At 61.4% G+C, this 56472-nt stretch carries 52 protein-coding genes, 4 tRNA genes and 1 pseudogene (2 of these 57 only partly in view); 44 read left to right on the forward strand and 13 right to left on the reverse strand.

All coding sequences use genetic code 11. The features are described 5' to 3' along the window. Positions 1-235, forward strand: partial view of an acyltransferase family protein gene (locus tag HMPREF9697_RS02555; protein WP_002715584.1) — the final stretch only. It extends 1703 nt beyond the left edge of the window; 235 of the gene's 1938 nt are visible here — the last part of the coding sequence; the start codon falls outside the window, past its left edge; it ends in the stop codon at positions 233-235. Between the two features lie 98 nt (positions 236-333). Here the strand turns inward: HMPREF9697_RS02555 and HMPREF9697_RS21405 are convergent. Together HMPREF9697_RS21405 and HMPREF9697_RS02560 are read right to left on the reverse strand one after the other, a co-directional pair. After that, positions 334-557 (reverse strand): annotated as a pseudogene (locus tag HMPREF9697_RS21405) (GDCCVxC domain-containing (seleno)protein). 15 nt (positions 558-572) lie between these two features. After that, positions 573-650, reverse strand: a tRNA-Pro gene (locus HMPREF9697_RS02560). A gap of 192 nt (positions 651-842) precedes the next feature. On the opposite strand from HMPREF9697_RS02560, the gene HMPREF9697_RS02565 reads away from it, so the two are divergent. From HMPREF9697_RS02565 to lptF, 3 genes are all read left to right on the forward strand, one after another. Then, on the forward strand, positions 843-1283 hold the full coding sequence (locus HMPREF9697_RS02565) for a lipid-binding SYLF domain-containing protein (RefSeq protein ID WP_002715585.1): 441 nt from the start codon (positions 843-845) through the stop codon (positions 1281-1283). A gap of 142 nt (positions 1284-1425) precedes the next feature. Then, entirely contained in the window at positions 1426-2535 is a 1110-nt protein-coding gene (locus tag HMPREF9697_RS02570) for a glycosyltransferase family 9 protein (protein ID WP_002715586.1), read from the forward strand. A gap of 29 nt (positions 2536-2564) precedes the next feature. Then, positions 2565-3737, forward strand: a complete 1173-nt coding sequence (gene lptF, locus HMPREF9697_RS02575) for an LPS export ABC transporter permease LptF (protein WP_081602512.1) — start codon at positions 2565-2567, stop codon at positions 3735-3737. Positions 3738-3747: 10 nt separating this feature from the next. Here the strand turns inward: lptF and HMPREF9697_RS02580 are convergent, their stop codons facing one another. Beyond that, entirely contained in the window at positions 3748-5265 is a 1518-nt protein-coding gene (locus tag HMPREF9697_RS02580) for an undecaprenyl-phosphate glucose phosphotransferase (RefSeq protein WP_002715588.1), read from the reverse strand. A gap of 117 nt (positions 5266-5382) precedes the next feature. Further along, positions 5383-6513 (reverse strand): glycosyltransferase family 4 protein, encoded by a 1131-nt coding sequence (locus HMPREF9697_RS02585; RefSeq protein ID WP_002715589.1) that lies wholly within the window; start codon positions 6511-6513, stop codon positions 5383-5385. Between the two features lie 119 nt (positions 6514-6632). On the opposite strand from HMPREF9697_RS02585, the gene HMPREF9697_RS02590 reads away from it, so the two are divergent. Then, positions 6633-8747 (forward strand): GumC family protein, encoded by a 2115-nt coding sequence (locus HMPREF9697_RS02590; RefSeq protein WP_002715590.1) that lies wholly within the window; start codon positions 6633-6635, stop codon positions 8745-8747. Between the two features lie 25 nt (positions 8748-8772). Here HMPREF9697_RS02590 and HMPREF9697_RS02595 read toward each other — a convergent pair whose 3' ends face one another. Next, positions 8773-9966: a GNAT family N-acetyltransferase gene (locus tag HMPREF9697_RS02595; protein ID WP_002715591.1), complete on the reverse strand. Its 1194-nt coding sequence runs from the start codon at positions 9964-9966 to the stop codon at positions 8773-8775. 134 nt (positions 9967-10100) lie between these two features. Continuing rightward, on the reverse strand, positions 10101-10316 hold the full coding sequence (locus HMPREF9697_RS02600; RefSeq protein WP_002715592.1) for a DUF2842 domain-containing protein: 216 nt from the start codon (positions 10314-10316) through the stop codon (positions 10101-10103). 104 nt (positions 10317-10420) lie between these two features. Between HMPREF9697_RS02600 and HMPREF9697_RS02605 the strand changes: the two genes are divergently transcribed. Both HMPREF9697_RS02605 and HMPREF9697_RS02610 read left to right on the forward strand, forming a co-directional pair. Then, positions 10421-11515, forward strand: coding sequence for a COX15/CtaA family protein (locus HMPREF9697_RS02605; protein WP_002715593.1), 1095 nt, complete (start codon positions 10421-10423; stop codon positions 11513-11515). A 107-nt stretch (positions 11516-11622) separates the two neighbouring features. Further along, entirely contained in the window at positions 11623-12429 is an 807-nt protein-coding gene (locus tag HMPREF9697_RS02610; protein WP_002715594.1) for an FTR1 family iron permease, read from the forward strand. A 69-nt stretch (positions 12430-12498) separates the two neighbouring features. Here the strand turns inward: HMPREF9697_RS02610 and HMPREF9697_RS02615 are convergent, their stop codons facing one another. After that, positions 12499-13785: an O-acetylhomoserine aminocarboxypropyltransferase gene (locus HMPREF9697_RS02615; RefSeq protein WP_002715595.1), complete on the reverse strand. Its 1287-nt coding sequence runs from the start codon at positions 13783-13785 to the stop codon at positions 12499-12501. 197 nt (positions 13786-13982) lie between these two features. Between HMPREF9697_RS02615 and HMPREF9697_RS02620 the strand changes: the two genes are divergently transcribed. From HMPREF9697_RS02620 to HMPREF9697_RS02645, 6 genes are all read left to right on the forward strand, one after another. Continuing rightward, positions 13983-14414, forward strand: a complete 432-nt coding sequence (locus HMPREF9697_RS02620; protein WP_002715596.1) for a PaaI family thioesterase — start codon at positions 13983-13985, stop codon at positions 14412-14414. Between the two features lie 149 nt (positions 14415-14563). After that, complete coding sequence (rplM, locus tag HMPREF9697_RS02625; protein ID WP_002715597.1) at positions 14564-15028, forward strand: 50S ribosomal protein L13; 465 nt, start codon at positions 14564-14566, stop codon at positions 15026-15028. After that, positions 15028-15504, forward strand: coding sequence for a 30S ribosomal protein S9 (gene rpsI / locus HMPREF9697_RS02630; protein ID WP_002715598.1), 477 nt, complete (start codon positions 15028-15030; stop codon positions 15502-15504). Before rplM ends, rpsI begins: the two co-directional genes overlap by 1 nt. Positions 15505-15715: 211 nt before the next feature. After that, entirely contained in the window at positions 15716-16969 is a 1254-nt protein-coding gene (locus HMPREF9697_RS02635; RefSeq protein WP_002715599.1) for a GGDEF domain-containing protein, read from the forward strand. A 60-nt stretch (positions 16970-17029) separates the two neighbouring features. Next, positions 17030-17251, forward strand: a complete 222-nt coding sequence (locus HMPREF9697_RS02640) for a hypothetical protein (RefSeq protein ID WP_002715600.1) — start codon at positions 17030-17032, stop codon at positions 17249-17251. A 77-nt stretch (positions 17252-17328) separates the two neighbouring features. Continuing rightward, on the forward strand, positions 17329-17625 hold the full coding sequence (locus HMPREF9697_RS02645) for an antibiotic biosynthesis monooxygenase family protein (protein ID WP_002715601.1): 297 nt from the start codon (positions 17329-17331) through the stop codon (positions 17623-17625). A gap of 21 nt (positions 17626-17646) precedes the next feature. On the opposite strand, the gene HMPREF9697_RS02650 is transcribed toward HMPREF9697_RS02645, so the two are convergent. After that, positions 17647-18777, reverse strand: coding sequence for an AI-2E family transporter (locus HMPREF9697_RS02650; RefSeq protein ID WP_002715602.1), 1131 nt, complete (start codon positions 18775-18777; stop codon positions 17647-17649). Between the two features lie 164 nt (positions 18778-18941). On the opposite strand from HMPREF9697_RS02650, the gene HMPREF9697_RS02655 reads away from it, so the two are divergent. Both HMPREF9697_RS02655 and HMPREF9697_RS02660 read left to right on the forward strand, forming a co-directional pair. After that, a complete protein-coding gene (locus tag HMPREF9697_RS02655; protein ID WP_002715603.1) occupies positions 18942-19385 on the forward strand; it encodes an Rrf2 family transcriptional regulator in 444 nt (147 codons plus the stop codon). Further along, complete coding sequence (locus tag HMPREF9697_RS02660; RefSeq protein ID WP_002715604.1) at positions 19382-20269, forward strand: NAD(P)/FAD-dependent oxidoreductase; 888 nt, start codon at positions 19382-19384, stop codon at positions 20267-20269. The genes HMPREF9697_RS02655 and HMPREF9697_RS02660 overlap by 4 nt, the downstream gene beginning before the upstream one ends. 94 nt (positions 20270-20363) lie before the next feature. On the opposite strand, the gene glnA is transcribed toward HMPREF9697_RS02660, so the two are convergent. Continuing rightward, positions 20364-21773: a type I glutamate--ammonia ligase gene (gene glnA / locus HMPREF9697_RS02665; RefSeq protein WP_002715605.1), complete on the reverse strand. Its 1410-nt coding sequence runs from the start codon at positions 21771-21773 to the stop codon at positions 20364-20366. 91 nt (positions 21774-21864) lie between these two features. Further along, positions 21865-22203: a P-II family nitrogen regulator gene (locus HMPREF9697_RS02670; protein ID WP_002715606.1), complete on the reverse strand. Its 339-nt coding sequence runs from the start codon at positions 22201-22203 to the stop codon at positions 21865-21867. A 295-nt stretch (positions 22204-22498) separates the two neighbouring features. Here HMPREF9697_RS02670 and HMPREF9697_RS02675 point away from each other — a divergent pair, with 295 nt between their 5' ends. Then, positions 22499-23998 carry an NAD(P)H-hydrate dehydratase gene (locus tag HMPREF9697_RS02675; RefSeq protein ID WP_002715607.1) on the forward strand — a complete coding sequence of 500 codons (1500 nt, stop codon included), beginning with the start codon at positions 22499-22501 and terminating at the stop codon, positions 23996-23998. Here the strand turns inward: HMPREF9697_RS02675 and HMPREF9697_RS02680 are convergent. Further along, a complete protein-coding gene (locus HMPREF9697_RS02680; RefSeq protein ID WP_245257747.1) occupies positions 23995-25002 on the reverse strand; it encodes a multicopper oxidase domain-containing protein in 1008 nt (335 codons plus the stop codon). The two genes, HMPREF9697_RS02675 and HMPREF9697_RS02680, sit on opposite strands and share 4 nt — an antisense overlap. Positions 25003-25576: 574 nt before the next feature. Between HMPREF9697_RS02680 and HMPREF9697_RS02685 the strand changes: the two genes are divergently transcribed. The 9 genes from HMPREF9697_RS02685 to HMPREF9697_RS02725 all read left to right on the forward strand — a co-directional run bounded on the left by HMPREF9697_RS02685 (position 25577) and on the right by HMPREF9697_RS02725 (position 36777). Further along, on the forward strand, positions 25577-26485 hold the full coding sequence (locus tag HMPREF9697_RS02685; protein WP_002715609.1) for a class I SAM-dependent methyltransferase: 909 nt from the start codon (positions 25577-25579) through the stop codon (positions 26483-26485). Between the two features lie 187 nt (positions 26486-26672). Then, a tRNA-Leu gene (locus HMPREF9697_RS02690) sits at positions 26673-26757 on the forward strand. Between the two features lie 174 nt (positions 26758-26931). Continuing rightward, on the forward strand, positions 26932-28290 hold the full coding sequence (gene tig, locus HMPREF9697_RS02695) for a trigger factor (protein WP_002715610.1): 1359 nt from the start codon (positions 26932-26934) through the stop codon (positions 28288-28290). A 226-nt stretch (positions 28291-28516) separates the two neighbouring features. Continuing rightward, positions 28517-29149, forward strand: a complete 633-nt coding sequence (locus tag HMPREF9697_RS02700; protein WP_002715611.1) for an ATP-dependent Clp protease proteolytic subunit — start codon at positions 28517-28519, stop codon at positions 29147-29149. A 382-nt stretch (positions 29150-29531) separates the two neighbouring features. Then, on the forward strand, positions 29532-30806 hold the full coding sequence (gene clpX, locus HMPREF9697_RS02705; protein WP_002715612.1) for an ATP-dependent Clp protease ATP-binding subunit ClpX: 1275 nt from the start codon (positions 29532-29534) through the stop codon (positions 30804-30806). Between the two features lie 318 nt (positions 30807-31124). Then, positions 31125-33551 (forward strand): endopeptidase La, encoded by a 2427-nt coding sequence (gene lon, locus HMPREF9697_RS02710; RefSeq protein WP_002715613.1) that lies wholly within the window; start codon positions 31125-31127, stop codon positions 33549-33551. 94 nt (positions 33552-33645) lie between these two features. Beyond that, positions 33646-33722, forward strand: a tRNA-Val gene (locus HMPREF9697_RS02715). Positions 33723-33899: 177 nt separating this feature from the next. Next, positions 33900-34592, forward strand: coding sequence for a glycosyltransferase (locus HMPREF9697_RS02720; RefSeq protein WP_283804940.1), 693 nt, complete (start codon positions 33900-33902; stop codon positions 34590-34592). A gap of 526 nt (positions 34593-35118) precedes the next feature. Beyond that, positions 35119-36777: an outer membrane beta-barrel protein gene (locus HMPREF9697_RS02725; protein ID WP_002715616.1), complete on the forward strand. Its 1659-nt coding sequence runs from the start codon at positions 35119-35121 to the stop codon at positions 36775-36777. 19 nt (positions 36778-36796) lie between these two features. Here the strand turns inward: HMPREF9697_RS02725 and pepT are convergent, their stop codons facing one another. Together pepT and HMPREF9697_RS02735 are read right to left on the reverse strand one after the other, a co-directional pair. Then, entirely contained in the window at positions 36797-38047 is a 1251-nt protein-coding gene (pepT, locus tag HMPREF9697_RS02730) for a peptidase T (protein WP_002715617.1), read from the reverse strand. A gap of 219 nt (positions 38048-38266) precedes the next feature. Further along, on the reverse strand, positions 38267-38566 hold the full coding sequence (locus HMPREF9697_RS02735; RefSeq protein ID WP_002715618.1) for an HU family DNA-binding protein: 300 nt from the start codon (positions 38564-38566) through the stop codon (positions 38267-38269). Between the two features lie 222 nt (positions 38567-38788). Between HMPREF9697_RS02735 and HMPREF9697_RS02740 the strand changes: the two genes are divergently transcribed. The 19 genes from HMPREF9697_RS02740 to HMPREF9697_RS02830 all read left to right on the forward strand — a co-directional run. Continuing rightward, positions 38789-38865: transfer RNA gene (locus tag HMPREF9697_RS02740), tRNA-Asp, on the forward strand. 211 nt (positions 38866-39076) lie between these two features. Next, positions 39077-39370, forward strand: coding sequence for a hypothetical protein (locus HMPREF9697_RS02745; protein WP_002715619.1), 294 nt, complete (start codon positions 39077-39079; stop codon positions 39368-39370). Positions 39371-39565: 195 nt separating this feature from the next. Continuing rightward, positions 39566-40657, forward strand: coding sequence for a tartrate dehydrogenase (locus HMPREF9697_RS02750; RefSeq protein WP_002715620.1), 1092 nt, complete (start codon positions 39566-39568; stop codon positions 40655-40657). Positions 40658-40841: 184 nt separating this feature from the next. After that, on the forward strand, positions 40842-41207 hold the full coding sequence (locus HMPREF9697_RS02755) for an NADH-quinone oxidoreductase subunit A (RefSeq protein WP_002715621.1): 366 nt from the start codon (positions 40842-40844) through the stop codon (positions 41205-41207). Next, positions 41204-41794 (forward strand): NuoB/complex I 20 kDa subunit family protein, encoded by a 591-nt coding sequence (locus HMPREF9697_RS02760; protein WP_430642230.1) that lies wholly within the window; start codon positions 41204-41206, stop codon positions 41792-41794. Before HMPREF9697_RS02755 ends, HMPREF9697_RS02760 begins: the two co-directional genes overlap by 4 nt. Positions 41795-41803: 9 nt before the next feature. Beyond that, positions 41804-42451, forward strand: coding sequence for an NADH-quinone oxidoreductase subunit C (locus HMPREF9697_RS02765; RefSeq protein WP_002715623.1), 648 nt, complete (start codon positions 41804-41806; stop codon positions 42449-42451). After that, positions 42448-42879, forward strand: coding sequence for a thioesterase family protein (locus HMPREF9697_RS02770; RefSeq protein WP_002715624.1), 432 nt, complete (start codon positions 42448-42450; stop codon positions 42877-42879). Before HMPREF9697_RS02765 ends, HMPREF9697_RS02770 begins: the two co-directional genes overlap by 4 nt. Further along, positions 42876-44093, forward strand: coding sequence for an NADH-quinone oxidoreductase subunit D (locus HMPREF9697_RS02775; RefSeq protein WP_002715625.1), 1218 nt, complete (start codon positions 42876-42878; stop codon positions 44091-44093). Before HMPREF9697_RS02770 ends, HMPREF9697_RS02775 begins: the two co-directional genes overlap by 4 nt. A gap of 70 nt (positions 44094-44163) precedes the next feature. Beyond that, complete coding sequence (gene nuoE / locus HMPREF9697_RS02780; RefSeq protein WP_002715626.1) at positions 44164-44802, forward strand: NADH-quinone oxidoreductase subunit NuoE; 639 nt, start codon at positions 44164-44166, stop codon at positions 44800-44802. Next, positions 44802-46127 carry an NADH-quinone oxidoreductase subunit NuoF gene (gene nuoF / locus HMPREF9697_RS02785; RefSeq protein ID WP_002715627.1) on the forward strand — a complete coding sequence of 442 codons (1326 nt, stop codon included), beginning with the start codon at positions 44802-44804 and terminating at the stop codon, positions 46125-46127. Before nuoE ends, nuoF begins: the two co-directional genes overlap by 1 nt. A 5-nt stretch (positions 46128-46132) precedes the next feature. Beyond that, a complete protein-coding gene (nuoG, locus tag HMPREF9697_RS02790) occupies positions 46133-48205 on the forward strand; it encodes an NADH-quinone oxidoreductase subunit NuoG (protein WP_002715628.1) in 2073 nt (690 codons plus the stop codon). A gap of 7 nt (positions 48206-48212) precedes the next feature. Continuing rightward, positions 48213-49283, forward strand: a complete 1071-nt coding sequence (gene nuoH / locus HMPREF9697_RS02795; protein ID WP_002715629.1) for an NADH-quinone oxidoreductase subunit NuoH — start codon at positions 48213-48215, stop codon at positions 49281-49283. A gap of 7 nt (positions 49284-49290) precedes the next feature. Then, the gene (nuoI, locus tag HMPREF9697_RS02800) at positions 49291-49779 is read left to right on the forward strand and encodes an NADH-quinone oxidoreductase subunit NuoI (RefSeq protein ID WP_002715630.1); all 489 of its coding nucleotides are present in this window, start codon (positions 49291-49293) and stop codon (positions 49777-49779) included. 6 nt (positions 49780-49785) lie between these two features. Beyond that, positions 49786-50424 carry an NADH-quinone oxidoreductase subunit J gene (locus HMPREF9697_RS02805; protein ID WP_002715631.1) on the forward strand — a complete coding sequence of 213 codons (639 nt, stop codon included), beginning with the start codon at positions 49786-49788 and terminating at the stop codon, positions 50422-50424. Beyond that, on the forward strand, positions 50421-50729 hold the full coding sequence (nuoK, locus tag HMPREF9697_RS02810; protein WP_002715632.1) for an NADH-quinone oxidoreductase subunit NuoK: 309 nt from the start codon (positions 50421-50423) through the stop codon (positions 50727-50729). The genes HMPREF9697_RS02805 and nuoK overlap by 4 nt, the downstream gene beginning before the upstream one ends. A gap of 7 nt (positions 50730-50736) precedes the next feature. Continuing rightward, positions 50737-52821, forward strand: a complete 2085-nt coding sequence (nuoL, locus tag HMPREF9697_RS02815) for an NADH-quinone oxidoreductase subunit L (protein WP_002715633.1) — start codon at positions 50737-50739, stop codon at positions 52819-52821. Next, complete coding sequence (locus tag HMPREF9697_RS02820; protein ID WP_002715634.1) at positions 52821-54329, forward strand: NADH-quinone oxidoreductase subunit M; 1509 nt, start codon at positions 52821-52823, stop codon at positions 54327-54329. The genes nuoL and HMPREF9697_RS02820 overlap by 1 nt, the downstream gene beginning before the upstream one ends. 15 nt (positions 54330-54344) lie before the next feature. Next, positions 54345-55778 (forward strand): NADH-quinone oxidoreductase subunit NuoN, encoded by a 1434-nt coding sequence (gene nuoN, locus HMPREF9697_RS02825; protein ID WP_002715635.1) that lies wholly within the window; start codon positions 54345-54347, stop codon positions 55776-55778. Beyond that, positions 55778-56472: the 5' portion of a biotin--[acetyl-CoA-carboxylase] ligase gene (locus HMPREF9697_RS02830; RefSeq protein WP_002715636.1), read on the forward strand. It continues 85 nt past the right edge of the window; 695 of the gene's 780 nt are visible here — the first part of the coding sequence; its start codon is at positions 55778-55780; its stop codon lies beyond the right edge, outside the window. The genes nuoN and HMPREF9697_RS02830 overlap by 1 nt, the downstream gene beginning before the upstream one ends.

Here is a 56472-nt window from a genome sequence, read left to right on the forward strand (position 1 = left end):
GTTCGCGGCGGAGGACATGGTGAAGCGCGTTGCTGCAGCGGAAGGCGTGACGTTTATTTCGCCGGCCGCGACATTCTGTAAAGGCAATAGCTGTCTGATTACTGTTCCCGATAGCGGCGGCCTGCCGACGTCCCGGGACAACGGTCATCTGACAGACGCGGCGTCGAAATTCTTTATCGAGAAGAACGCAAAGGCCATATGGCCTGAGTATCGCAAGGGAGAGCCGCCTCGGTGAGATCGGCAGGCTCCAGTTGCAATCTGCAAAAAAAACGGACCAGCAGGATTTGAAACCAACGCCTCTAACTTCTTGTTGAAGAAGTCATCCTACACGGTTCAATGACAGCAGCCTTCGCTATTGCCACCATTGCGTTGTAACTGGATTGGTGGGCACGGGACAGAGCCGTAGGAGCAGAACACGCAGCAGTCTCCCGGTTTCGGTCGCAGCAGCGTATGGCAGCCCTCGCACTCGTAAAAGAATTGACAGGCGTCGGTGGCATTTCCTCGACCTTGCTGTGGCCACAGTGCGGGCAGGTGATTTTAGAGCGAAGCTCGGGCATTTTTATTTTGAAAAATGGTCGGAGCGGCGGGATTTGAACCCACGACCCCTAGTCCCCCAGACTAGTGCGCTAACCGGGCTGCGCCACGCTCCGACGATAAGCGACTGATTAGGGAAATTGGAAGCATAAGGCAAGGCAAGAACTGGCCAAAACGGTCCCGCCTGCGGGGGTAATTCCGGCCACTCGCCCGGGTTGCCAACGGCAGTTGCCTCGAATCTTGAAGGGGTCTTATCCTTCACCATCGGCGGGCGGTGATTCCCCGCGCAAAAACAGAAGGTGAAAGCGATGCTCTCCATCCGGCTGCGAAAATGGGTTGTTGCGTTGGCTGTCATTCTGGGCGCGGGTTTCAGTTCCGCGGCCCATGCCGACAGCGGCACAATCCGCATCTCCGTGCTCAAGGGCGGCTGGTTCATCGGCGCTTCGGGCGGAAGCGGGACGCTGGTGTTTCATGGACGGCGTTATCCGCTGTCGATCGGTGGTCTGAGTGCGGGCCTTGTCTTCGGCGCTTCGAAGACCGATCTCGTCGGCACAGTCAGCAACATCAGGGGACCTTCGGATGTTGCCGGCGTCTATGGCGCAGCGGGCGCGGGCGTGGCGGCTGTGCGAGGCGTCAGCGCCATCGTACTGACCAACGAGAAGGGTGCGGTGCTTACCATGCAGGGCCATCAGGCCGGCTTGATGGTGAACGCCGATCTGAGTGGACTTGCGATTTCGTTGCGGCGCTAGACGCTCGTCGGGTTTCCATAAAGCAGCCGGGCGGCGTCACGCCGCTCGGCAAGACAGAGCAGGGCGTCCGAGGGCTTTGATTGATCTTGTATTTTTAGCCTATGCCCTTATAGGCACAGCGTTCCTCGGATAATATCGTTCCATGGCGTCCTCCCTGTTTGATCGCCTGATCTGGCGATCGACCAGACAGGTTTATTTGCTCTCCCGCCGCGCGTTTGCGCGAAGGAAGGTTGTTGCGCTGGACCCGTCTGCGGACGTCGAACGCATTCTGTTGATCCGTACCGACAAGATCAGCGATGCCGTCATCTCCACTGCCTTCTTCAAGGCGCTGCGCGCCCGATGTCCAAATGCGCAGATCGATATTGTGCTCGGCCGGAAAAACGGCGTGGCGGCGTCCTTGCTGTCGTATCTCGACGGGACTTTCGTCGTGAAGAAAAATCTGATCGAACAGATGCGCCTCATCCGGCAGTTGCGCGAGCGCCGCTATGACGTGGCCGTCGATATGCTCACCGGCGACTCGATGACGGCGGCGACCTATGCGTTGTTGTCCGGTGCGGACATCACGATCGGCTTTGATGGTAAAAAATCCGGGCTTTACGACATTTCCATCGCCCGTCCGACCGAGCCCGAGCATCAGGCGGTGCAGATGTTGCGGCTGATCGCGCCACTCGGCGTGTCGATGAAGCCCGGGGACGTGCGTACCACGGTTGCGTTTCCGCAATCTGCCGCCAGGGGAGTTCGCGAGAAGCTTTTTCCGGCGGAAGATCGTGACAGGCACAAGCTGATCGTCATCAATCTGTCGGTCGACCCGGCAAGATACTGGACCGACGAGAAATTCATCCGTCTCGTCGGCGACATTAAATCGCCATCTGTCCGCGTTGCTCTGATCGCCGCGCCGGGGGATCTGGCGCGGCTGGAAACGATCGGAAAGGCTGCGGAGGTCGAGTGGTTGCCGCCTGCGACGGACATTTCGGAGACGGCGGCGACGCTGTCCTGTGCCGATCTTGTTATTAGCGCGGGCACCTCGATCGTGCATATTGCGGCGGCGCTCGACAAGCCGGTGGTGACGCTGATGGCGTCCGCCGCCGCGAAAGGGGAATGGTATCCTTTGGGCGTGCCATATCGGGCATTGCACTGTGCAACCTGTGTGGCGGATATTCCCTATGACGACGTATTGGCGGCGGTCCGCGAGTTGATGGCGGAGGCCGGTTTTGCGAAACAGGTGCCTTTAACGGACGGAATTTTAGCCTGACGGTTCTCTCGCTCATATCTCCCCGCCGCCTGCTGGGTGCGATCGACGCCTACGTCGTGCGGTTGACGCTGCTATCGTTCCTGATCGTGCTGGTGTCGCTGACCGGCGTGATCTGGGTGACGCAGGCATTGCGCGGTATCGACCTGATGACGGCGCAAGGGCAGACCGTGCTGGTGTTCATTGGCATCACCGGCCTCGCAATTCCCGTGCTCGCGCTGATCATCGCGCCGCTTGCGATGCTCCTGGCGGTGACGCACACGCTCAATCGCCTGTCGACCGATTCCGAAGTCATCGTGATGAATGCTGCCGGTCTGTCGCCATGGCGGTTCCTGCGTCCGTTCATGGTTTCGACGGTCGTCGTCGCGTGTCTGATTTCGTTCCTGGCGATCTTCCTCGCGCCGGAATGCCTGCGAGCGCTGCGGCGCTGGCACACCGAGATCGGCGCGGACGTGCTGGCGAATGTGCTGCAGCCGGGGCAATTCATCCGGCTCGATAAGCTGGTGCTGCGCGTGCAGGAGCGCCGGCCGGGCGGAGTGCTGGTCGGCGTGTTCATCGACGATCAGCGCAATCCGGCCGAGCGCATCAATATCACGGCGCAAAACGGCGTCGTGCAGAAGACCGACAAAGGCTCGTTCCTGGTGCTCAGCGACGGCAATCTGCAGCGCTACGAGGCGGACAAGAAAGATCCGCTGATCGTCGCCTTCAAAAGCTACGCTTTCGATATGTCGCAATTCTCCCAAGCGCCGCAGACCTACAACTACAACGCCCGCGAACGATTTATCGGCGAGCTGATTTCGCCGCCCAAGAACGATCCCGTCGCGCAAAGCAACCTCGGCCAGTTCCGCGCCGAGCTTCATGATCGCTTACTGGCAGGTCTTTATCCATTCGTGTTCGTCATTCTGGCGTTCGCATTTCTCGGCCCGCCACGGACCACGCGGCAGGGGCGAAATTTTGCGATCTCCATGCTCGTGCTGCTTGTCCTTGTCGTACGTATCGGTGGGTATGCGTGTTCGACCATCGCCGTCTCACGCCCCGATGCGATCATCTTCCAGTATGCGATGCTGGCGGCCGTCGCCGGGGTGAGCATCTGGATGATCCTGAAGGGCGTTGTGGTCGATCCGCCTGCGAATCTCACAGCTCAGATCGCACGGTTGCGGGAGCGCTTATCGTCGATACAGTTACCGTCGCTGCGGCGGCGCTAAGTTTGCGCACTCAGTAGGCGTTCTCGCCCTTGACCAACGCCCATGGCGTCTTCAGCAGAATGTACAGGTCGAACAGCGGCGACCAATTCTCGATGTAATAGAGATCGAACTCGACGCGCTTCTGGATTTTTTCCTCATTGTCGATCTCGCCGCGCCAGCCGTTAATCTGCGCCCAGCCGGTGATGCCGGGTTTGACGCGATGGCGTGCGAAATAGCCGTCCACCGTTTCATCGAACAAGCGGCTTTGCAGCTTGCCCTGCACCGCATGCGGGCGCGGGCCGACGATCGACAGGTTGCCCTTGAACACCACGTTGAAAAGCTGCGGCAGTTCGTCGAGGCTGGTCTTGCGGATGATGCGGCCGACGCGCGTCACCCGCGGATCGTTCTTGGTTACGACCTTGGCCGCGAGCGGATCGGCCTGGTGGTGGTAGAGCGAACGGAATTTGAAGACCTCGATACGCTCGTTGTTGAATCCGAAGCGCTTCTGGCGGAATAGCACGGGGCCGGGACTGTCGAGCTTGATTGCAAGCGCGACCAGCGCCATCACCGGCGCGAGCAGCAACAGAAGAATGGCGCCGACGAAGCGGTCGAACACCCACTTCATCACCATGTCCCAGTCGGTGATCGGCTGTTCGAACATGCCGAGTGTCGGCACCGAGCCGATGTAGGAATAGGAGCGCGGCCGGAAGCGCAGTCGGTTGGTGTGGGCGGACAGGCGGATGTCCACCGGCAGCACCCATAATTTCTTCAGCATGCCGAGAATGCGGCTTTCGGCCGAGATCGGCAGCGCGAACAGCACGAGGTCCACGCGGGTGCGGCGGGCAAATTCGAGAATGTCTGTGACCTTGCCGAGCTTCGGAAGGCCGGCGCAGGTGTCGAGAGCGCGCGCGTCGTTGCGATCGTCAAACACGCCGAGCAGCTTGAGGTCGGAATCTTCCTGCTGGCGTAGCGCCTGGATCAGGTGTTCGCCGTTCTTGTCGGAGCCGACGATAATGGTGCGCCGGCCGAGCCTGCCTTCGCGCGCCCACCGCCGCACCATCGAGCGCAGCATCATGCGCCCAATGCTGAGTACGATGAAGCCGAAGACGTAGAACATCACCAGCCAGGCGCGAGATACCGTGTCACCGAACTTGGCGAAGAACGACACGCCGATGAACAGCAGAAACACGAAACTCCATGACGACATCAGGCGCATGAACTGGCGGAGCTGTCCGCGGTAGATTTCTAAGTCGTAGAGTTCGGCGGCCTGAAAGCTGATGATGGCTACAAATGCCATCGCAAGAACGGCCCAGATCGGCATCCAGGAAAAGCCGTCGATCGGCACGACATAGCCGAGATAGGAGACGATGCCGACGATGCTGAGGCAGACGAAATCGGCGACGCGAACCACGCCATTGATGACGATGCTGGAGTAGGCGGAATGAACTTTCTCGTTGGCGACAGCCAGCGCTGCGGGTGAAAGTCTGCGGCGGCGCTCGAACGGATAGGCGCGGCCCGCCATCGCGGGCGCAACACTCGTCGCGGTCATCTCCGCCTTTGCTTGAACGTCGCTCGTTTCCACGCCTGAAATCCGCTTTTTCGCGCGTCGCGCGATTGCCGACCGGATACCGAAGAATTCAGAAGAAACCGTTATTCCAATTGGATACTAACGAAGGTTGAAGGTATCTCGATAGGCATCGAGCACGCCGTCGACCATCGCTTTCTGCGAGAAGTTAACGAAGATGCGTTCGCGCAGCGCCTTGGCGCGCTCGCGAGCGGCATCGGGGTTGTCGAGAGCGGCCTTGATAGCGGTGGCCATAGCGTCAGCGTTGTCCGCTACGAACAGCGCATCACCGAAGGGGCCGAGAATTTCCGGAATGCCGCCGACATAGGCTGCGAGCAGCGGGACGCCCGCAGCGGCCGCCTCGATCACGACATAGGGCATTGAGTCCCCGCGCGACGGCACGATCAGCAGTTTACCTTTCGAGAAGCCGAAGCGCGCCTTTACGTGACCGATGAAACGCACCGCCTCGCCGAGTTTGTGACGCGCGACGAGAGCTTTCAGATTGGCTGTTTCTTCACCATCTCCCGCAAGCGTCAGCGTCACGGGTCTGCCGCCGGCGCGTAGCTGCGCTACGGCCTCGATCAAAAGATCGGCGCCTTTGATGTGGCGGAATTCGCCGACATAGACGAGATCGGTCGCATCCTCGGCGAGCGGTATAGGATCGAATTCATTGGCGCCGACGCCATTGAACACGCAGCGCACGAGGCCGGCAGGCTTGCCGACGACGCGCTCATAGGTGTCGCGCGCGAACCCGCTTTCGAACAGGAACAGATCTGTGCGGTTCATCAGAGCGCGCTCGAGTCGCGTGTAGAACGCGCCTTTCAGCGTTTCCGGCCGGTAGTGCAATGACCCACCATGCGGGGTGTAGATGCGGATGGTGTTTTCAGATGGGCCTTTGAGTCGGACGAAAGCGCCGGCCTTTGCGCCGTGACCGTGCAGCACGTCGAGCTTGAGCATGCGCGCAAGCTGCAGGAACCGCATCGCTGTGATGGGGTCAGTCGGGTGCGGTTCGCGGCGGATGGCCAGGCGATAGATACCGAGCTTCATCTTCGGCGCGATGGTTTTCAGTGCCGTATCGGCGCGTTCGCCCCCGGTCAGGCTATCGGCCAGAATGCCGACCTCATGGCCGCGCTCGGCCTGTCCTTCGGCGAGATCGAGAATATGGCGGATGATCCCGCCAACGGGAGCGCGGACGGCATGCAGGACACGGAGAGGGCGGTCAGGGAAGGGCATGCGTTTTGCTTAGCGCTTCCGCGTTTAAAAAGCATGACGTGCGCATCGTTAACCGCACAGCAACCTTAATGGATTGTAATCGCGTTGTATTAGTTGTGTGAGCGTAGCGGGAGCTGTCGATGCGTGTGGCGTATTTGCGTGACCGGCTGAAAGACGCCGCAAGCGCTTTTTGGCGGTTCATGGCTCCCGCGACCGCCCCTGCCGCGAAGCCGGTGCCGAAGACAGGCCTCGGCGATCTCGACCTGCGGATCATCTGGCAGGCGCTTGTCGACAGGCGCAAATGGGTGCTGGTGCCGACGGCCGTCGTGTTCGTGCTGTCGATGGTCGCTGTCAACATGATAACCCCGCGCTACAAGTCCGAAGCGCGCATCCTGATCGACGGTCGCGAAAACATCTTCCTGCGCCCGAACGGCGAGCGCAACGAAGCGAGCGGCGCGCTCGACGATGCGGCGGTGACGAGCCAGGTGCAGCTGCTGCTCTCGCGCGACCTCGCCCTCGACGTCATCAGGAAGAACCATCTCGACAAGCTGCCGGAATTCGATCCGGTGTTGAACGGCATTTCGCCGCTGAAATCTCTGCTGATGCTGGTCGGCATCGGCCGCGATCCGCTCCGCTCGACGCCGGAAGAGCGGGTACTGAACGCTTATTACGCGCGGCTGACCGCTTATGCGGTCGACAAGTCGCGCGTCATGGTCATCGAATTCCAGTCGAACGATCCGAAGCTTGCCGCGAAGGTCGCGAACTCGATTGCCGATGGATATCTGGTAATGCAGCAGGCCGGACGGCAGGAGCAGGCCAAGGCGGCCGGGCAATGGCTGTCCGTCGAGATCGACGGTCTCCGCAAGAAGGTCGCCGAAGCCGAGGATCGCGTCGAAGCGTTCCGCTCTAAATCCAATTTGTTCATCGGCACCAACAACACCACGCTCTCCAACCAGCAGCTCGGCGAGCTGAACACGCAGCTCAACAATGCGCGTGCGCAGAAGGCGGACGCGGAAGCGCGCGCCCGTGCGATCCGCGACATGCTGAACAGCGGCCGGCCGATCGAGGCGTCCGAGGTCTTGAATTCCGATCTGGTGCGCCGGCTCAGCGAACAGCGCGTCACGCTGCGTGCGCAACTCGCCGAACAATCGTCCACGTTGCTCGATCGCCATCCCCGCATCAAGGAATTGAAGGCGCAGATCGCCGATCTCGACCGGCAGATTCGCGAGGAGGCGGGCAAACTGTCCCGCGCGTTCGAGAACGATGCGCGGATCGCGGGCGTGCGGATGGACAGCCTGAATACAAGCCTCGATCAGTTGAAGGCGCATGCGACCTCCAGCAACGGCGAGGAGGTGCAGTTGCGGGCGCTGGAGCGCGAGGCTAAGGCGCAGCGCGACCTGCTGGAAGCCTATCTCGCGAAGTATCGCGAAGCGACGACGCGCGAGACCATCGATACCGCGCCTGCGGACGGTCGCATCATTTCCCGCGCCATCGTTTCCAACACGCCGGCCTATCCGAAGAAGCTGCCGATTGTGCTGATCGCGACTCTGATGACGATGATGCTCACCAGTGGCTATATCGCGACTGCGGAGCTTCTGAAAATGACGGCGCCCTGGGGTCCCTCGAACGATGACCTGTTCGTGCCGGACCCGTTCGGCGGTCCGCAACCCAAGCTATCGGTGCAGATGCAGATCGAGCGGCTTGCGGACTCGCTGCGCGCAAGTGGCGAGCGGTCGCGCAAGATCACTTTGATCGGTGCGGGCGCGGCGGAAGATGTTTCGAATACGGCGCTGGCGCTGGCGCGCCAACTGGCACGCAATTCAAAGGCTCTCTTGATCGGTCTGTCGCCAGCGTCCGGGGACGCGGCGCAGACACCGGGCCTCAGCGATCTCGGCCGAGGCGTCGCCTCGTTCGGGCAGATCATCAATCGCGATACGCGTTCGTCGCTGCATATGATCGGTGCGGGCATCCAGCCGGATCGCGCGCTGCTGACATCCCCGCGCGTCGTCATGGCGCTCGATGCGCTGATGCAGACATATGATCACGTCGTACTCGATGCCGGCACAGCGATCGATCTTCCGCCGTCGCTGATCGCGTCGCAGGCTCACGCGGTGATCCTGCCGGCTCCCGGAATCTCGGATGCCGCGAAGGCGACCATGCGCGCGCAGTTGCTGGCGTCGGGTTTCGTCGCAGTGAGCATTCTCAACCGCACGACATTGGACGAAGCCGCGCCGGAAGAGGTCGTAGCGGCCTGAAGTGGGAAGCAGGGTGGGTTTTGGTTTAGCGGTGCAGGGCCGCGCGCAGCCGGTGGGCCATCGCCACCAAAGTCGGATTTTGCTTCACCATCCGCTTGGCATGATTGAGCGACGACATGCCAAGCGCCGCCAGTCGCCCATAGGCGCTGAGCGGAATGAAGCTATCGAAGATCGGCTCGTCGTCCTTGCAGAACTGCAGCTTGTACTCATCCGAGCCGATGCCGAGATCGAAGGCGTGATAGCCAAGTTCGGCATGGCGATCGATCATGTTGCGCAACAGAACCACGCCGGGGCTATGCTTGGCGCTTTCGGACATGGTGTAGGTGTTGAACATCATCGACAGGCGTTCGCCGTCGGCAACGCCGGCGAACATCGCGATGATCTCGTCGTCGCACTCGATCGCGTGAATCACGATGGCACGTTCGCTGACGGCGACCTTGGCCATGCAGGCCTCGCGAATGAAGGCTTCGATGCCGGGATCGGCGAACACGTTCGGCAGGTTCTGCGCCGCCATGCGCAGCGGTTTGATGGTGAAGAATGCATCGAGAATCCGCGTGATGTCCTCATCGGTGAGGACCGGGAAAAAACGATAACCGGCCAGCGCGCCCAGTTTCTTTTCCTTGGCCCGGATGCGGCGGCGGAAACCGGTGCTGATGATTTCTTCCGGACTCGCACCCGGCTGCATGCGCAGCAGCGGACAACCGTTCGCTGAGGGCTGGTGCGCAAGCTGCGCCAGTGGATTGAGGATGCCGTGCCACGCCAGTGGCTGCTGCGACAGTGCCATCATGTCGATTTGGTCGCGATGGGCTGCAATTGCGGCGAGGATGATGTCGAGATCGGCTTTGCTGGCGGAGGCTGCAAAGTCGCGCTGCCACAGGCCCATGTTGAATGTCGTATGCTTGCCGCCGAGGAAGCGCGCGGTACGCACGCCGTTTTCCCGGACCGATCCGAGCGGAAGCAGCATCAGGGGGCGGCGCTCGCGGTCGAAGGCGACGACGATGAGCGGCTTGGTGTTCAGAAGCGTGCCGGCATGGGTTTGCCAGGCGTTGAGGAAATCGAAACGCTGAAACGCCGTTTGGAGATAATCGGGCGTCTCCATTCCGCGCCAGATGGTCTCAGCCTCCGCCATGCTGCCATAGATAGCGACATGAGCGATGGCGCTGACGGCACCAATGCGCACATAGGCGGATTGGTTCTCGTGCTCAGCGACCGTGGCCATTGCAAACCTTGTTTCAGGGCGGATCGAGCAGGGGACGAAAATGCGCCCCTGATCGGCCGACCTTTTCAAACAAACGTCAACAAACGGTAATGACGGGCAGCCGGGAACCGGCGGAAGGTTTCGGGCCGTGAGCCTCAGGTGGTAGGTATATCCGGGCGCGCCATCCATGAAATCAATGGCATGGCGGGCAGAACCCAGCCCAGGCCCGCAACCACATAGAAAATGCCTTGCGCGAGCCGGGAGGCGGCCAGCCACGGCGTCTGCGCGATCGCCATGCCGAGCAGCGACCACACCACGACGAGAACGAGCAGGCCTATGGTTCCGATGAATTTGCGTGTTCTGATCTTCATGGCGAAATAGAGAGCCTGTGTGGAGAGCCTTGCGCCGAAAGGCGGGGGGACTATAAGGGCCGCGTCCGGCCGATCAAGCCTTCCCCTGCGGACCCCGTATCTCCATGACCCACACACGCGATGAAACCCGTTCCGCCTCGACGCCGTCGCGGCGTCCGATCCGCATCTGGCTCGGAGTTGTTGCCGCGATGATTGTCTGTACGCTCCTCGTGGGCGGAGCGACGCGGCTCACCGAATCCGGCCTGTCGATCACGGAGTGGAAGCCGGTTTCGGGCATGTTGCCGCCGCTGAGCGCGCAGGCGTGGGACCAGGAATTCGACGCCTACAAGAAGATTCCGCAATATCGCGAGATGAATGCGGGCATGAGCCTGTCCGAATTCAAGACGATCTTCTGGTGGGAGTGGGCGCATCGGCTGCTTGCGCGCAGCATCGGCGCGGTGTTCCTGCTGCCGTTTTTGTATTTCCTGATGCGCGGCGGGCTCGGTAGCGCCTTGAAGCGGCGGCTGTGGGTTCTGTTCGCGCTCGGCGGACTGCAGGGCGCTGTCGGCTGGTGGATGGTGAAGTCGGGGCTGACGGCGCGCGTCTCCGTCTCGCAATACCGGCTTGCGATTCACTTCCTGCTTGCGTTGCTGATCTTCTCCGCAATCGTCTGGACCATGCGCGGCCTTACGCCGCGCGTCACGAAGGCCATCGCCAGCGCCAGAGCGGTGCTGACCAGCAAGATTCTGCTCGGGCTTGTGTTCCTTCAGCTGTATTTCGGCGCGCTGGTCGCGGGCCTTCGCGCAGGGAAAATCTACAACACATGGCCTGACATCGACGGCGGGTTCATTCCGCCGCTCGATCAATTGTTCTTCGAGCAGCCATGGTGGCGCAATTTCTTCGACAGCACGCTGACGGTTCAGTTTACCCACCGGATGATCGCCTACACGCTGTTCGCGGTGGCGCTGTTGCATCTCATCGATGTGATCCGCAGCAAAGCGGCCCCTGCGGTCATCAATGGTGCCGCATGGCTGATGGCGGCGATGAGCCTTCAGCTTGTGATCGGCATTTTCACGTTGCTGCATCAGGTCCCGATCTCGCTCGGCCTGTTGCATCAGGCGACCGCGATCGTGGTGCTGACATTCACGCTATTGCAGGCCTATCGCCTTCATCATGCGGAAAGTGCGACGGAGCAGGGGCTCGTGCCCGCGCTGCAATAGTTCTCGACGAATTCTAAAGCGGCGGCTTCTCGCAGCCGGACGTCGTCGCCTTTACATTCGAAGATGCGCGCGCAAAACGATTCGGGCGCTTGCGGAGTCCATTTTCGATGTCGAACGCATTCATCCAGGCTGCCGTCATTCTGCTGCGCGAGGGCCTTGAGGCCATGCTCCTGATCGCGGCGCTTGCGGCGTACCTGCACAAGTTGGATGGCGGGCATCGTGTCGGGGCGCTCTATCGCGGCGCGTTCGCAGCGGTCGGCGCGAGTCTGATCGCGGCATGGTTGTTTGCCGCGCTCAATTCCGGCGAGCACAGCGACCTGATCGAGGGGATCGTCATTCTCGTCGCTGCGGTGTTGATGCTCTATGTGAGCGGCTGGCTGCTGAACAAGCAGGATCCCAAGGACTGGAGGCTATACCTCGCCGAAAAGACCAGCCACGCGCTTTCACGCGATACCGGCTGGGCAGTGGGATTGCTGGCGTTCCTTGCGGTATTTCGCGAGGGCGCGGAAACGGTTCTGTTCATCACCGCGCTCGCTGCGACCGAGGGCGGCTGGAACGCGGGGCTGTTCGGCGGGCTTGCAGCCGCGGCGCTGGCGCTCGTCGTGCTGTTCTACTTCATCAATCTGGTGGCGCAGCGGATTCCCATGCGCCCGCTGTTCATCGTCACCTCGGCGTTCCTGTTCCTGATGGGCATCAAATTCATCGGCGAGGCGATGCAGGAATTCCAGGAGCAGGCCATCGTGCCGTTCACGCCGCTCCATAGTTTTGGCTGGATTGAAACCATCGGCCTCAATCCGACGCTTGAGGCGGTCTCGGCGCAGTTGCTGGTGATCCTGTTCGCGGTGGCGAGTTTTGCGGTCGTCCAGCGCAACAATCGTCTCGTTCGCCGCGACAAGGCCGCCGGCGCGACATAGTTGAATTTCAATGCGCAAAAAGAAAGCGGCGCCATAACCGGCGCCGCTTTTTGTCGTGTGGGATGATCCTCAGTAAGGAACGCCGAGCGCCTGTTCGAGATCGGCGATCAAGTCTTCCTTGTCCTCGATACCGATAGACAGCCGCACCACGTCGGGGCCTGCGCCCGCCATGGTCTTCTGCTCGTCGGTGAGCTGGCTGTGCGTCGTGGAGGCGGGGTGGATGATCAGCGAGCGCGTGTCGCCGATATTGGCTAGGTGCGAGAACAGCTTGACGTTCGAGACGAGACTCACGCCTGCCTCATATCCGCCCTTCAGTCCGAATGTGAACACCGCGCCCGCACCTTTCGGCGTGTATTTGCGTGCGAGGTTATGATGCCGGTCGCCAGGCAGGCTCGCATAGCTGACCCACGACACTGCGGGATGCTGCGACAGCCACTCCGCGACAACCTTGGTGTTGTCGACATGACGTTGCATGCGCAGCGCCAGTGTTTCAATGCCGGTCAGGATCATAAAGGAGTTGAACGGCGAGATCGCTGGGCCGAGATCGCGCAGCGACAGCGCGCGCATGGCTACCGCGAATGCAAAATTTCCGAACGTCTCGTGTATCTTGAGGCCGTGATATTCGGGACGTGGCTCGGTCAGAATGGGGTAGCGTCCGCTGTCCGTCCAGTCGAACGTGCCTGCGTCGACGATGATGCCGCCGAGCGAGTTACCGTGGCCGCCGAGGAACTTGGTCAGCGAATGCACGATGATGTCCGCGCCATGCTCGATCGGCTTGAGCAGATAGGGTGTGGCCAGCGTGTTGTCGACGATGAAGGGCACCTTGGCCTTGCGCGCGACTTCCGCCACCGCTTCGAGATCAGTGATCGCGCCGCCGGGATTGGCGACGGATTCCACGAAGATCGCTTTGGTCTTCGGCGACACCGCGCGCTCGAAGGTGCTTATGTCGTCGGCGTCGGCCCAGACCACGTTCCAGCCAAAACTTTTGTAGGCATGGTTGAACTGGTTGATTGATCCGCCATACAGGCGACGCGAGGCGATGAACTCGTCACCGGGCTGCAGCAGGGCGTGGAATACCATCATCTGCGCCGCGTGGCCGGAGGCCGTAGCGACTGCTGCGGTACCGCCTTCCAGCGCGGCGACGCGCTCTTCCAGCACGGCCGTCGTCGGATTGCCGAGGCGCGTGTAGATGTTGCCGAAAGCCTTCAGGCTGAACAGCGCGGCGGCATGATCGGTATCGTTAAAAACATAGGATGCCGTCTGATAGATCGGCGTCACGCGTGCGCCGGTGGTTGGGTCGGGTTGCGCACCGGCATGAACGGCGAGGGTGGAGAAGCCCGGCAATTGTTCAGTCATGCATTCCTCTTCGCGATAATTGGACCGCACACGATGGAACGGTGGCGGTATTTGGTGCATTCAGTGCCGAATGATCTTCGGCAATACTAACGGGCATATTCATTTTTAGTCTCGATGCACGTATTTCATCCTTGTTTTTATTGTCGCACTGCGGTGATACAGCCGTCACAAAGAGAGTTGGGAACGGAACAGACCGCATGACAAATGCGAAGATGACGGTGGCTGAACTTGAAGCGTTCCTGCATCGTGAGTTTCCTCAGGCCTTCAGCGCGGGCGAAATTCAGATCGAAAGCGCAGACGGGACCAGCAGTCTGCTGCGTCAGCCCTACAGCGAGCAAATGCTGCGTCCCGGCGGTACCGTATCGGGACCGACGCTGATGGCGCTGGCTGACTTCGCGATGTACGTGGCTCTGCTGTCGGCGATCGGCCCGGTCGGCCTGGCTCTTACGACCAATCTCACCATCAACTTCCTGCGCAAGGGCCAGCCGGGGCAGGACATCGTTGCGGCGGCGCGGCTCATCAAAGTCGGCAAGCGGCTGGCATTTGGCGAAGTGAACCTGCTGTCGGGCACGTCCCCCGATCCGATCGCTCATGCAAGCGCGACCTACTCCATTCCAAATTCTCAGTGATTTTTAAGGTATTATAACACCTTATTTATAAACCATTGTTTTATAAGGTGTTATTTTCACAGGTGGGCGTTGACGGGCGGGGGGGCGTTCTCTAGAAACACGCCCAGTCCGGCGACAACGCCGCACGATATTTTTCACGGATATCTCACATGAAGACGTTTTCGGCGAAACCGGCCGAGGTCAACAAGAAGTGGGTGATCATCGACGCCAAGGGTCTGGTCGTCGGTCGTCTCGCCACCTTGGTCGCGATGCGTTTGCGCGGCAAGCACCTGCCGACCTACACCCCCCACGTTGATTGCGGTGACAATGTCATCATCATCAACGCCGCGCATGTCGTGCTCACCGGCCGCAAGCGCGACAACAAGGTTTACTACAACCACACCGGCTTCATCGGCGGCATCAAGGAACGCACCGCGAAGTCGATTCTCGAAGGGCGCTTCCCCGAGCGCGTCGTGGAGAAGGCAGTGGAGCGCATGATTCCGCGCGGCCCGCTCGGCCGCATCCAGATGGGCAACCTGCGTGTCTACGCCGGTGCGGAGCATCCGCATGAGGCCCAGAGCCCGGAAGTCGTCGATATCGCTTCTCTGAACCGCAAGAACACGAGGGCCGCGTAATGTCCGATACCATGCAGTCCCTCGATCAGCTGTCGTCGCTGAAGACCGCGGCACCTGACGCTCCGAAGCGCGAAAAGAAGGTCGACAAGCAGGGCCGTGCCTATGCCACCGGCAAGCGCAAGGACGCGGTTGCCCGCGTCTGGATCAAGCCCGGCTCCGGCAAGGTCACCGTCAACACCCGCGACGTCGAAACCTATTTCGCACGTCCCGTTCTGCGCATGCTGATTCAGCAGCCGATCGTCGCCGCTGCCCGCCAGGGCCAGTACGACGTGGTCGCCACCGTCGCCGGCGGCGGTCTGTCGGGACAGGCGGGCGCTGTGCGCCACGGCATCTCGAAGGCGTTGACGCACTTCGAGCCTGATCTGCGCGGCGTGCTCAAGAAGGGTGGTTTCCTCACCCGTGACTCCCGTGTCGTCGAGCGTAAGAAGTACGGCAAGGCCAAGGCCCGCCGGTCCTTCCAGTTCTCGAAGCGCTAAAACTTCAATCAATTTGTCTGCAATCGCAGACGGTCTCAAAGGGCGCCTTCGGGCGCCCTTTTTGCTGGGCGGATGGTTCCAAATCTCAGCAAACTATCAACAATTTTCGGGAAAACTTGCTGTGACGGACAAACCAACCGCCAATATCCGTCTGGTAATTTCATCCTGCTGAGAGGGCTATTCCGGCTTCTCCAGCGGAGCTTCCGCCCGTATGCCCGGCACCAGCCTGTCACTCGATATTTCAACCCTTTATCTGGTTGCAACGTTCGTCGCCGCGATGCTTGGCGCGCTGCTGATGTTTTTCTGGCGACAGGAAAAGATCGAGGCGCTCGGCTGGTGGGGCGCGGCCTATCTGCTCGGCGCGGCATCGATCGCGCTGTGGATCGCAGGCGGCGAGAATCTCGGCTTCGGATTGCTGCTCGCGGTCAACGCGGTCGGTTTCATCGCCTGCGGCCTGGTGTGGGATGCCGCGCGGGTATTTCACGGCCGCGCGCCGAGCATCATCGGCGTCGTCGCCGGCGCCATTGTCTGGATTGCCGCCGTGGTGCTGGCCGATCCGCTGTCGGCGCATACGCGTCTCCTTCTCGGTGCGGGTATCGTCGCAGTCTATGCCGCGCTCACGGCAGCGGAGTTGTGGCGCGAGCGGCGCAAATCGATGCGCTCGCGCTGGCCCGCGATTTTCGTGCCGGTGCTGCACGGCGCGGTGCTGGTCCTGCCGGTTATCATCGGCGACGTCATGGATGGGCCGGGCACCGATCCGCATGCTGCGATCTGGGTTGCCATATTCGCCGCCGAACTGGTGTTTTATGCCATCGGCACGGTGTTCATCATTTTCATGCTGGTGTCGGAGCGCACATTGGCGGTTCACAAGACCGCCGCTTCGGTCGATCCGCTCACGGGGCTGCTCAATCGCCGCGGGTTCAGCGAGGCGACTGCCCGCATGATCGAGCGCGAGGCCAAGGCCGGGCGGTCGATTACGGTGATGATTTTCGATCTCGACCACTTCAAGTCGGTCAATGACACCTTCGGTCATGCCGCGGGCGACGACGTGCTCAAGGTGTTCGCGAACGCCGCGGTTGGAGCACTGCGCATCACCGATCTGCTCGGCCGTGTTGGCGGCGAGGAATTCGCAGCACTCCTGCCGTGTTCGATGGATGAAGCCCTGGTGGCTGCCGAGCGGGTTCGCGAGGCGTTCGAGCAATCGGGCGTGACGATCGACGATGTTCCGCTCGCCACCACCGTCAGCATCGGCGTCGCGGGCGGGCCTGCGAACACCGAACTCGACGTGCTCATGGCATCGGCCGACACTGCACTCTATCGCGCCAAGCGCGGCGGCCGTAACCGCGTCGAGGCCGTGCTCGAAGAGCCGCTGGTGCTTGACCACGCCCGCCGTGGCGGTATGAGCCAGACAGCGCGTCCGGAGAAAGAGGCGGTGCACGCTTTTGTCTCGGAAGCGCACGCCTGAGCGAATAATTCGCGGCTGACCCTAACGGTCTGTTTACCATGCAGCCCCTAGCATGGATGCATGATCGACCGCGCTCGCAACGATATCTCCGCTCTCGAAGCCGCCGCCACGTCGGCCCGCGCAGGCTTTGCCTGCATGTTCTCGACCTCCGATGAGTATGAGCGGGCGCTGATCGACGAGCGTCGCGCGCAAGGCCGTTATCAGCAGACGCGGGACTGGCAGCCTTTGCTGCTTCTGGGCGGGGTGTTCATCCTGTCCGGCATTCTGCTGGTCGCGCTGTAAGGCGCATCCCCCCGATTTTGACTTGATCCAGCGGTTGTCCGTCCGCTACAGCCTCCTGCAGCCACAGGGGAGAGCCGATGATTACCGAAGTCGTGCAGATCGACGTCAAGCCGGGTCAGGAAAAGGATTTCGAGCAGGCGGTTGAGATGGCGCAGACCATCTTCAAGCGCAGCAAGGGCTGGAAGAGCCTCGAAATCCATCGCTCGATCGAAAAGCCATCGCGCTACCGGCTGTTCATCAAGTGGGAGACGTTGGAAAACCACACCGTGGATTTCCGCGAGGGACCAAATTTCACCGAATGGCGCGCGCTGGTCGGGCCGCATTTCGCGGCCCCGCCGGAAGTCGAACATATGACGGCGGTGGGCAAGTACTGACGCGCCGTCTGGCGTTGCCGCTCACGCTTCGATGGCGTTCGGTCGATCCTCGCGCAGATAGACGAGGATCACCTTGACGACGGCCATCACCGGCAGCGCCAGGGCCAAGCCCCATACGCCGAACACCACGCCGAGCAGGATCTGGAACGCGAACAGCGTCGCCGGCGGGATATCGATCGCCTCGCGCTGGATGATCGGCGTGAGGATATAGCTTTCCAGCGCATGCACGCCGAACAGCAGCACGAACGCGCTGCCGACCGCGACCCAGCCTGATGAGATGCTCGCCAGCACGATGATGAGGCCGCCGAGCAGGGCGCCCACCGTCGGAATGAAGGTCAGCAGTCCGGCCTGGACACCGAGGATGAATGCGCCGGGAATGCCGATAACCAGCAGGCCGAGCCAGGTCACTACGAACACCACCGTCATTGTGATCATCTGCGCGATCAGCCAGCGCTCCAGCGTCGATCCGATGCGATCGATGACGGTCTCCATTTGCGAACGGATCGCCTTCGGAGACATGGCGACGAGGCCCTTGCGGTAGATTCCGGGCTGCGCGGCGAAGGCGAGCCCGAGAAACAGCACGATGAAGAAGTTTCCGACCGCGCCGACGGTACCGAGGATGAGCTTCAGCGTCTGGCTGACGATCGCACCGCCGCCTGATGCGAGGGCGCCGGCGCTCGGCAGGTTGTGCTGCATGTTGGGCAGGGTGGTCGTGCTTGCCGGCGTTGTGGTGGTGCGGGGCGTGTTCGCCGAAATGGTGTTGAGATCAAGATAGCTCGCATCGATGCCATGCGATTCCAGGAACGTCTTGAGATTCACGATCTGCGATTTGATCGTACCGCTCAGCGCGGTCGCCTGTTGGGCGATGGTAGAGCCGCCGAGCGTGAAGATACCGGCCATCATCGCCGCGAGCAGCAGGCAGATCAGGAGGAGGCGCGCCGCATGCGGCCCCGGCATCACCTTCTTGAGCTGGTTCGTCATCGCGGTCAGCGCCACGCCAAGCAGCACGCCGGAGAAGATCAGGAACAGGGTCGCGGCGAATTCCCAGGCGAAGACCAGGAGCGCGGCGAAGCTGACGGCCAGAATGCCGCCGACGGCGATGGCCCAGGCGAGATCCTGACGCTGGTTTTTCCGTTCGGTTGAAACGCTCACGGGCGATCCTTTTGAAGAACTGTTGCGATGCACTTTTTCTGAAAGGCCGCGGCGGATCAAGGGAGCCTGCAATACCTTTAGGTCGCTGTGCTCCCTTGGCGCCGGATAACAGCGAAAACGATTTTGGCTTGCGGCGTGACTTAAATTGTAATAATCGAAGTTACATGAAAAAGGACAGCCGTCTGTCCTCGGTCCTTCATGCGCTGCTGCACATGATCGGGCACGGGGAGCCGATGACATCGGAGAAACTAGCCGAGTGCATGGACACCAATCCGGTGGTCGTGCGCCGCACGATGGGCCTGTTGCGAAAGGCGGGGATCGTGACCTCGGCGCGAGGACACTCAGGCGGATGGCGAATCCGCGCCGATCTGGAAAGCGTCACGCTGCGCGATCTGCACCATGTCCTAGGCGAACCGGCGATCTTTGCGATCGGCAACCGCAATGAGACGCCGGAGTGTCTTGTCGAACAGGCCGTCAACGCGGCGTTGGGCGAGGCATTCAGGGAGACCGAAGCGTTGCTGCTTGAGCGGTTCGCCAACGTCACCCTTGCCGATCTGGTTGTCGACTTGGGACGCCGTCATGCGGCGTGGCGCAAAAGAAAGGGATGATCGTGCAGTACGATGTGGTCGTGATTGGCGGCAGCTATGCCGGGATGGCTGCCGCCTTGCAGTTGCTGCGTGCGCGGCGAAGCGTTCTGGTGATCGATGCGGGCAAACGGCGCAACCGTTTTGCTGCTCATTCGCACGGATTTCTCGGGCAGGATGGAGCAAGCCCCGCAGAGATCGCGCGCGCGGCGCGGGAGCAGCTTTATGCCTATCCGACGCTGACGTGGATCGAAAACACCGTCGAGGCGGCGGCGGGAGAGAAGGATTCTTTCACTGTGACGACCGCCGACGGCGCACGCCACGAAGGACGCAGGCTGCTGTTTGCCATCGGTGTCGGCGATAGGTTGCCGGAGATCGAAGGATTGGCAGACCGCTGGGGCAGAAGCGTCTTTCATTGTCCGTACTGCCATGGATACGAACTCGATCGCGGAGCCATCGGCGTGATCGCGACCGGCCCGATGTCGGTGCATCAGGCTCAGTTGATACCGGAGTGGGGGACGGTGACGTTTCTGACGAACGATGCGCTTACGCTCGATGAGGCGATGCGCGCCGACCTGATCGCGCGCGGCGTGACAATTGAAGAAACTCCAATCCAGCGTCTCGACGGCGAGGCGGACGTTGTGCTCGCCGACGGGCGTCGTCTTGCATTCGCGGGATTGTTCACGGCATCGCGGAATTCGCCGTCCACGCCGATTGCATCGTCACTCGGTTGTGCGTTGGCTGAAACGCCTTTTGGCAGCCAGATTGGTGCCGACAATATGAAGGAGACCAATGTTCCGGGCGCGTTTGCGTGCGGCGATGTTGCGCGGGTTCCTCACTCCGTGTCGCTCGCCGTTGCGGACGGCGCATGGGCAGGCGCCACCATCCACCGCTCGCTGGTGTTTTGATCAGGCTGAACCCGCAAGGTCGGGATGAAAGAAAAGGGCGCCCCGAGGGACGCCCTTTGTTTTTGATGACGATGCGGGCCAACGCCGCTGCCGCTTACAGCGAGTAGTAAAGCTCGAACTCGACCGGATGCGGGGTCATTTCGTAGCGCTCGACTTCGGTCATCTTCAGCTCGATGAAGCTATCGATGAAGTCGTCGTCGAACACGCCGCCGGCCTTAAGGAACGCGCGGTCCTTGTCGAGGCTTTCCAGCGCTTCGCGCAGCGAACCGCACACGGTCGGAATGGTCTTCAGCTCTTCCTTCGGCAGATCGTAGAGGTCCTTGTCCATCGCCGGACCCGGATCGATCTTGTTCTTGATGCCATCGAGGCCGGCCATCAGCATCGCAGCGAAGGCGAGGTAGGGGTTCGCCATCGGATCGGGGAAACGCACCTCGACGCGCTTGGCCTTCGGCGACGTCGTGTAGGGGATGCGGCAGGAGGCCGAACGGTTGCGTGCCGAATAGGCGAGCAGTACCGGCGCTTCATAACCCGGCACCAGACGCTTGTAGGAGTTGGTCGACGGGTTGGTGAAGGCGTTGATAGCCTTGGCGTGCTTGATGATGCCGCCGATGTAGTGGAGGCAGTTGTCCGACAGGTCAGCGTACTTGTTGCCGGCGAAGGTCGGCTTGCCGTCCTTCCAGATCGACTGATGCACGTGCATGCCCGAGCCGTTGTCGCCATAGACCGGCTTCGGCATGAAAGTGGCGGTCTTGCCGTAGATGTGCGCGACCTGATGGATGCAGTACTTGTAGATCTGCATCTGGTCGGCCATCAGCGTCAGGGTGTCGAACTTCATGCCGAGCTCGTGCTGGGCGGAAGCGACTTCATGGTGATGCTTTTCGACCTTCACGCCCATGCGCGCCATCGCGCCGAGCATTTCGGAACGCATGTCCTGGATCGAATCCTGCGGCGGCACCGGGAAGTAACCCGCCTTGGTGCGGATGCGGTGGCCGAGGTTGCCGCCTTCATACTCGGTGTCCGAGTTGGTCGGCAGTTCGGAGGAGTCGAGTTTGAAGCCGGTGTTGTACGGCGTGGTCTGGAATCGCACGTCGTCGAACACGAAGAACTCGGCTTCCGGGCCGACGAAAACGGTGTCGCCCACGCCCATCGACTTCACCATGGCTTCCGCCTTCTTGGCGATGCCGCGCGGGTCGCGGTTGTAGGGCTGGCCGGTCGACGGCTCGAGAATGTCGCAGGTGATGACCATGGTGGTCTCGGCGAAGAACGGATCGATCGTCGCGGTCACCGGGTCGGGCATCAGTGTCATGTCGGACTCGTTGATGGCCTTCCAGCCGGCAATCGAGGAACCGTCGAACATCGTACCTTCGGAGAAGATTTCTTCGTCGATCATCGAGACGTCGAAGGTGACGTGCTGCCACTTGCCGCGCGGATCGGTGAAACGCAGGTCGACGTACTTCACGTCGTTGTCCTTGATGGCCTTCAGGACGTCTTGGGCGGTCTTCATGTAAACCCCTTGTGCTACTTGGATGGGATGATTGTTGGGATGAGGTCGTCCGGCTGGATGCGGCAAGCGGAGCCGGGCGGGTGATGTTTGGTCAGATGGCGTCGACGCCGGACTCTCCGGTGCGGATGCGGATGGCCTCCTCGATGTTGGAGACGAAAATCTTGCCGTCGCCGATGCGCCCGGTCTGGGCGGCACGGCGGATGGCGTCGATAGCTTTGTCGACGAGGTCATCGCCGATCACGATCTCGATTTTGACCTTCGGCAGGAAGTCGACGATGTACTCCGCGCCCCGGTACAGTTCGGCGTGGCCCTTCTGCCGGCCGAAGCCCTTGGCCTCGGTCACGGTGATGCCTTGAAGGCCGACTTCCTGAAGGGCTTCCTTCACCTCATCGAGCTTGAAAGGCTTGATGATCGCCTCGATTTTTTTCACCTGCACGTCTCCGGCATTTCAGAACTCAAAGTGCCGGCGATGCGGCACGACCAGTTCGGGGCCGCTTGGCGGCCTCGTTCGCTGGCCCCTTAAAAGCAGAGTCCGTGCCAACTGGCGCGGCTCTCGATTGTATTGGATTATCAAACTGTTAATGTCGGGGGCGAGGACGTCGACAGGATTTCCGGCAAAGGCCGTGGCGTTAAAATATGCAACTGCACAGTTTTAAGGCAGACATCATGCCGCTGCTTTGGGCGGTGGTGCCTGCGAGACGGGCGGTATTGGGCGAGGGACGACCATGGAACTCCTGAGCGTAGCCGAAATGACCTGCGCCGACGCACTCGCGGTGAAGGCGGGCGTCGACAGTTTCACGCTGATGCAACGCGCGGGGCAGGCGGTGGCGGCCGCCGCGCAGATGCTCGCTCCCGCTGGCGACATCGTGGTGGTGGCCGGCCCCGGCAACAATGGCGGTGATGGTTTCATCGCGGCCACTGATCTCGCTGCGCGGGGGCGCAATGTTGCGGTTGTGTTGTTCGGCAAGCCGGACTCGCTGAAGGGCGATGCGGCGTGCGCCGCGAAGGAGTGGCACGGTCCGCTGCTGCCATTCGCGCCCCAATCGCTCGGCAAGCCTGCGCTCGTCATCGATGCGTTGTTCGGCGCGGGGCTTAATCGCGAAGTTAATGGTGATCCGCGCGTGATGATCGAGGCAATCAACGCCAGCGGCGCACTGGTCGTCGCGGTCGATCTGCCGAGCGGCATCAGCGGCGATAGCGGCGCGGTGATGGGCGTTGCGGTGAAGGCCACCCGCACCGTGACATTCTTCCGCAGAAAGCCCGGCCATCTGCTGCTGCCCGGCCGGCTGCATTGCGGCGAGGTAAAAGTCGCCGATATCGGCATTCCGCCGAGTGTATTGGACGTCATTCATCCGAAGACATTAGAGAACATTCCGGCGTGGTGGCGCGGCCATTTCCCCGTGCCCGGCGTCGCTGGTCATAAATACGGGCGTGGCCATGCGGTGGTGATGTCGGGCGGCATGTCGGAAACCGGCGCAGCGCGGCTCGCGGCGCGGGCGGCGTTGCGCGCGGGCGCAGGGCTCGTCACAGTTGCCTCGCCGCGCGATGCGCTGGCGGTGAATGCGGCCGAGCTGACCGCCGTGATGGTGCGCGAGATCGGCACGGCCGTCGATTTCGCGACATATCTTGAGGACAGCCGACTCAATGCCTGCGTTCTCGGTCCCGGAGCGGGCGTTGGTCTGCGCACGCGTGACATGGTGCTGACGGCGTTGTCGGGACCGCGCGGCGTCGTGCTCGATGCTGACGCGTTGACGAGTTTCGCTGACGAGCCGCAGACACTATTCGATGCCATCGCGTCGCAGCCTGGCGCGCAGGCCGTGCTGACGCCGCATGAAGGCGAGTTCGCGAGGCTGTTTTCATCCCTCGCTGACAAGGATCACGTGCTCTCGAAACTGGAGCGGGCGCGGCTTGCTGCACGCGAGTCGAATGCTGTGGTGCTCATCAAGGGTGCCGACACCGTGGTCGCCGCTCCCGACGGGCGGGCATCAATCGCGGAGAATGCGCCGCCCTGGCTTGCGACAGCAGGGGCAGGCGACGTGTTGTCGGGGATGATCGGCGGGATGCTGGCGCAGCGCGTGCCTGCATTCGAGGCGGCGTCCATCGCGGTGTGGATGCACGGCGAGGCCGCGCGCATGTTCGGTCCCGGCCTGATCGCAGAAGATCTCGCGGACGTGCTGCCGAATGTGTTTCGCGATCTCTATCGCCGGTTTGAGGTAAACCTTTAGCCGACCTCGTACCAGCCGAGTCGTCGCGGCGAATTCCACTTCGTGCCCATGCACTGCATCAGCCACTTGCCGGGAAACGCGGCGTTGAATGCGATGCGCTGGGTCTGGCCGGGATTGAACGCCAGCGTGTCGAGCCAGTAGGGCTTCCAGCCGTCGTCGAGACGGTCCAGCAGCCGGAAGTGATGGCCGTGCAGGTGGAACGTCGCGGCCGAGGCGCCAGGCGGATTGGTGATCGCAAGCACGACGGTGCGGTTGGCGGTGGTCCGAAAGACAGGCGGCAGCGTCGGATCGAACGCGATCGCGGGAAGCCATTGTCCGCGTTCGAGCGACAGATCAACGCGCTGCGCATTCTTCAGGTCGATCCGTGACGGCGGCGGTGGAGAGGCTACGGGCGGAGTAAGCGGCTTCGCACGCGAGGGCGCAGAAAAGGATGTGACGACATGGCTGATCGGCATCGGCTTGGTGCCGTCGTGCAGGAGAATGTCGTTACGCGTGCCAACCGGCTGTGTCGCATCAAGCAGGGCATCGACGCGGCTTCCGGGGGCGAGCACGATCTGGCCATCACGGGCCACGAACGACTCGGCCGGCTGACTGTCGACGGAGACGACGGTTATGGCGCAATCGACAAATTTCAGGGCGATGACGCTGCGTTGGCAACCGTTGACCAGCCGCAGCCGTACGCGCTCGTTGGGGCGTACGGTGATGTCATGGGTGATCCTGCGGTTGATCGTATAAAGCGAGGGCACGTTTCCGCTGTCGCGGCCCGCGACCTGCGCCACACCGTCCGCGCCAATCTTCCAGTCTTCGATCAGCAGCACGTCGTCACGGTCGGCGCCGAACGTCTCGCCGCCCTCGATCACCAGGACGCGCGGCAGGGCCGGGCGATCGTCGTCACCAGACAACAGTCTCGGATCGATCAGGAAAGTCCCGGGCTGGGAAGGCAGGTCATATGCGGCCGTGCCGCCATGGGGAGCGAGGGGTGGCTGCGCCAGCAGCGGTTCCATGCTGGCAGCTCCGTCGAGGCCATGGAAGGTCATGGCCACCGGCTGGACCGTGTCGTTTGTGAAGGCGATCCGGAGCGGGGGACTGCCTGAAAAGCGTGTGGCGGGAAGGCCGTCGCCCAGTTGCCAGACCGGCGTCGCCGTCCCTTCGGTGTGCAGATACAGCGATTGGGGAGCGAATCGCAGCGCGATAGGGCTTCCCGGCTTGCGGGCGGGCAGGGTTTGCGCCCGACCGGGCGCCACCAATGCAGGGCTGACCGCTGCCCCTGCGAGGGCTCCCAGAAAACGACGACGCGGATACGAAAACGATAACGGCCTCATGAGCGATGGGGACCACTTTCGGGGAGCTGAGTAAAGCCGTCGAGGCTGCGACGGATAGCGCTTTTTGCTCGATCCCGAGAGGAGAGGGATAATAGGCAGACGCTTTCAGCGCCAAAAGTTTTCTTCCGCCAAGATCGTCTTGGCGTTTTCGCTGTCGCTGGGACCGATTGGCGGTCTCTTCCTCCGCACGGGCGTTTGCTTGACAGGCAGGCGTCGAGCACATGAGCTACGGTTTATCGCGAACTGGAATGTATTGATGGCGTTCACCTGGAATTGGTTCGGTCTGTCGAGGCCAAATTGCCCCCAGCCTTTGGAGGTTGTTCAGGAACGCAGTCAGTGGGAGAAATTCCTTACTTCGCCCAAATATCTGGAAGCCGTCGGCCACGATGCAAATGTCGTCAGACAGCATTGCCGTGAAAAAGAGTGGACCTTCACCGGCTATTCGAAACCGGCAGAGCGAAAGGTCGAGTTCAGCGTCGATCTGAACTGGGGAGGGCAAGGTGAGGAGGGAAGTTACGCTCCTAATCTGAGAGAACAGCTCGCCTGTCCGAAAACCCGACTGAATAACCGCCAGAGGCTTATCGCAGCTCTCATTCAGGATCAGGTTTATAGAGCTAAGCGATTGATCGATATATATTTTATGGAAGAAATCACGCCGATTTACAATTGGGCCCGAAGTAGCCTCAAGAACGTCAACTCGATCGTCGGCAGCGAATATCTCGGTCCTGAGTTTGGGCCCGGCGAGTTCGTGAAGGGTGTGCATCACGAGGACGTCCACAATCTGAGCTATCGCGACGCGTCGTTCGATCTGATCGTGAGCAACGATGTGTTCGAACACATCCCCTCGCCACCACTGGCGTTCAAGGAATGCCACAGGGTTCTGAGGACCGGCGGCGAGATGATCATGACGACGCCGTTTTTCTGGAAAAACGACCAGAGCATTTGTCGCGCTGCCATCGGGGAAAACGGCATCCAGCACCATCTTCCGGCTGTTTATCACGGCAATCCCATGTCAGCGGAGGGGTCGCTCGTTTTCTATGATTTTGGGTGGGACATTCTCGAAATGGCGACCTCGGCCGGTTTTTCGCGGAGCGTTGTTGAGTTCCACCATGCTCCGGCTTTCGGCCATCTCACGGTGCAGCCGGTTTTTCGCTTCAGCAAATAGCACCCGAACCGCAGGTTCCAGGCCGGAGCCGAGTGGGCGAGGCGGGTGGAAATCCCGGCCGTCCCGGCCGCTGAGCGGGCCGTCCGGCTGCGACGGACGGTGCTTTTTTTCTTGCCGCGATTGGCCGGCACCATGTTATAAGCCCGCCGCTCGCGGCTGTGCCGGGACACTAAACGATGTGTGCTGCGCGCTCGTGGCGGAACTGGTAGACGCGCTGGGTTTAGGTTCCAGTGTCGAAAGATGTGGGGGTTCGAGTCCCTCCGAGCGCACCACCATTATTCGCGCCCCCGGTTTCGGCAAAGACGTTCACGCCCGCCATGACTGGACTTGGCAGCTGAGAGACGCGGTACTGAGGTATTTGGACTTTCCACGATGCGGCCTCGCGCGGCATCCCAACAACGACAACAGCCGATATTGGATCGGCAAGCCGGAAGAAGATTGACGCTATGCAGGTGAATGAAACCCTTTCCGAGGGACTTAAGCACGAATTCCAGATCAGCATTCCGGCCGCGGAAATCGATGCCAAGGTGAACGAGCGCCTCATTGGCATGAAGGACAAGGTCCGCATCAACGGCTTCCGCCCCGGCAAGGTGCCGGTCGCGCATCTCAAGAAGGTTTACGGCAAGTCGGTTGCGGCCGAGACCCTCGAGGAGACGATCCGCGAGACCAACCAGAAGATCTTCACCGATCGTGGCTTCCGCCTCGCCAACGAGGCCAAGGTGACGATGCCGACCGATCAGGCCGAGATCGAGGGCATTCTCGATGGCAAAAAGGACCTGAACTACTCGGTCGCCATTGAAGTAGTCCCGCCGATCACGCTGGCCGATTTCAAGACCTTCAAGGTTGAGAAGCACGTTGCCGAAGTCACCGACGCCGATCTCGACGAGGCACTCAAGCGCGTCGCCGACCAGAGCCGCCCGTATGCGGCCAAGGCGGAAGGCGCAAAGGCTGAGAAGGATGACCGCGTCACCGTGTCCTTCAAGGGAACCATCGACGGCGTGGCATTCGATGGCGGCACCGGCAGCGATATTCCTGTCGTGCTCGGCTCCAACACCTTCATTCCGGGATTTGAGGATCAGCTCGCCGGCATCGGCACTGGCGAAACCCGCACCCTGAAGGTGCAGTTCCCCAAGAACTATGGTGCGGCAAATCTTGCTGGCAAGGATGCCGAGTTCGAGACCACTGCGACGCTGATCGAGTCCCCGCAGGAAGCCAAGATCGACGACGAATTCGCCAAGACCCTCGGTCTGGAGTCGCTCGACAAGCTCAAGGAAGCGATGCGCGAGCGCCTGACGCAGGAGTTCGCCGGTGCGACGCGCCAGCGGCTGAAGCGCGAACTGCTCGATCGTCTCGACGAAACCCACAAGTTCGATCCGCCGGAATCGCTCGTCAACGACGAGTTCGAGCTGATGTGGAACTCGATCAAGTCGGAAATGGATTCCTCCGGCAAGACGTTTGCTGATGAGGACACCACCGAGGAGAAGGCGAAGGAAGATTATCGCAAGATCGCCGACCGCCGCGTGCGGCTTGGCCTCGTGCTCTCCGAGATCGGCGACAAGAACAAGATCACTGTCACCGACGACGAGGTGAGCCGCGCCGTGATCGATCGCGCCCGCCAGATGCCGGGTCGGGAGAAGGAAGTCTGGGATTACTATCGCAGCAATCCGGGCGCCGTCGCGCAGCTCCGCGCGCCGATCTTCGAGGACAAGGTCGTCGATTTCATCCTCGAGCTTGCGCAGGTCACCGAGAAGAAGGTGTCCCGCGAGGAACTGCTCAAGGAAGAAGACGACAAGACCGCTGCCTGATCGCGCGTCTTTTGAAGGCAATTCCGGATCGCCCCCGCGCAAGTGGGGGCGATCCCATTTTATGGACCCCGATCCGGCTCTTTTGTTAACCTCACTCCCGGTGAGTGCTTCGTTTCGCCCGCCGAATCGGCTTGAACATCCCTTGCCGGAGAGCAATCCTCGCTTATCTTGGCCGGGACGGGCGCTGAGCCCTTTCACGAATTTCCCGAAAACCTTCAGGTGACGAATGCGCGATCCGGTTGAAACCTACATGAACCTTGTGCCGATGGTGGTCGAGCAGACCAATCGCGGCGAGCGGGCCTACGACATCTTCTCGCGCCTTCTGAAGGAGCGCATCATTTTCCTGACCGGGCCGGTCGAGGACGGCATGGCGACCCTTGTCGTCGCCCAGCTTCTGTTCCTCGAAGCCGAGAACCCGAAGAAGGAAATCTCAATGTACATCAATTCGCCGGGCGGCGTGGTGACGTCGGGCCTTGCGATCTACGACACCATGCAATTTATCCGTCCGCCGGTCTCGACGCTCTGCACCGGGCAGGCGGCCTCGATGGGCTCGCTGCTGCTCGCCGCTGGCGAGAAGGACATGCGCTTCTCGTTGCCGAATTCGCGCATCATGGTTCACCAGCCGTCGGGCGGTTTCCAGGGGCAGGCGACCGACATCATGCTTCACGCGCAGGAAATCCTGAATCTGAAGAAGCGGTTGAACGAGATTTACGTCAAGCACACCGGGCAGGATTACAAGACGATCGAGGATGCGCTGGAACGCGACAACTTCCTCACCGCCGACAAGGCCCGCGATTTCGGCATCGTCGACAAGGTAATCGACAGGCGGCCGGAAGATCCGGTGGCCAAGGCTGCTTGATAAAGGGCTAGTTGATAGGGGCTCCTTGAGGCGATTCTGCCTCTCATTTGCAACCGGGGCGGTAGCCCCGTTTCCAAATGGCGGGTGTTCCAGATTTCTCGTGTCATTCCCGCAACGCCGGGGTGAAATCACGGTTTGATGGTCGTGAAATCGCGACAAATCAGGCTAGACTCGGGAAATCACCCTTCCGGGGGTTAGTGAATTCTTGATCCTCGGATGTCAGCATGGTTCGCTGGCAGGGTTGAGTCAGGTTCGGATCAGGATTCGGTGAGGGTCACGATTCGGGCATATCTCGAATGCAACGTCTTTCTGGTACGGGTTTTGCTCCTATCTCCAGTCGAGGGCGGGGCAGCCGGACGGAAAGCGGAAGACGGAGACAGGAATGAGCAAGGTCGGTACAGGCGACTCGAAGAACACTCTCTATTGCTCATTCTGCGGAAAGAGCCAGCACGAGGTCCGCAAGCTGATCGCGGGCCCGACCGTGTTTATCTGCGATGAGTGCGTCGAACTGTGCATGGATATCATCCGTGAGGAGAACAAGTCCTCACTCGTGAAGTCGCGTGACGGAATCCCGACGCCGAAGGAAATCTGCAAGGTGCTCGACGACTACGTCATCGGGCAGAACCATGCGAAGAAGGTGCTCTCGGTCGCGGTGCACAACCACTACAAGCGGCTGAACCATCAGACCAAGCACAACGATGTCGAACTCGCGAAGTCGAACATTCTCCTGATCGGCCCCACGGGCTCGGGCAAGACGCTGCTCGCGCAGACGCTCGCCCGTATCCTCGACGTGCCGTTCACGATGGCGGATGCTACGACGCTGACCGAAGCCGGCTATGTCGGTGAGGATGTCGAGAATATCATCCTGAAGCTGTTGCAGGCCGCCGACTACAACGTCGAGCGCGCGCAGCGCGGCATCGTCTACATCGACGAAATCGACAAGATCTCGCGCAAGTCCGATAATCCCTCGATCACCCGCGATGTGTCGGGCGAGGGTGTGCAGCAGGCGCTGCTGAAGATTATGGAAGGCACGGTCGCCAGCGTCCCTCCGCAAGGCGGAAGAAAGCATCCGCAGCAGGAGTTCCTGCAGGTGGATACGACCAACATCCTCTTCATCTGCGGCGGTGCGTTCTCCGGACTCGAGAAGATCATCTCCTCGCGCGGGCGCACCACCTCGATCGGGTTCGCGGCCAGCGTGCTCGCGCCAGAGGATCGCCGTACCGGTGAAATCTTCCGTGAGGTCGAGCCTGAGGATCTGTTGAAGTACGGTCTCATCCCCGAGTTCGTCGGCCGTCTGCCCGTCGTGGCGACGCTGGAGGATCTCGACGAGGCCTCGCTCAAGAAGATTCTGGTCGAGCCGAAGAACGCGCTGGTGAAACAATACCAGCGTCTGTTCGAGATGGAGAACATCGAGCTGACCTTCGCCGATGAGGCTTTGGGCGCAGTCGCGCGCAAGGCGATCGAGCGCAAGACCGGTGCGCGCGGGTTGCGCTCCATTCTGGAGAGCATTCTGCTCGAGACGATGTTCGATCTGCCGGGTCTCGAAGGCGTCGAGGAGGTCGTGATCTCGCGCGAAGTGGTGGAGGCGACCGCGCGGCCGCTCTACATCTACGCCGATCGTACCGATCGGGCAGGCGAGAACAGCGCAAGCGCGTAAGTTTCGTCTCTGGAACCCATCTATTCAGGCGGCCGCCGGTTTTCCGGCGGCCGTTTTTGATTCGTGCGGAGCGCAAAAACACCTTCTGTTATCGGTGTTTGTCAGCCGCTTGACACCCCTATGGGGGATAGCCACCTAATGGTTTGCGGCGAGGTCTGTCGAATGGCAGATTCGCCGTAAACAATGCCCGGAAGGAAAGGCCGCCATGCGCGGATGGCTCATTCGAGCCCTTGGCTTTCCGGCACCTCTGCACCTTGTTGCGGTTGCATCGCTCGATGGACTGCGCGCAAGGGGGCGCAATGAAAAGGAAGTAAGGGCATGACTGCCTCGACCAAGCCTCGTCCGACCATCGTCGCCGGTGAAAGCCACCAGTATCCGGTTTTGCCGCTGCGCGACATCGTTGTCTTCCCGCACATGATCGTGCCGCTCTTTGTCGGCCGCGAGAAATCCATTCGCGCGCTCGAAGACGTGATGAAGAACGACGCGCTGATTTTGCTGGCGACGCAGAAGAATGCCTCCGATGACGATCCGGCGGCGGATTCGATCTATGAGATCGGCACGCTTGCAAGCGTGCTGCAGCTTCTCAAGCTGCCCGATGGCACCGTGAAGGTGCTGGTCGAGGGATTGGATCGCGCGCGCGTCACCAAATACACCGACCGTACCGATTATTACGAAGCGGAAGCCGTCGCGCTTGCCGACACCGATGCTACGAGCGTCGAGGCGGAAGCGCTTGGCCGTTCGGTCGTGTCCGATTTCGAAAGCTATGTGAAGCTGAACAAGAAGATTTCCGCCGAGGTGGTGGGCGTCGTTCAGCAGATCACTGATTTCGCCAAACTCGCCGACACGGTCGCCTCGCATCTCGCGGTGAAGATCGCGGACCGGCAGGACATTCTGGAAACGTTGTCCGTCTCGCAGCGCCTGGAGAAGGTGCTCGGCCTGATGGAGAGCGAAATCTCGGTGCTGCAGGTCGAGAAGAAGATCCGCTCGCGCGTCAAGCGCCAGATGGAGAAGACCCAGCGCGAGTACTACCTGAACGAGCAGATGAAGGCGATCCAGAAGGAGCTCGGCGACGACGAAGGTCGCGACGAGCTGGCCGATCTGGAAGAGAAGATCGCCAAGACCAAGCTCTCGAAGGAAGCTCGCGAGAAGGCGCAGCACGAACTGAAGAAGCTGCGGCAGATGTCTCCGATGTCCGCCGAAGCAACCGTCGTGCGCAACTATCTCGACTGGCTGCTGTCGATTCCGTGGGGCAAGAAGTCCAAGGTCAAGAAAGACCTCGGTGCCGCGCAGGAAGTTCTCGACACCGATCATTACGGACTTGAGAAGGTCAAGGACCGCATCGTCGAGTATCTCGCCGTGCAGTCGCGCGCCAACAAGTTGACCGGCCCGATCCTGTGCCTCGTCGGCCCTCCGGGCGTCGGCAAGACCTCGCTCGGTAAGTCGATCGCGAAAGCGACCGGCCGTGAGTTCGTGCGCGTGTCGCTCGGCGGCGTGCGGGACGAAGCGGAAATCCGCGGTCACCGCCGTACCTATATCGGCTCGATGCCCGGCAAGATCATCCAGTCGATGCGGAAGGCGAAGACTTCGAACCCGCTGTTCCTGCTCGACGAGATCGACAAGATGGGCGCAGACTTCCGCGGCGATCCGTCATCGGCTTTGCTTGAGGTGCTCGACCCCGAGCAGAACGGTACGTTCAACGACCACTATCTCGAGGTTGATTACGATCTGTCCAACGTGATGTTCATCACGACCGCGAATACGCTGAATATTCCCGGCCCGCTGATGGACCGCATGGAGGTGATCCGCATCGCCGGTTACACCGAGAACGAGAAGGTCGAGATCGCCCGCAAGCATCTCATCCCGACTGCGATCTCCAAGCATGGCCTGTCGTCGAAGGAGTTCTCCATCGATGACGAGGCGCTGCTGCTCGTGATCCGCCGCTACACCCGCGAGGCGGGTGTGCGTAACCTTGAGCGCGAGCTGTCCACGCTGGCACGCAAGGCGGTCAAGGAACTGACGATCTCGAAGAAGACCACCGTCAAGGTGACGGCTGCGGTCGTCGAGGAAATGCTCGGCGTTCCGAAGTTCCGTTACGGCGAGATCGAAAGCGAGGATCAGGTTGGTGTCGTCACAGGCCTTGCCTGGACGGATGTCGGCGGCGAGCTGCTCACCATCGAAAGCGTCATGATGCCCGGCAAGGGCCGCATGACCGTGACCGGCAACCTGCGCGACGTGATGAAGGAATCGATCTCGGCGGCGGCGTCTTACGTTCGTTCGCGCGCGATCAATTTCGGCATCGAGCCGCCGCTGTTCGAGAAGCGGGACATCCACGTCCACGTGCCCGAGGGCGCGACGCCGAAGGACGGTCCGTCCGCAGGCGTGGCGATGGTGACGTCCATCGTCTCGGTGCTGACCGGCATTCCGATCCGGCACGATGTCGCCATGACCGGCGAGATCACGCTGCGCGGGCGGGTGCTCCCCATCGGTGGCCTGAAGGAGAAGCTGCTCGCGGCGGGCCGCGGCGGCATCAAGACGGTCTTCATTCCGGAAGACAACGCCAAGGATCTCACCGAGATTTCCGATGCCATCAAGGGCGGCATGGAGATCATTCCGGTGAGCCGGATGGACGAAGTGCTGGCCAAGGCGCTGGTACGGGCGCCGACCCCGATCGTCTGGGAGGAGGATACCGCGGTACCGCCTCCACAGGACGCGGCTGACGAACCCGGCGGCCTCCGGGCCCACTGAGCGAACACAACGACAAACGGCGCCCCAAAGGGCGCCGTTTTTGTTGGAAGCGTTGCTTTATTCGTCGGAATATGAGACGCCTCTGCGCGATTGAGGGCGGTTAGCTCAGCTGGTTAGAGCATCTCGTTTACACCGAGAGGGTCGGGAGTTCGAATCTCTCACCGCCTACCATCGACATCGCGACGTTATTAAACCGATTTTTTGCGCGTTCGCCGAACATCGTACTCCTGCCATGTCGAATGGTCAGGATTGGGATAGTTGGCAAGCCGGTTTTGATCGAGGTCCAAGGGCGTGCCGAACGATAGCCGGTCAACAGCCAATCGGCCTGTGTCGATTTCAGTCGCTGTGATGACGCACAATGAGACGCAGGAGTTCAAGTGGCTGATGAGAGCGCTTGAACCGGTCCGCTCGATCATCGATGAAATTGTCGTTGTCGATGATTTTTCCGACGATGATTTTGTCGAGGCGATCAGGTCGTTCGAGAAGGACTGGCCGATCAAATTCTTTCAGCGTCGCCTCAACAAGAACTTTGCCGCGCAGCGCAACTTTGCAATGGCCCAGTGCCAGGGGCGCCTGATCCTATTTCCGGACGCCGACGAACTTCCCAGCAAGCGGACATTGATGGGATTGCCGAAGCTGCTCGAATGGATGGAAAGCCACGAGATCGATGCGTGCTATCTGCCGCGGCTGAATGTCGTGGTGCCCGGTGGCAATCTGACCGATCCGTCCTTGATTGCAGACGACAATATTCAGTTCTCGAACTGGGAAGATCAGATCCGGATTTTACGCAATCTTCCGCACCTCAGGTTTGTCAGGCGCGTGGATGAGCTGCTGGCCGGCATCAAAAGGGCGTACAAATTTCCGCACACGAAGGATTTTGCGCTTTTACATGTCAAGACTTCGGAGCGGATCGAACGACAGAAGCGCTTTTATCGCTCCATCCACTTGGCTGCTACTCTTAGCAAGCATTGGAATTCGATCGCGAAGCGGACCTTTCGGATCGATCGTCAGAAAATCATCGAAGCAGATCCGCCAATCTGATCGATCGTGCGTTAAAGGCTGATGATCGAGGCGGCGACGATCGCCGCCATCGCCAGCGGGATGCCGATTACAGTAATCGCGGTGACCGTCAGAGCGGCCTGGAAGGACGGTTTCATCCTCTTCATTCCTTCTTATTTGCGCCAAGATTTAGCCGTGATTTGCGGCGGCGCAAGAAAGTCCGTTCGTCAAGCTAACCGGATGACGAGAGGCAAGTTCGCAATTGCGCGTGCGAATTTAACGTCCGATTCACGCTATCGTGTCGGAACGCCGGAGCGGCGGCGACGCGTAAATTGCACGGCGTCATGGACACGAATCGCGCATCCTCGCCACAGCGGCGGCAAGCCGATCTTTCGGTGTCATAGAGTCGCGCCTCGGCGGACTGGTGACGCTGAGCCGTTTGCCTCAAGTTTTCGAATAATGATTCTTGACGTGATTTCCGGCGGGCGGGGACGTGGTTTTCAAAACAAAAACGACTTTTAAAATAAAAACAGCGATTGCCTGTTTCACAGTTTCGGCTTTCTCCTCCATGGGCGTGCAGGCAGCGGACATGCGCGGTGCCCCTGCGGGTACAAATCTAGCATTGTGGAATTGGACCGGGTTCTATCTCGGTGCGCATGTCGGCGCGGGACACGGCTCCTCGAAGGTAAGCAATCCGTACGGTCCGTCGATCTACGGCGATACGATCCGGCTGCCGAGCGGATTTGCGGGCCTGCAAGCAGGCTACAACTGGCAGGGTGCGGGCTCGCGCTGGGTGTTCGGCGCAGAAGCCGATATCTCGGCAATGGATTCCGACGGCACCAACACCTGCCTTGCTTATTCCGGTCAGTTCGTCTCCGCGAACTGCCGCGCACGCCAGCAGGCGATGGGCAGCCTCACCGGGCGCATTGGCCACACAATTACGCCGGACGGGCGCACGCTCGCCTACGTCAAGGGCGGTGCCGCGTTCATGAGAGGCGATCTGTCGATCACGACCAACGCCCCCGATTATATCGCGCAGCCATCGAGCGAGAGGCGGGATACGCGCTGGGGCTGGACGTTGGGCGCTGGTGTGGAGCATGCTCTGACACAGGCGTGGTCGGTGAAGGCCGAATATGCCTATGCGAATTTCGGCCATCGGGATGTGATGGCGCCGGGCGGTGGATTCCTGATGACGCCGTTTGATCCGGCCTCGCTCGTGAATACAACGGGAGCGTCGACCCGTGCGAGCCTGGACACCCACCTGGTCAAGCTCGGGCTGAACTATCATTTCGGACGCAACGCGGGGGCGGGCGAGGGGCTGGTTTTTTCCGCGCCGGTGCAGACGCGGCCCGCCGGATGGCACCTCGAGGTCGGCACGCGCTACTGGTACAGCCATGGCCGCTATCAGAACGACCTCGCCATGAATACGAACATGGCGCAGCAGAACCATCTGATCTCGCGTCTGACCTATGAGACCACGGGCCATTCCGGCGAAATCTTCTGGCGGGCGGATGGCCCCCGCCGAGTTTTCTTGAAGGGCTTTGCCGGCGGTGGAGAGCTGACCTCAGGTCACATGAACGATGAGGACTGGTTTCCGACGGACCCGGGCCGCGGGATGGCCTACTCGAATACGACTCACAGCAAGGTCACCGGCAAAATCGGCTATGTGACGTTCGATGCGGGCGTCGATCTGTTCGGCGATGCCGCCAACAAGATCGGCGTGTTCGTTGGCTACAATTTCTATCGCGACCGCAAGAACTCTTTCGGCTGCGCACAGATTGCATTGCCGGGAGACCCCCGCTCGGTTTGCGGAACACCGATCCCTCCGAGCGTGATTGCGATCTCGCAATACGAGGATTGGCAGTCGTTGCGTCTCGGCGTGAACGGCACATTGTCGGTCGCGCCGGGCCTGAAGCTCAACCTTGATGCTGCGTATCTGCCGTATGCGCATGTTTCGGCAGTCGATATCCATCATCAACGCACCGAAATGCCTTCGCCGAATTCTCCGGCATGGGGCGCGGGGCAGGGTGTGCAGCTCGAGGCGATCCTTGGCTACGATATCACGCCGCGATGGAATATCGGCGTGGGCGGGCGCTATTGGGCGATGTGGTCGAGCAAGATATTGACTGCTGGGTTTGGCAACGCGACGCCGACCGAAGCACTGCCGATCCGCGTGGAGCGCTACGGCACCTTCCTGCAGGCGTCGTACAAGTTCGGCGCGCTGTAGCCTCGGGATTTCACAGCCTCTAAGCCCGCTCTTCCCAGATCGCGGCGAGGTGCACGATGGTGCGGACCGCCGCCTCCATGTCCTGCACACTCACCCATTCGAGCCGCGAATGGAATGCGTGCTCGCCGGCGAAGATGTTGGGGCAGGGCAGGCCCATGAAGGACAGGCGCGAGCCGTCGGTGCCGCCGCGGATGCTGCCGCGCTCCGGCTTGAGGCCGGCGCGGCGGATCGCCTCCACGGCGTAATCCACGATCTCCGGCTGCCGGTCCACGATCTCCTTCATGTTGCGATACTGCTCGCGGATCTCGATGCGACAAGTTGAGCGCGGAAAGTCCTTCATGACCTCGGCGACGGTGTGCTCCAGCAGCGCCTCCTTCTTCTTCAGGCCTGCCTCGGTGAAGTCGCGCACGATGTAGTGCAGCGTCGTCTCCTCAAGCGCGCCGGTGATGCCGACCGGGTGAAGAAAGCCCTCGCGGCCCTCGGTCGTCTCCGGCGTCAGCGTATCCTTCGGGAGGGCATCAATGATGCGCGCGGCGATCTTGATCGCGTGCTCCATCTTGCCCTTCGCCATGCCGGGATGGGCGCTGACACCCTGAATGCGAATCGTCGCGGCATCGGCGGAAAAGCTCTCATCCTCGATCGAGCCCGCGCTTTCACCGTCGATGGTGTAGGCCACGTCGGCGCCGAGCTTCCTCAGATCGATTTTGTCGACGCCTCGGCCGATTTCCTCGTCGGGTGTGAACAGGATCTTGATTGTGCCGTGCTTGATCTGCGGATTGGCGAGCAGAACCTGCACCGCGTCCATGATCTCAGCGACGCCGGCCTTATTGTCGGCCCCGAGCAGTGTGGTGCCGTCGGTGGTGACAATGTCGTGGCCGATCTGATTGGCGAGGGCGGGGTGCTCGCTGAAGCGGATCACCTGCGAGGAATCCGCCGGCAGTACGATGTCGCCGCCCTGGTAGTTCTTGACGATCTGCGGCTTCACGTCCTTGCCGCTGCAATCGGGCGAGGTATCCATGTGCGAGCAGAAGCACACCACGGGCACCTTTTTCCCGGTGTTTGCCGGCAGCGTCGCGTAGACATAGCCGTGCTCGTCGAGATGAGCGTCGGCAAGGCCGAGGTCGCGCAATTCCTGCGCAAGCACGCGGCCCAGATCCTTCTGCTTTTCGGTGGATGGCGTCGTCGGCGATTCCGGATCGGACTGCGTGTCGATGCGCACATAGCGCAGGAAGCGTTCGAGAACGGTGTGGGAGAATGTCGTGACGGTCATGGGTGCCGGATCTCTGAACTCAAAGGCACGGCATTCGATCCGCGCGTATCGATGATATCCATCTTGAGAAGAAGCGGGGCGGGGTCAAGGCGGCGTGCTGCGTGTTTTCACGCTGGCAGCTCGTTGCACGCCTCCGTGACGTGCCCACAAAGAAAAACGCCACCCCGAAACCGCATCAGCGGCTTCGGGATGGCGTTCGGCGAAAAAGCGTAAGAGCGCTTAGACGGCTTCCTTCAGTTCCTTGGCAGCGCGGAAGGCGACCTTCTTGCTAGCCTTGATGTGGATGGCTTCGCCAGTGGCCGGGTTGCGGCCCATGCGGGCAGCGCGCTTGCGGACCTGGAGAATGCCGAGGCCGACGATGCGGATGCGCTCGCCCTTCTTGAGGTGCTTGGTGATCTTGGTGACCATGTCGGTGAGAATCGCTTCAGCGGTCTTCTTCGACAGTTCGTGTTCTTCCGCGAGAGCGGCGGCAAGGTGCTTGAGCGTCACGGTAGCTGGGGTAGCTGCTTTCTTCGCCATAATGACCCTCCTGGTGGTACTTTGGCTTTAGGAACTGACTATCCTGCAAGGGTTAGTTGATTCGACGGTGATCTGACCATGATGTTCGCCCCGTAAACAGGGTCTTTTTTGCATCAATGGTGGAAAAAGCTCCGTTGGAGAGGGACATTTGTAATGTCCTTGACTTGCATTGTGCGCTCCTTTAAGTCCCGCCCACTTGCGGATCGATCCAATCGGCCCGCTGCGGGAGTAGCTCAGTTGGTTAGAGTGCCGGCCTGTCACGCCGGAGGTCGCGGGTTCGAGCCCCGTCTCTCGCGCCACCTTTTCAAGGGACTTGGCAAAGTCTGAAAAGGGGCATGATCCCAGAGAGTTCTGGGGCCTTTCATAGATCAAGCAATTCCTGGCTTTGCGGTGCGGCATATTTGTTCCCGCGAGGGGAACCGATACCGCCGTGCCACGTTATGCATGTGGTATTTCTGCCATTGATTCCCTCATCGGGATGACCACCGAAACCAAAGTCAGGAAACAAGCATGAAGATGATGAAGTATCTTGCCCCCGCGATCTTTGCGTCGTTTTTCGCCATTGCGCCGGCCTCGGCTATGCCGGGCGCCTCAACGACGGGACTGGACAGGGCAGATGCCGCATCCATCGTGCAGGTGCAGTATCATGGCCACGGACACCGCCACGGTGCGCATCGTCCGGCCTACCGGCCCGGCGGTCGCTATTCGTCGGCTCCGCGTGGCTATCGCCGCTACGGCGCGCGCCCTCATGACTGGCGCGCCCGGCGCTGCGTGATGGTCGGACCGGTCTGGTTCTGCCCATAAGCTGAACTGAGAGAACCCCGGCCTTGCGCCGGGGTTTTTGATTCCGGCACCGGATTCGGGTCACCCGGAGAGAGTGAGAGAATGGCGAAGGTGCATAGCCGCTAGCACCTTATGGTTATCGCGAAGGGGCGGGATTCAAGGCTATACCCGCAGCGAAAACATTTCCGACCCCGCTTTCCGATTGCAGGAATCCATATGACCCAGTCCCGTCCCGGCACCAATCGCAAGTACCGCCTCGCCATCATTCCCGGTGACGGCATCGGCAAGGAGGTCGTCCCGGAAGGTGTACGAGTGCTGGAGGCGGCGGCGAAGAAGTTCGGCTTCGAACTGCAGCTCGACGACTTCGATTTTGCCTCCTGCGACTACTACCAGAAGCACGGCCGAATGATGCCGGAAGACTGGAAGGAGCAGGTCATCCACCACGACGCGATCTTCTTCGGCGCGGTCGGCATGCCCGCTATCGTGCCTGACCACGTTTCTCTGTGGGGCTCGCTCATCAAGTTCCGCCGCGAATTCGATCAGTACGCCAATGTCCGTCCGGTGCGCCTGATGCCGGGCGTGAAATCGCCGCTGGTGGGCCGCAAGCCGGGCGATATCGATTTCTTCGTGGTGCGCGAGAATACCGAGGGCGAGTATTCGTCCATCGGTGGGCGGATGTATCCTGGCACCGATCGTGAGATCGTCACCCAGCAAACGGTGATGTCGCGGACCGGCGTCGACCGCATTTTGAAATACGCCTTCGAACTCGCCCAGAAGAGCCCGAAGAAGCACCTGACCTCGGCGACCAAGTCCAACGGCATTTCGATCACGATGCCGTATTGGGACGAGCGGGTGAAAGCGATGGCAAAATCCTATCCCGACGTGAAATGGGACCAATATCACATCGATATCCTGGCGGCCCATTTCGTGCTGAACCCGGACCGCTTCAACGTGGTGGTCGCCTCGAACCTGTTCGGCGACATTCTCTCCGATCTCGGCCCGGCCTGCACCGGCACCATCGGTATTGCGCCCTCGGGCAGCCTCAATCCGGAACGCAAGTTTCCGTCACTGTTCGAGCCGGTTCATGGCTCCGCGCCCGACATCGCGGGGCAGGGCGTGGCAAATCCGATCGCACAGATCTGGTCGGCAGCCCTGATGCTCGACCATCTCGGTGAGGCGGAGGCTTCCAAGGCCGTGATTGCGGCGATCGAGCGGGTGCTTTCAGAGGAAAAGCTGCGCACCCGTGACCTTGGCGGCCACGCCAATACGGAAGCCTGTGGCAAGGCTGTTGCGGCGACGCTTGGCTGAGCCGCCGGCCTTCGGGGAAACATGAAATCGGCTTCCTCTTTAGAGCCGATTTCCGGTGTGAGTAGCTCATCTGGTAGGCGGTATGCCTGTCTTGCCCTTACGGATGGGCTGCGCTATTCCCCCTTCGAATTATTCCAATGTCCGCGAATCCGTGGACATTGATCGCCACAGCCGAGGGTCTCCGATGGGCGGAATCTTGCAGAACTATCTGCCACTTGTGGTGTTTATTGGAGTAGCGGCCATCATCGGTCTGGCGCTGCTGGTTGCGCCGTTTCTGGTCGCCTATCAGCAGCCCGATCCGGAAAAGCTGTCGGCCTACGAATGCGGCTTCAACGCTTTCGACGACGCCCGCATGAAATTCGACGTCCGCTTCTATCTGGTGGCGATTCTCTTCATCATCTTCGATCTGGAGGTCGCCTTCCTGTTCCCGTGGGCGGTGGCGTTCGGCAAGCTCGGCGCGGTCGGGTTCTGGTCGATGATGGTGTTCCTCGGCGTCCTGACCATCGGGTTCGCCTATGAGTGGAAGAAGGGTGCGCTTGAATGGGATTGAACCCAACCCCTGTCTCGACGTCCGGCTCGCCGCAGGTTTCAAGACCGGCGATGGGCGTGCTCGATCCGCGCACCGGCCAGCCGGTCGGCGCGGATGACCGTTATTTTCTCGAGATCAACCACGAGTTGTCCGACAAGGGCTTCTTCGTCGCCGCCGCCGACGATCTCATTACCTGGGCGCGCACCGGCTCGCTGATGTGGATGACCTTCGGTCTTGCCTGCTGCGCGGTCGAGATGATGCAGGTGTCGATGCCGCGCTACGACGTCGAGCGTTTCGGCTTTGCGCCGCGTGCTTCGCCGCGCCAGTCCGACGTCATGATCGTCGCGGGCACGCTGACGAACAAAATGGCCCCCGCTTTGCGCAAGGTCTACGACCAGATGCCCGAGCCGCGCTATGTGATCTCGATGGGATCGTGTGCGAACGGTGGCGGCTACTACCACTATTCCTATTCGGTGGTTCGCGGCTGCGACCGCATCGTCCCGGTGGATATCTACGTGCCGGGCTGTCCGCCGACCGCGGAGGCGCTGCTTTATGGCGTCCTGCTCCTGCAGAAGAAGATCCGCCGTACCGGAACGATTGAACGCTAAGGCTGCAAGATGGACGACGCCAGACTCGACGCTCTCGGTCAGACGATTGTTGGTGCGCTGCCAGGCGCAGCGCTCGGCCATGCGGTCGAGGTGGGCGAGCTCAACATCTCGGTCGATCTTTCCCGGATCGTCGAGGTCGCTCGCTTCCTCAAGACCGATCCGCGCTGCCGCTTCGTCAACATCATCGACGTGACGGCGGTGGATTATCCCGGCCGTGAAAACCGCTTCGACGTGGTTTATCACTTCATGTCACCAACCCTGAATGCGCGGCTGCGGCTGCGCGGGCAGGCGAACGAAGCGACGCAGGTGCCGTCGCTGATCAATGTGTTTCCGGGTGCCGACTGGTTCGAGCGCGAAACCTACGACCTTTATGGCGTGATCTTCACCGGCCATCCTGACATGCGCCGGCTGCTGACCGATTACGGCTTCGAAGGCCATCCGCTGCGCAAGGACTTCCCGCTGACCGGCTTCGTCGAGGTTCGCTACGACGACCAGGAAAAGCGCGTCGTCTACGACCCGGTCCGTCTTAATCAGGAATTCCGCAAGTTCGATTTCCTCTCGCCGTGGGAAGGCGCGGACTATCTGCTGCCGGGCGACGAGAAGGCGTCGGGCGTGTCGAAGCCTCCGGGCGAAGAGAAGAAGGCGTCCACGCCATGAAGCCTTCACTCACCGTCGGATCGACCCATCGCTTCACTTACCGCGTGCCGGAGAACAAGACCGTGCCGCACCTGTTTCCCGAAGCGCGGGACTTTCAGGTCATGCCGCACGTTTTTGCCACCGGCTATATGGTCGGTCTGATGGAGTGGGCCTGCATCGACATGATCCGCCCTCATCTTGAGGACGGCGAGGGCACGCTCGGCACTTTGATTGATGTCGATCATACCGCGGCGACGCCGCCGGGCCTTACGATCAATGTCGATGTCGAATGCACTGAGGTGAAGGGCAAACTGTTGCGCTTCAACGTCAAGGCGCATGATGGCGTCGATGTGATCGGCAAGGGACGTCACGAGCGTTATGCGGTGATGTGGGACAAGTTCACGGCGCGGGTTTCCGAAAAGGCCGCGAAAGCGGGAGTAGCCGCATGAGCATCACTGAAGCCGACGCGCTGCGCGACACCCCCGGCACGCGCAATTTCACCATCAATTTCGGCCCGCAGCATCCGGCGGCGCACGGTGTGCTGCGTCTTGTGCTCGAACTCGACGGCGAAGTGGTCGAGCGCGTCGATCCGCATATCGGCCTGCTTCACCGCGGCACCGAAAAGCTGATCGAGCAGAAGACCTATCTGCAGGCGATTCCGTATTTCGACCGGCTCGACTACGTTGCGCCAATGAATCAGGAGCACGCCTTCTGCCTCGCGGCGGAAAAGTTGCTCGGCATCACCGTGCCGCGTCGCGGGCAGTTGATCCGCGTTCTCTATTCCGAGATCGGCCGCATTCTCTCGCATCTCCTCAATGTCACCACGCAGGCAATGGACGTCGGTGCGCTGACGCCTCCGCTGTGGGGCTTCGAGGAACGCGAAAAGCTGATGATGTTCTACGAGCGCGCCTCCGGCTCGCGCATGCATGCGGCCTTCTTCCGCATCGGCGGAGTGCATCAGGATCTGCCGCCGAAGCTGATCGACGACATCGATGCGTGGTGCGATCCGTTCCTGCAGGTCGTTGACGATCTCGAGACGCTTCTCACCGACAACCGCATCTTCAAGCAGCGCAACGTCGATATCGGCGTGGTGACGCTGGATCAGGCTTGGGAGTGGGGTTTCTCCGGCGTCATGGTGCGCGGTTCGGGCGCGGCGTGGGATCTGCGCAAGGCGCAGCCTTACGAATGCTACGACGAGATGGAATTCGACATTCCGATCGGCAAGAACGGCGACTGCTACGACCGCTACTGCATCCGCGTCGAGGAAATGCGCCAGTCGGTGCGCATCATGAAGCAGTGCATCGCCAAGCTGCGTTCACCGGACGGGCAGGGGCCTGTCGTGATCGAGGACAACAAGATCACCCCGCCGCGCCGTGGTGAGATGAAGCGCTCGATGGAAGCGCTAATCCATCACTTCAAGCTCTACACCGAAGGCGTTCGCGTTCCGGCGGGCGAAGTCTATGCCGCCGTGGAAGCGCCGAAGGGTGAGTTCGGCGTCTATCTCGTCGCCGACGGCACCAACAAGCCTTACAAGTGCAAGATCCGCGCTCCGGGTTTTGCTCACCTGCAGGCGATGGACTTCATCTGCAAGGGCCATCTGCTGGCCGACGTCTCCGCCATTCTCGGCTCCCTCGACATCGTGTTTGGCGAGGTGGACCGGTGATGGCTGCGCGCATCCGCAATTTGGACACGAGCCCCGCATCGCGCGGCTCCATGACGATCGAGAGAATGTAATGTCTGTTCGGCGTTTGGCACCGAAAGAGCAGCAGCCCGAGAGCTTCGTCTTCACGGACGAAAATCTGGCGTGGGCAAAGCAGCAGATCGCGAAGTATCCGGAAGGACGGCAGCAGTCGGCCGTCATCGCGATTCTGTGGCGCGCGCAGGAGCAGAACGAAGGCTGGATTTCCGAGGCGGCGATCCGTGCGGTCGCAGACATGCTCGGCATGATGCATATCCGCGTTATGGAGATCGCGACCTTCTACACGATGTTCCAGCTCTCGCCGGTCGGCAAGAAGGCGCACGTGCAGGTCTGCGGCACCACGCCGTGCATGCTGCGCGGTTCGAAGGACCTGATCGAGGTCTGCAAGCACCGCATCCATCACGATCCATTCCATGTGTCGGCCGACGGCGACTTCTCGTGGGAAGAGGTCGAATGTCTCGGTGCCTGCGTGAACGCGCCGATGGTGATGATCTGGAAGGATACCTACGAGGATCTGACGCCCGAGAGCTTCAACAAGGTGCTGGACGGTTTTGCCGCCGGCAATCCGCCGAAGCCGGGACCGCAGAACGGACGCCAGTTCTCGGCGCCTGAGGGTGGACCGCGCGTTTTGCAAGAAGTCGGTGACGACGCGACCAAGAAGGGCAAGAAGTGATGCTCGACGACAAGGATCGCATCTTCAAGAATCTGTACGGCCTTCAGGACTGGGGGCTGGAAGGCGCGCGCCGTCGAGGTGCATGGGATGGCACCAAGGCCATCATCGACAAGGGCCGCGACTGGATCGTCAGCGAAATGAAGGCATCGGGTCTGCGCGGCCGTGGTGGCGCGGGCTTCCCGACTGGCATGAAATGGTCGTTCATGCCGAAGGAATCGACCGACGGCCGCCCGAGCTATCTCGTGGTCAACGCCGACGAGTCCGAGCCAGGCACCTGTAAGGATCGCGAGATCATGCGGCACGATCCGCATCTGCTCGTCGAAGGCTGCCTGCTTGCGAGCTTCGCGATGGGCGCACATGCGGCCTACATCTATATCCGCGGCGAGTTCATCCGCGAGCGCGAGAATCTGCAGGCTGCCGTCGATCAGGCCTATGAGGCCAAGCTGATCGGCAAGGACAACGTCCATGGCTGGCCATTCGATCTCTATGTCACGCACGGCGCCGGCGCATACATTTGTGGCGAGGAAACCGCGCTGCTCGAAAGCCTTGAGGGCAAGAAGGGCCAACCGCGCCTGAAGCCGCCGTTCCCGGCGAATGTCGGCCTCTACGGCTGCCCGACCACGGTGAATAACGTCGAGTCGATCGCGGTCGCGCCGGACATCCTGCGCCGTGGCGCCGCGTGGTTCGCGGCCATTGGCCGGGCGAACAATGTCGGTACCAAGCTTTACGGCATCTCGGGCCACGTCAACACGCCCTGCGTGGTCGAAGAGGCGATGAGCATTCCGTTCCGTGAGTTGATCGACAAGCACGGCGGCGGCATTCGTGGCGGGTGGGACAATCTGCTTGCGATTATTCCAGGCGGCGCATCGTGCCCGCTGATCCCGGCGGCGGATTGCGAAGACCTCATCATGGATTTCGACGGCACGCGCGCAGTGAAGTCGAGCTTCGGCACCGCTGGCGTCATTGTGATGGACAAGTCCACCGACGTGATAGCGGCGATCGCGCGCATTTCCTATTTCTTCAAGCATGAGAGTTGCGGCCAGTGCACGCCGTGCCGTGAGGGCACCGGCTGGATGTGGCGCGTGCTGACGCGCATGGTCGAAGGCCGCGCCCACAAGCGTGAGATCGACATGCTGCTGGAAGTGACCAAGCAGGTCGAAGGTCACACCATCTGCGCGCTCGGCGACGCGGCGGCATGGCCGATCCAGGGCCTGATCCGCGCCTTCCGGCCGGAGATCGAACGGCGCATCAACGACTTCACGCGCAAGGCAACACTCGACGATCAGGGCATTCTCGACCCCGATCACATGGTCGCGGCGGAGTGAATGCGATGACCAAGATCCTCATCGACGGCAAAGAGATCGACGTTCCCGCCGAATACACGCTGCTGCAGGCATGCGAAGCGGCGGGCGCCGAGATTCCGCGCTTCTGCTATCACGAGCGTTTATCGATCGCCGGCAACTGCCGCATGTGCCTCGTCGAGGTCGCGGGTTCGCCGAAGCCGGTCGCAAGCTGCGCTTGGGGCGTGCGCGATTGTCGTCCGGGTCCGAACGGCGAACTGCCGTCGGTGAAAACCAAGTCGCCGATGGTGAAGAAGGCACGCGAAGGCGTGATGGAGTTTCTGCTCATCAATCATCCGCTCGATTGCCCGATTTGCGATCAGGGCGGCGAGTGCGATCTGCAGGACCAGGCGATGGGTTACGGCATCGACACCAGTCGTTTCGCCGAGAACAAGCGTGCCGTCGAGGACAAGTATCTCGGCGTGCTGGTGAAGACCTCGATGACACGCTGCATCCAGTGCACCCGCTGCGTTCGCTTCGCCAACGAGGTGTGCGGCGTGCCGGAGATGGGCCTGATCGGCCGTGGTGAAGATGTCGAGATCACCACCTATCTCGAAAGCGCGCTGACCTCCGAGTTGCAGGGCAACCTCGTCGACATCTGCCCAGTAGGTGCGCTGACCTCGAAGCCTTATGCGTTCGCTGCGCGCCCGTGGGAACTCGGCAAGACCCAGTCCGTCGACGTGATGGATGCGGTCGGCTCCGCGATCCGCGTCGACACCCGTGGCCGCGAAGTGATGCGCATTCTGCCGCGCGTCAACGAGGCGGTGAACGAGGAGTGGATTTCCGACAAGACCCGTCACATCGTCGATGGCCTGCGCACCCAGCGCCTTGATCGTCCTTATATTCGCGAGAATGGCAGACTGCGCGCGGCATCCTGGAGCGAGGCGTTTGCCGCCATCGCCGCGAAGAAGGCAAAGGGCAATCGTGTCGGCGCCATCGCGGGCGATCTCGCGGCTGTCGAAGAGATGTTCGCGCTGAAGGATCTGCTGACTCGGCTCGGCTCGAACAATATCGCCGCGCAGAATATTGCTGCCTTCGATCCGAAGTTTGGCCGCGCGTCCTATACCTTCAACCCGACCATTGCGGGCATCGAGGAAGCCGACGCGCTTCTCATCATCGGCGCCAATCCGCGCAAGGAAGCGCCGATCGTCAACGCGCGCATCCGCAAGCGCTGGCGCACGGGTCAGATCAAGGTCGGCGTGATCGGCGAGAAGGCCGATCTGACCTATCGTTACGACCATCTCGGCGCAGGCGCGGACACAGTCGCGGAGATCGCTGCCGGCAAGCATTCCTTCGCCGACGTGCTGAAGGGTGCGAAGAAGCCGATCGTGCTGGTCGGCGCGGGCGCTTTCGGCCGTAAGGACGGCGCGGCGCTGCTCGCGCAGGCGGTCTCGCTGGCCTCCGGCGTCGGCGCGGTGAAGGACGGCTGGAACGGTTTCGCCGTGCTGCACACCGCGGCGTCTGCGGTCGGTGCGCTCGATGTCGGTTTCGTGCCGGGCGAGGGCGGACTGGACGCAGAGAAGATGCTCGCTCCCGGCGCGTTGGACGTGCTGTTCCTGCTCGGCGCCGACGAGGTCGACGTGCCGGCAGGTGCATTCGTCGTTTACATCGGCACGCATGGCGACCGTGGCGCGCATCGCGCTGACGTTATCCTGCCGGGTGCGGCCTACACCGAAAAGAGCGGCATCTACGTCAACACCGAAGGCCGCGTGCAGATGGGCAACCGAGCGGGCTTCCCGCCGGGCGATGCCCGCGAGGATTGGGCAGTGCTGCGTGCGCTGTCGGACACGCTCGGCGAGCGGCTGCCTTATGACTCGCTGCAGCAGTTGCGGCAGGCGATGTTCAAGACCGTGCCGCATCTGATGCGTATCGACCAGATCGAGGCGTCGGACGGAGCGGTTGCGCTCAAGGCGCTCGCCGCGCGTGGCGGCAACGTCGACAAGGCCGCCTTCAAGAGCCCGGTCGCCGACTTCTATCTGACCAACCCGATCGCCCGCGCCTCGGCGGTGATGGCCGAATGTTCGCGCCTTGCTTCCGGGCAAATCCTGAGCGCAGCGGAGTAGTGAGCTGATGTCCGAATTCTTCGCAAGCTCTGTCTGGACCGACTTTCTCTGGCCGCTCATCGTGATGCTGGCGCAAAGCCTGCTGCTGCTCGTCGTACTGCTGGTCGCGATCGCCTACATACTGCTTGCCGACCGAAAGATCTGGGCGGCGGTGCAGATCCGCCGCGGCCCGAACGTGGTCGGTCCTTGGGGCCTGTTCCAATCGTTCGCTGACCTTCTGAAGTTCGTGTTGAAGGAGCCGACGATCCCGGCAGGCGCCAACAAGGGCATCTTCCTGCTCGCGCCGCTCGTCTCCTGCGTGCTGGCGCTGGCGGCGTGGGCGGTGATCCCGGTCAACCTCAACTGGGTGATCGCCGACATCAACGTCGGCATTCTCTACATTCTCGCGATCTCCTCGCTGTCGATCTACGGCATCATCATGGCGGGCTGGTCGTCGAACTCGAAATATCCGTTCATGGCCGCGCTGCGTTCCGCCGCGCAGATGGTGTCCTACGAGGTCTCGATCGGCTTCGTCGTCATCACCGTACTCTTGTGCGTCGGTTCGCTGAACCTCACCGCCATCGTCGAAGCTCAGCATCATCGCGGCCTTGCCACCATGCTCGGCGTGCCGTGGCTCACCATCCTGAACTGGTACTGGCTGCCGCTGCTGCCGATGTTCGTGATCTTCTACGTTTCGGCGCTCGCGGAAACCAACCGCCCGCCGTTCGATCTCGTGGAAGCGGAATCAGAACTCGTCGCGGGCTTCATGGTCGAATACGGCTCGACGCCGTATCTGCTGTTCATGCTCGGCGAATACGTCGCGATTTGCACGATGTGCGCGATGGCGGCGATCCTGTTCATGGGCGGCTGGCTGCCGCCGGTCGACCTGCCGCCGTTCAACTGGGTGCCGGGCGTGATCTGGTTCGTGCTGAAGGCGTTCGCCTTCTTCTTCCTGATCGCGATGGCGAAGGCGATCGTGCCGCGCTACCGCTACGATCAGTTGATGCGGCTCGGCTGGAAGGTGTTCCTGCCGCTGTCGCTGGCGATGGTGGTCATTGTTGCGGGCGTCCTGCAGTTTGCCCAATGGGCGCCGAAGTGAGGGCATCATGGGAATAGCATCAGCCGTCAACTCGCTTCTGCTCAAGGAATTCGCGTCAGCCTTCGTGCTGACGATGCGCTATTTCTTCAAGCCGAAGCCGACCGTGAACTATCCGTTCGAGAAGAATCCGCTTTCGCCGCGCTTCCGTGGCGAGCACGCGCTGCGCCGTTACCCGAACGGCGAGGAACGCTGCATCGCCTGCAAGCTGTGTGAGGCGATCTGCCCGGCGCAGGCCATCACCATCGAGGCAGGCCCGCGCCGTAACGACGGCACGCGCCGTACTGTGCGCTACGACATCGACATGGTGAAGTGCATCTATTGCGGCCTGTGCCAGGAAGCCTGCCCAGTGGACGCCATCGTCGAAGGACCGAACTTCGAATTCGCGACCGAGACACGCGAAGAACTCTACTACGACAAGGCCCGATTGCTCGCGAACGGCGACCGCTGGGAGCGTGAGATTGCCAAGAACATCGAACAAGACGCGCCGTACAGGTAACGCCTCATGATCCTTCCCGCGCTGTTCTTTTATCTCTTCGCCGGCGTCTGCGTCGCCTCGGCCGTGATGGTCGTGACCGCGCGCAACCCCGTGCACTCGGTGCTGTTCCTGATCCTGACCTTCGTCAACGCGGCGGGGCTGTTCGTGCTGCTCAACGCCGAATTCCTGGCGATGATCCTGATCGTGGTGTACGTCGGCGCGGTCGCGGTGCTGTTCCTGTTCGTCATCATGATGCTGGACGTGGACTTCGCCGAACTGCGGCAAGGCTTCATCGAATATCTGCCGGTCGGCCTGCTGATTGGCGCGATCTTCCTCGCCGAACTGCTGCTGGTCGCGGGCGGCTGGGTGCTGAGCCCGGATGTGGCGCATTCGATCACCGCGCCGATCCCGACAACCGTGACCAACACCGAGGCGATCGGCCTCGTGCTTTACACGCGCTATATCCATTATTTCCAACTCGCGGGCCTCGTGCTGCTGGTGGCGATGATCGGCGCCATCGTGCTGACGCTGCGCCACAAGCCGAACGTCAAGCGACAGAACATCAGCGTCCAGAACGCGCGCGGCAAGGCGAGTGCAATGACGGTGCGCCAGGTGCCGTCGGGGCAGGGGCTGCAGGACGCCGATGCAGGGGAGTGGGTGAAATGACGATCGGTCTCGGGCACTACCTCGCCGTCGCAGCGATCCTGTTCACGCTTGGCATTCTGGGCATCTTTCTCAACCGCAAGAACGTCATCATCATCCTGATGTCGGTCGAGTTGATCCTGTTGTCGGTCAACATCAACCTGGTGTCGTTCTCAAGCTTCCTCCACGACATCGTCGGTCAGGTGTTCGCGCTGCTGGTGCTCACCGTGGCTGCGGCGGAAGCCGCGATCGGGCTGGCGATTCTCGTCGTTTACTTCCGCAACCGCGGCTCCATTGCAGTCGAAGACATCAACCTGATGAAGGGCTGACAAGGTTATGATTCAGGCGATTGTTTTCCTGCCCCTGATCGGCGCGCTGATTGCAGGCGTCATCACGCTCATCGGTGCACATGGCCGCAACCCCAGCGGCGACGAGATGGATCATGCGCACGGGCATGACGATCACGGCCATGGCGCGGCGCATGCACATGACGCCCATCACGAGGCGGACCATGGCCATGACGATCATCACGGCCCGGTCGAACCCGCCGCCGCGGGCTCGCGCCTCGCGGAAGTCATCACAACCGCGCTGTTGCTGACTTCGGCGGCGCTCGCCTGGGTGATGTTCGTCGATGTCGCGCTGATGCATCACGATCTGCGCGTGGTGTTGACGAGCTGGATCGATTCCGGTGACCTCAGGATCAACTGGGCATTGCGCGTCGATACACTGACGGCGGTGATGTTGGTCGTGGTCACGACCGTGTCCTCGCTCGTGCATCTGTATTCGATCGGCTACATGAACGAGGATCCGAACCGTCCGCGCTTCATGGCTTATCTATCGCTGTTCACCTTCGCGATGCTGATGCTGGTGACATCCGACAACCTGGTGCAGCTGTTCTTCGGTTGGGAAGGTGTGGGCCTCGCGAGCTACTTGCTGATTGGGTTCTGGTACCAGAAGCCGTCGGCGAACGCGGCCGCGATCAAGGCGTTCGTCGTCAACCGCGTCGGCGATTTCGGTTTCGCGCTCGGCATCTTCGCGATCTTCGCGCTGGTCGGCTCCACCGATTTCGAGACCATCTTCGCGGGCGCGCCCGGCCTCGTCGGCAAGACCATCCATCTGTTCCACTGGGACGTCGATGCACTCACGCTGACCTGCCTGCTGCTGTTCATGGGCGCGATGGGCAAGTCCGCGCAGTTCCTGCTGCACACCTGGCTGCCGGACGCGATGGAAGGCCCGACGCCAGTCTCCGCGCTCATCCACGCCGCGACCATGGTGACCGCGGGTGTGTTCATGGTGGCGCGCCTGTCGCCGCTGTTTGAACTCGCGCCGCACGCCAAGGCCTTCGTCATGCTGATCGGCGGCACCACGGCGTTGTTCGCCGCGACTGTCGGCCTCGTGCAGAACGACATCAAGCGTGTCGTCGCGTATTCGACCTGTTCGCAGCTCGGCTACATGTTCGTGGCGATGGGGGCGGGGGCTTACTCCGTCGGCATCTTCCATCTGTTCACCCACGCCTTCTTCAAGGCGTTGCTGTTCCTGGGCTCCGGTTCGGTCATCCTCGCGATGCATCACGAGCAGGACATGCGCAACATGGGCGGCCTGTGGCGGAAAATTCCTTTCACCTACGCCACCATGGTGATCGGCACGCTGGCGCTGACCGGCTTCCCGCTTACGGCAGGCTACTTTTCGAAGGACGCGATCATCGAGGCTGCGTTTGCCGCAAACAGCAGCAATCCGTTCGCGTTCTACGGTTTCCTCTGCACCGTTATCGCGGCGGGCCTGACTTCGTTCTACTCGTGGCGCCTGATCTTCATGACCTTCCACGGCAAGCCGCATGACGAGCATCATTACGAGGCGGCGCATGAAAGCCCACTGGTGATGCTGATCCCGCTCGCGGTGCTTTCGATCGGTTCATTCGCGGCTGGGTTCCCGTTCAAGGAGTTGTTCGCGGGCCACGGGGTCGGGGAGTTTTTTGGCTCGGCGCTGAAGGTCGACGAGCATGTGATGGAGGGGATGCACCACATTCCGCACTGGATCGGCTTCCTGCCGACGCTGATGATGCTCGCGGGCCTTGCGATGGCGTATCTGTTCTACATCGCCAAGCCGTATCTGCCGGTCGAACTCGCGCACCAGCAGCCGCTGCTTTACAAGTTCCTGCTCAACAAGTGGTACTTCGACGAGCTGTACGACGTGATCTTCGTGCGTCCGGCGAAGTGGCTCGGCTACACGCTCTGGAAGAAGGGCGACGGCATGCTGATCGACGGGCTTGGGCCTGACGGCGTGTCGAAGCGGGTGCTGGATGTGACGCGCGGCGTCGTCAAGCTGCAGACCGGATACCTTTATCACTACGCCTTCGCCATGTTGATCGGCGCGGCGGGGCTCATCACCTGGTTCATGTTCGGTCTCGGGGGCCAGCAATAATGACCACCTGGCCTGTTCTTTCCGTCACCACATTCCTGCCGCTCGTCGGCGCGGCCTTGCTCTACTTGCTGGCGCGCGGCAACGAGGCTAGTGCCGCCCGCAATGCGCGCTGGATCGCGCTGTGGACCACCATCGTTACCTTCGCTGTGTCGCTGGTGCTGCTGGTGCATTTCGACTCCTCGCAATCTGGCTTCCAGTTTGAGGAGCGCGCGCACTGGCTGGGCGCGGCGATCAACTACCACATGGGTGTGGACGGCATTTCGCTGCCGTTCGTGATCCTGACCACGGCGCTGATGCCGTTCTGCATTCTGGCGAGCTGGAAGTCGATCCAGGTCCGTGTGCGCGAATACATGATGGCGTTCCTTGTTCTGGAAACGCTGATGGTCGGCACCTTCTCCTCGCTCGATCTCGTGCTGTTCTATCTGTTCTTCGAAGGCGGCCTGATTCCGATGTTCCTGATCATCGGCGTCTGGGGCGGTCCGCGCCGCGTCTATGCGAGCTTCAAGTTCTTCCTCTACACGCTGCTCGGCTCGGTGCTGATGCTGCTTGCCATCATGGCGCTGTATGCGCAGGCGGGCACCACCGACATCCCGACGCTGATGACGACGAATTTGCCGCACGAGCTCCAGAGGTGGGCGTGGCTGGCGTTCTTTGCATCCTTCGCGGTGAAGATGCCGATGTGGCCGGTCCACACCTGGTTGCCGGACGCGCACGTCGAGGCACCGACCGCGGGTTCCGTGGTGCTGGCGGCGATCTTGCTGAAGATGGGCGGCTACGGCTTCCTGCGCTTCTCGCTGCCGATGTTCCCGCTGGCCTCCCATGACTTCGCGCCGCTGGTGTGGACGCTGTCGGCGATCGCGATCATCTACACCTCGCTGGTCGCCCTGATGCAGGAGGATATGAAGAAGCTGATCGCTTATTCGTCCGTCGCGCACATGGGCTTCGTCACCATGGGCATCTTCGCAGGTAATGTGCAGGGCGTCGCGGGCGGCGTGTTCCAGATGATCTCGCACGGCATCGTGTCCGGCGCGCTGTTCCTCTGCGTCGGCGTGATCTACGACCGCATGCACACCCGCGAGATCGCGGCCTATGGCGGCCTCGTCAATCGTATGCCCCTTTATGCCTTCACGTTCCTGCTGTTCACCATGGCCAATGTCGGCCTGCCAGGAACGTCCGGTTTCGTTGGCGAATTCCTGACGCTGATCGGCACCTTCAAGGCTTCGATCCCGACGGCGATCTTCGCTACTACGGGTGTGATCCTGTCGGCGGGCTATGCGCTGTGGCTTTACCGCAAGATCGTGTTCGGTGAACTCACCAAGCCGTCGCTGGCCAGCATCAAGGATATGACCGGCCGCGAGGTCATGATCTTCGTGCCGTTCATCGTTCTCACGATCCTGTTCGGCGTGTATCCGAAGCCGGTGCTGGACATGTCGGCGGCCTCCATCCAACACCTTGTCGAGAATTACGGCGCGGCGATCCATGCCGTCAAAGCCGCGGCATTACCTTAAGGGCAGGGCGCACGAATGAACTTCCACGTCGCAGATTATTCGCTGCTTCCGGTCCTGCCCGAGATCGTGCTCGCGCTGGGTGCCATGGCGCTCCTGATGCTGGGCGCATATCGCGGTGAGCGCACGGTGCGCATCGTCACGGTGCTGGCTGTCGTGCTTCTCGCCGTCACGCTGGTGCTGGAACTGTGCCTTCCGGCCGGACGCCTGACGACCTTCGGCGGCAGCTTCGTCGTGGATGACTATGCGCGCTTCCTCAAGACCGTGATGCTGGTCGCGTCCGCAGCGACGCTCGTCATCTCGCGCGGCTACCTGACTAACGAGGCGAAGATTTTCGAGTATTCCATCCTCGTGCTGCTTTCGAGCGTCGGCATGATGGTGCTCATCTCAGCGACCGATCTCATCACGCTTTATCTCGGCTACGAACTGATGAGCCTCGCGCTCTACGTCGTCGCCGCGAGCCATCGTGACAATCTGAGGTCGACGGAAGCGGGCCTGAAGTATTTCGTCCTCGGCGCGCTGTCGTCGGGCATGATGCTGTACGGCGCCTCGCTGATCTACGGTTTCACCGGCACGGTGGAATTCGCCGGCATCGCCGCCGCGGCCAAGGTTGGCAGCATCGGTGTGATCTTCGGCATCGTCTTCCTGCTGGTCGGACTGTGCTTCAAGATCTCGATCGTGCCGTTCCACATGTGGACGCCGGACGTCTACGAGGGCGCGCCGACGCCGGTCACGGCATTCTTCGCCTCCGCTCCAAAGGTCGCCGCACTCGCAGTGCTTGTGCGCGTGCTGCTTACCGCGTTCCCCAACGTGACGCATGACTGGCAGCAGATCGTCACTTTCGTCTCTATCGCGTCTATGGCGCTCGGTTCCTTCGCCGCGATCGGCCAGAAGAACATTAAACGTCTGATGGCCTATTCCTCGATCGGTCACATGGGCTTCGCGCTGGTCGGTCTCGCGGCGGGCACAGCGCAGGGCGCGCAGGGCGTGCTGATCTACGCCGCGATCTACGTGGTGATGACGTTCGGCAGCTTCTCGTTCATTCTCTCGCTGAAGCGCAACGGCCAGCAGTTCGAACAGATCAGCGATTTCGCAGGCCTGTCGCGGACCAATCCGTATCTCGCCTTCATGTTCGCGATGTTGCTGTTCTCGCTCGCCGGCATCCCGCCGCTCGCAGGCTTTTTCGCGAAGTTTTACGTCTTCCTCGCCGCGATCCAGGCGGGGCTCTATCCGCTGGCGGTGATCGGCGTGCTGACGAGCGTGGTGGGTGCGTTCTACTATCTCGCGATCATCAAGACGATGTACTTCGACGAGCCGAAGGGCGCGGTCGATCCGATGGCGGGCGAACTACGCACCGTGCTGACGCTCGCGGGTATCTTCAACCTTCTGTACTTCGCCTATCCCGGTCCGCTGGTCAGCGCGGCCACGGCTGCGGCGAAGTCGCTGTTCTGATGGGCTTCGCGCTCGGTCTCCGGGCACGAGCGGCGGAATACCGCCTTGTCAGCTTCGAAAGTGCAGGCTCGACCAACGCTGAGGCGTTGAAGCGTATGCGTATGGACGAGCGCGGGCCGCTCTGGCTCGCGACCGCTCACCAGACCGCGGGGCACGGACGGCGGCAGCGGGCCTGGATTTCTCCGCCCGGCAATCTCGCCTGCAGCATCATCGAGGCGCTCAAAACCGACCATGCAGGGGCGGCGACACTGGGATTCGCGGCCGGGCTCGCGCTGGAGACGGCGCTGCGGCAGGTGAGCGGCGGGGCGGCCTCATTCAGTCTAAAATGGCCGAACGATGTGCTCGCGAACGGGGCCAAGCTCGGGGGCATTCTGATCGAGGCAGAGGCGACACCGGACGGCCTTGCTGCGGTTGTCGGCATGGGCGTCAATGTCGTCGCTGCGCCGGAGGGCACGCCATATCCCGCGATCTCTCTCCAGGCATTGGGTATTGCCACCGATGCGGAGACATTGTTCACCGCGCTGACGGATGCATGGGCCGAGTGGTTTGAGGTTTGGGATCACGGCCGGGGGTTTGAGGCGATCCGCACCCAATGGCTCATACGCGCGGCCGGGCTGGGAGCACCAATTCAGGTTAGGCAGGGTGATCGCGTGATTGACGGTGTGTTCGAAACGATCGACGAGGCGGGGCGACT

It is taken from the genome of Afipia felis ATCC 53690 (genome assembly GCF_000314735.2).
Classification (GTDB): Bacteria; Pseudomonadota; Alphaproteobacteria; order Rhizobiales; family Xanthobacteraceae; genus Afipia; species Afipia felis.

Coding starts and splice junctions, on each gene's coding strand:
- nuoG (WP_002715628.1), top strand. CDS start 46,133: ATGACCAAGATCCTCATCGACGGCAAAGAGATCGACGTTCCCGCCGAA.
- HMPREF9697_RS02610 (WP_002715594.1), top strand. CDS start 11,623: ATGTCGAACGCATTCATCCAGGCTGCCGTCATTCTGCTGCGCGAGGGC.
- HMPREF9697_RS02615 (WP_002715595.1), bottom strand. CDS start 13,785: ATGACTGAACAATTGCCGGGCTTCTCCACCCTCGCCGTTCATGCCGGT.
- HMPREF9697_RS02570 (WP_002715586.1), top strand. CDS start 1,426: ATGGCGTCCTCCCTGTTTGATCGCCTGATCTGGCGATCGACCAGACAG.
- HMPREF9697_RS02635 (WP_002715599.1), top strand. CDS start 15,716: ATGCCCGGCACCAGCCTGTCACTCGATATTTCAACCCTTTATCTGGTT.
- HMPREF9697_RS02655 (WP_002715603.1), top strand. CDS start 18,942: ATGAAAAAGGACAGCCGTCTGTCCTCGGTCCTTCATGCGCTGCTGCAC.
- HMPREF9697_RS02640 (WP_002715600.1), top strand. CDS start 17,030: ATGATCGACCGCGCTCGCAACGATATCTCCGCTCTCGAAGCCGCCGCC.
- HMPREF9697_RS02580 (WP_002715588.1), bottom strand. CDS start 5,265: ATGACCGCGACGAGTGTTGCGCCCGCGATGGCGGGCCGCGCCTATCCG.
- rplM (WP_002715597.1), top strand. CDS start 14,564: ATGAAGACGTTTTCGGCGAAACCGGCCGAGGTCAACAAGAAGTGGGTG.
- glnA (WP_002715605.1), bottom strand. CDS start 21,773: ATGAAGACCGCCCAAGACGTCCTGAAGGCCATCAAGGACAACGACGTG.
- nuoL (WP_002715633.1), top strand. CDS start 50,737: ATGATTCAGGCGATTGTTTTCCTGCCCCTGATCGGCGCGCTGATTGCA.
- HMPREF9697_RS02720 (WP_283804940.1), top strand. CDS start 33,900: ATGACGCACAATGAGACGCAGGAGTTCAAGTGGCTGATGAGAGCGCTT.
- HMPREF9697_RS02620 (WP_002715596.1), top strand. CDS start 13,983: ATGACAAATGCGAAGATGACGGTGGCTGAACTTGAAGCGTTCCTGCAT.
- HMPREF9697_RS02585 (WP_002715589.1), bottom strand. CDS start 6,513: ATGCCCTTCCCTGACCGCCCTCTCCGTGTCCTGCATGCCGTCCGCGCT.
- HMPREF9697_RS02770 (WP_002715624.1), top strand. CDS start 42,448: ATGAAGCCTTCACTCACCGTCGGATCGACCCATCGCTTCACTTACCGC.
- HMPREF9697_RS02745 (WP_002715619.1), top strand. CDS start 39,077: ATGAAGATGATGAAGTATCTTGCCCCCGCGATCTTTGCGTCGTTTTTC.
- HMPREF9697_RS02645 (WP_002715601.1), top strand. CDS start 17,329: ATGATTACCGAAGTCGTGCAGATCGACGTCAAGCCGGGTCAGGAAAAG.
- pepT (WP_002715617.1), bottom strand. CDS start 38,047: ATGACCGTCACGACATTCTCCCACACCGTTCTCGAACGCTTCCTGCGC.
- tig (WP_002715610.1), top strand. CDS start 26,932: ATGCAGGTGAATGAAACCCTTTCCGAGGGACTTAAGCACGAATTCCAG.
- HMPREF9697_RS02685 (WP_002715609.1), top strand. CDS start 25,577: ATGGCGTTCACCTGGAATTGGTTCGGTCTGTCGAGGCCAAATTGCCCC.
- nuoH (WP_002715629.1), top strand. CDS start 48,213: ATGTCCGAATTCTTCGCAAGCTCTGTCTGGACCGACTTTCTCTGGCCG.
- nuoK (WP_002715632.1), top strand. CDS start 50,421: ATGACGATCGGTCTCGGGCACTACCTCGCCGTCGCAGCGATCCTGTTC.
- HMPREF9697_RS02725 (WP_002715616.1), top strand. CDS start 35,119: ATGGGCGTGCAGGCAGCGGACATGCGCGGTGCCCCTGCGGGTACAAAT.
- HMPREF9697_RS02775 (WP_002715625.1), top strand. CDS start 42,876: ATGAGCATCACTGAAGCCGACGCGCTGCGCGACACCCCCGGCACGCGC.
- HMPREF9697_RS02565 (WP_002715585.1), top strand. CDS start 843: ATGCTCTCCATCCGGCTGCGAAAATGGGTTGTTGCGTTGGCTGTCATT.
- nuoE (WP_002715626.1), top strand. CDS start 44,164: ATGTCTGTTCGGCGTTTGGCACCGAAAGAGCAGCAGCCCGAGAGCTTC.
- HMPREF9697_RS02660 (WP_002715604.1), top strand. CDS start 19,382: ATGATCGTGCAGTACGATGTGGTCGTGATTGGCGGCAGCTATGCCGGG.
- HMPREF9697_RS02675 (WP_002715607.1), top strand. CDS start 22,499: ATGGAACTCCTGAGCGTAGCCGAAATGACCTGCGCCGACGCACTCGCG.
- HMPREF9697_RS02755 (WP_002715621.1), top strand. CDS start 40,842: ATGGGCGGAATCTTGCAGAACTATCTGCCACTTGTGGTGTTTATTGGA.
- nuoI (WP_002715630.1), top strand. CDS start 49,291: ATGGGAATAGCATCAGCCGTCAACTCGCTTCTGCTCAAGGAATTCGCG.
- lon (WP_002715613.1), top strand. CDS start 31,125: ATGACTGCCTCGACCAAGCCTCGTCCGACCATCGTCGCCGGTGAAAGC.
- nuoN (WP_002715635.1), top strand. CDS start 54,345: ATGAACTTCCACGTCGCAGATTATTCGCTGCTTCCGGTCCTGCCCGAG.
- clpX (WP_002715612.1), top strand. CDS start 29,532: ATGAGCAAGGTCGGTACAGGCGACTCGAAGAACACTCTCTATTGCTCA.
- HMPREF9697_RS02735 (WP_002715618.1), bottom strand. CDS start 38,566: ATGGCGAAGAAAGCAGCTACCCCAGCTACCGTGACGCTCAAGCACCTT.
- HMPREF9697_RS02805 (WP_002715631.1), top strand. CDS start 49,786: ATGATCCTTCCCGCGCTGTTCTTTTATCTCTTCGCCGGCGTCTGCGTC.
- HMPREF9697_RS02820 (WP_002715634.1), top strand. CDS start 52,821: ATGACCACCTGGCCTGTTCTTTCCGTCACCACATTCCTGCCGCTCGTC.
- rpsI (WP_002715598.1), top strand. CDS start 15,028: ATGTCCGATACCATGCAGTCCCTCGATCAGCTGTCGTCGCTGAAGACC.
- HMPREF9697_RS02605 (WP_002715593.1), top strand. CDS start 10,421: ATGACCCACACACGCGATGAAACCCGTTCCGCCTCGACGCCGTCGCGG.
- HMPREF9697_RS02590 (WP_002715590.1), top strand. CDS start 6,633: ATGCGTGTGGCGTATTTGCGTGACCGGCTGAAAGACGCCGCAAGCGCT.
- HMPREF9697_RS02680 (WP_245257747.1), bottom strand. CDS start 25,002: ATGGAACCGCTGCTGGCGCAGCCACCCCTCGCTCCCCATGGCGGCACG.
- HMPREF9697_RS02595 (WP_002715591.1), bottom strand. CDS start 9,966: ATGGCCACGGTCGCTGAGCACGAGAACCAATCCGCCTATGTGCGCATT.
- HMPREF9697_RS02765 (WP_002715623.1), top strand. CDS start 41,804: ATGGACGACGCCAGACTCGACGCTCTCGGTCAGACGATTGTTGGTGCG.
- HMPREF9697_RS02750 (WP_002715620.1), top strand. CDS start 39,566: ATGACCCAGTCCCGTCCCGGCACCAATCGCAAGTACCGCCTCGCCATC.
- HMPREF9697_RS02700 (WP_002715611.1), top strand. CDS start 28,517: ATGCGCGATCCGGTTGAAACCTACATGAACCTTGTGCCGATGGTGGTC.
- nuoF (WP_002715627.1), top strand. CDS start 44,802: ATGCTCGACGACAAGGATCGCATCTTCAAGAATCTGTACGGCCTTCAG.
- HMPREF9697_RS02600 (WP_002715592.1), bottom strand. CDS start 10,316: ATGAAGATCAGAACACGCAAATTCATCGGAACCATAGGCCTGCTCGTT.